49 protein-coding genes (1 of these 49 running past the window's edge) are annotated in these 57,671 nt (G+C 55.2%); 35 read left to right on the plus strand and 14 right to left on the minus strand.

Annotation, left to right across the window (positions count from 1 at the left end; translation table 11 throughout):
* Nucleotides 1-57: 57 nt before the first annotated feature.
* Entirely contained in the window at nt 58-477 is a 420-nt protein-coding gene (gene uspC, locus HII27_RS08755; RefSeq protein ID WP_185667542.1) for a universal stress protein UspC, read from the minus strand.
* Between the two features lie 792 nt (nt 478-1,269).
* On the opposite strand from uspC, the gene flhD reads away from it, so the two are divergent.
* The 7 genes from flhD to HII27_RS08790 all read left to right on the plus strand — a co-directional run bounded on the left by flhD (nt 1,270) and on the right by HII27_RS08790 (nt 8,646).
* The gene (flhD, locus tag HII27_RS08760; protein ID WP_220439276.1) at nt 1,270-1,620 is read left to right on the plus strand and encodes a flagellar transcriptional regulator FlhD; all 351 of its coding nucleotides are present in this window, start codon (nt 1,270-1,272) and stop codon (nt 1,618-1,620) included.
* A complete protein-coding gene (gene flhC, locus HII27_RS08765) occupies nt 1,617-2,201 on the plus strand; it encodes a flagellar transcriptional regulator FlhC (protein WP_185667761.1) in 585 nt (194 codons plus the stop codon). Before flhD ends, flhC begins: the two co-directional genes overlap by 4 nt.
* A gap of 123 nt (nt 2,202-2,324) precedes the next feature.
* A complete protein-coding gene (gene motA / locus HII27_RS08770) occupies nt 2,325-3,218 on the plus strand; it encodes a flagellar motor stator protein MotA (RefSeq protein WP_185667544.1) in 894 nt (297 codons plus the stop codon).
* A complete protein-coding gene (motB, locus tag HII27_RS08775; protein ID WP_185667545.1) occupies nt 3,215-4,141 on the plus strand; it encodes a flagellar motor protein MotB in 927 nt (308 codons plus the stop codon). The genes motA and motB overlap by 4 nt, the downstream gene beginning before the upstream one ends.
* Nucleotides 4,142-4,145: 4 nt before the next feature.
* Complete coding sequence (gene cheA, locus HII27_RS08780; protein ID WP_185667546.1) at nt 4,146-6,167, plus strand: chemotaxis protein CheA; 2,022 nt, start codon at nt 4,146-4,148, stop codon at nt 6,165-6,167.
* A 22-nt stretch (nt 6,168-6,189) separates the two neighbouring features.
* Nucleotides 6,190-6,693 carry a chemotaxis protein CheW gene (cheW, locus tag HII27_RS08785; protein ID WP_035895231.1) on the plus strand — a complete coding sequence of 168 codons (504 nt, stop codon included), beginning with the start codon at nt 6,190-6,192 and terminating at the stop codon, nt 6,691-6,693.
* Nucleotides 6,694-7,512: 819 nt separating this feature from the next.
* Nucleotides 7,513-8,646: a porin gene (locus tag HII27_RS08790; protein WP_317983844.1), complete on the plus strand. Its 1,134-nt coding sequence runs from the start codon at nt 7,513-7,515 to the stop codon at nt 8,644-8,646.
* A gap of 191 nt (nt 8,647-8,837) precedes the next feature.
* Here HII27_RS08790 and HII27_RS08795 read toward each other — a convergent pair whose 3' ends face one another.
* The gene (locus tag HII27_RS08795) at nt 8,838-10,100 is read right to left on the minus strand and encodes a dicarboxylate/amino acid:cation symporter (RefSeq protein ID WP_185667547.1); all 1,263 of its coding nucleotides are present in this window, start codon (nt 10,098-10,100) and stop codon (nt 8,838-8,840) included.
* Between the two features lie 261 nt (nt 10,101-10,361).
* Between HII27_RS08795 and tar the strand changes: the two genes are divergently transcribed.
* From tar to HII27_RS08870, 15 genes are all read left to right on the plus strand, one after another.
* Nucleotides 10,362-12,017 (plus strand): methyl-accepting chemotaxis protein II, encoded by a 1,656-nt coding sequence (gene tar / locus HII27_RS08800; protein WP_185667548.1) that lies wholly within the window; start codon nt 10,362-10,364, stop codon nt 12,015-12,017.
* A 38-nt stretch (nt 12,018-12,055) separates the two neighbouring features.
* Nucleotides 12,056-13,660, plus strand: coding sequence for a methyl-accepting chemotaxis protein (locus tag HII27_RS08805; protein ID WP_185667549.1), 1,605 nt, complete (start codon nt 12,056-12,058; stop codon nt 13,658-13,660).
* Between the two features lie 23 nt (nt 13,661-13,683).
* Nucleotides 13,684-14,550, plus strand: a complete 867-nt coding sequence (gene cheR / locus HII27_RS08810) for a protein-glutamate O-methyltransferase CheR (protein WP_185667550.1) — start codon at nt 13,684-13,686, stop codon at nt 14,548-14,550.
* The gene (locus tag HII27_RS08815) at nt 14,547-15,596 is read left to right on the plus strand and encodes a protein-glutamate methylesterase/protein-glutamine glutaminase (protein WP_185667551.1); all 1,050 of its coding nucleotides are present in this window, start codon (nt 14,547-14,549) and stop codon (nt 15,594-15,596) included. Before cheR ends, HII27_RS08815 begins: the two co-directional genes overlap by 4 nt.
* A gap of 16 nt (nt 15,597-15,612) precedes the next feature.
* The gene (gene cheY / locus HII27_RS08820; RefSeq protein ID WP_185667552.1) at nt 15,613-16,002 is read left to right on the plus strand and encodes a chemotaxis response regulator CheY; all 390 of its coding nucleotides are present in this window, start codon (nt 15,613-15,615) and stop codon (nt 16,000-16,002) included.
* A gap of 10 nt (nt 16,003-16,012) precedes the next feature.
* Nucleotides 16,013-16,657, plus strand: coding sequence for a protein phosphatase CheZ (cheZ, locus tag HII27_RS08825; RefSeq protein WP_185667553.1), 645 nt, complete (start codon nt 16,013-16,015; stop codon nt 16,655-16,657).
* 272 nt (nt 16,658-16,929) lie between these two features.
* Complete coding sequence (locus HII27_RS08830; RefSeq protein WP_185667554.1) at nt 16,930-17,781, plus strand: helix-turn-helix domain-containing protein; 852 nt, start codon at nt 16,930-16,932, stop codon at nt 17,779-17,781.
* Nucleotides 17,782-17,937: 156 nt separating this feature from the next.
* Nucleotides 17,938-19,188: an MFS transporter gene (locus tag HII27_RS08835; RefSeq protein WP_396401353.1), complete on the plus strand. Its 1,251-nt coding sequence runs from the start codon at nt 17,938-17,940 to the stop codon at nt 19,186-19,188.
* A 25-nt stretch (nt 19,189-19,213) separates the two neighbouring features.
* Nucleotides 19,214-21,877: an alpha-L-rhamnosidase gene (locus HII27_RS08840; RefSeq protein ID WP_185667556.1), complete on the plus strand. Its 2,664-nt coding sequence runs from the start codon at nt 19,214-19,216 to the stop codon at nt 21,875-21,877.
* Nucleotides 21,878-22,017: 140 nt separating this feature from the next.
* Nucleotides 22,018-23,169 carry a flagellar biosynthesis protein FlhB gene (gene flhB / locus HII27_RS08845; RefSeq protein ID WP_185667557.1) on the plus strand — a complete coding sequence of 384 codons (1,152 nt, stop codon included), beginning with the start codon at nt 22,018-22,020 and terminating at the stop codon, nt 23,167-23,169.
* Nucleotides 23,162-25,243 (plus strand): flagellar biosynthesis protein FlhA, encoded by a 2,082-nt coding sequence (flhA, locus tag HII27_RS08850; RefSeq protein WP_185667558.1) that lies wholly within the window; start codon nt 23,162-23,164, stop codon nt 25,241-25,243. Before flhB ends, flhA begins: the two co-directional genes overlap by 8 nt.
* On the plus strand, nt 25,243-25,635 hold the full coding sequence (gene flhE / locus HII27_RS08855) for a flagellar protein FlhE (protein ID WP_185667559.1): 393 nt from the start codon (nt 25,243-25,245) through the stop codon (nt 25,633-25,635). The genes flhA and flhE overlap by 1 nt, the downstream gene beginning before the upstream one ends.
* 270 nt (nt 25,636-25,905) lie before the next feature.
* Nucleotides 25,906-27,492, plus strand: coding sequence for an MFS transporter (locus HII27_RS08860; protein ID WP_185667560.1), 1,587 nt, complete (start codon nt 25,906-25,908; stop codon nt 27,490-27,492).
* Between the two features lie 4 nt (nt 27,493-27,496).
* Nucleotides 27,497-28,636, plus strand: coding sequence for a beta-galactosidase BglB (bglB, locus tag HII27_RS08865; RefSeq protein ID WP_185667561.1), 1,140 nt, complete (start codon nt 27,497-27,499; stop codon nt 28,634-28,636).
* Between the two features lie 231 nt (nt 28,637-28,867).
* Nucleotides 28,868-30,436: an MFS transporter gene (locus HII27_RS08870; protein WP_185667562.1), complete on the plus strand. Its 1,569-nt coding sequence runs from the start codon at nt 28,868-28,870 to the stop codon at nt 30,434-30,436.
* 22 nt (nt 30,437-30,458) lie between these two features.
* Here the strand turns inward: HII27_RS08870 and mrdA are convergent, their stop codons facing one another.
* Together mrdA and argS are read right to left on the minus strand one after the other, a co-directional pair.
* Nucleotides 30,459-32,330, minus strand: coding sequence for a penicillin-binding protein 2 (gene mrdA, locus HII27_RS08875; RefSeq protein WP_185667563.1), 1,872 nt, complete (start codon nt 32,328-32,330; stop codon nt 30,459-30,461).
* Between the two features lie 217 nt (nt 32,331-32,547).
* Complete coding sequence (gene argS, locus HII27_RS08880) at nt 32,548-34,281, minus strand: arginine--tRNA ligase (RefSeq protein ID WP_185667564.1); 1,734 nt, start codon at nt 34,279-34,281, stop codon at nt 32,548-32,550.
* A 231-nt stretch (nt 34,282-34,512) separates the two neighbouring features.
* On the opposite strand from argS, the gene HII27_RS08885 reads away from it, so the two are divergent.
* Together HII27_RS08885 and cutC are read left to right on the plus strand one after the other, a co-directional pair.
* Nucleotides 34,513-35,079 (plus strand): VOC family protein, encoded by a 567-nt coding sequence (locus HII27_RS08885; protein WP_185667565.1) that lies wholly within the window; start codon nt 34,513-34,515, stop codon nt 35,077-35,079.
* Nucleotides 35,080-35,165: 86 nt separating this feature from the next.
* The gene (cutC, locus tag HII27_RS08890) at nt 35,166-35,906 is read left to right on the plus strand and encodes a copper homeostasis protein CutC (RefSeq protein ID WP_185667566.1); all 741 of its coding nucleotides are present in this window, start codon (nt 35,166-35,168) and stop codon (nt 35,904-35,906) included.
* Between the two features lie 287 nt (nt 35,907-36,193).
* Here cutC and cmoB read toward each other — a convergent pair whose 3' ends face one another.
* The 5 genes from cmoB to HII27_RS08915 are packed head-to-tail and all read right to left on the minus strand — an operon-like array spanning nt 36,194 to nt 39,770.
* A complete protein-coding gene (gene cmoB / locus HII27_RS08895) occupies nt 36,194-37,162 on the minus strand; it encodes a tRNA 5-methoxyuridine(34)/uridine 5-oxyacetic acid(34) synthase CmoB (protein ID WP_185667567.1) in 969 nt (322 codons plus the stop codon).
* Nucleotides 37,159-37,902, minus strand: coding sequence for a carboxy-S-adenosyl-L-methionine synthase CmoA (cmoA, locus tag HII27_RS08900; RefSeq protein ID WP_185667568.1), 744 nt, complete (start codon nt 37,900-37,902; stop codon nt 37,159-37,161). Before cmoA ends, cmoB begins: the two co-directional genes overlap by 4 nt.
* A 39-nt stretch (nt 37,903-37,941) precedes the next feature.
* Nucleotides 37,942-38,337, minus strand: a complete 396-nt coding sequence (locus HII27_RS08905) for an MAPEG family protein (protein ID WP_185667569.1) — start codon at nt 38,335-38,337, stop codon at nt 37,942-37,944.
* A gap of 51 nt (nt 38,338-38,388) precedes the next feature.
* Nucleotides 38,389-39,207, minus strand: coding sequence for a DUF72 domain-containing protein (locus tag HII27_RS08910; RefSeq protein ID WP_185667570.1), 819 nt, complete (start codon nt 39,205-39,207; stop codon nt 38,389-38,391).
* On the minus strand, nt 39,204-39,770 hold the full coding sequence (locus HII27_RS08915) for a hydrolase (RefSeq protein WP_185667571.1): 567 nt from the start codon (nt 39,768-39,770) through the stop codon (nt 39,204-39,206). The genes HII27_RS08910 and HII27_RS08915 overlap by 4 nt, the downstream gene beginning before the upstream one ends.
* A 267-nt stretch (nt 39,771-40,037) precedes the next feature.
* Here HII27_RS08915 and aspS point away from each other — a divergent pair, with 267 nt between their 5' ends.
* From aspS to ruvC, 4 genes are read left to right on the plus strand one after another with little or no spacing between them, the layout of a single operon-like run.
* Nucleotides 40,038-41,825, plus strand: coding sequence for an aspartate--tRNA ligase (gene aspS, locus HII27_RS08920; protein WP_185667572.1), 1,788 nt, complete (start codon nt 40,038-40,040; stop codon nt 41,823-41,825).
* Nucleotide 41,826: 1 nt separating this feature from the next.
* Nucleotides 41,827-42,270, plus strand: a complete 444-nt coding sequence (gene nudB / locus HII27_RS08925) for a dihydroneopterin triphosphate diphosphatase (protein ID WP_185667573.1) — start codon at nt 41,827-41,829, stop codon at nt 42,268-42,270.
* 28 nt (nt 42,271-42,298) lie between these two features.
* On the plus strand, nt 42,299-43,042 hold the full coding sequence (locus HII27_RS08930) for a YebC/PmpR family DNA-binding transcriptional regulator (RefSeq protein WP_185667574.1): 744 nt from the start codon (nt 42,299-42,301) through the stop codon (nt 43,040-43,042).
* Nucleotides 43,043-43,076: 34 nt separating this feature from the next.
* On the plus strand, nt 43,077-43,598 hold the full coding sequence (ruvC, locus tag HII27_RS08935) for a crossover junction endodeoxyribonuclease RuvC (RefSeq protein WP_185667575.1): 522 nt from the start codon (nt 43,077-43,079) through the stop codon (nt 43,596-43,598).
* Between the two features lie 25 nt (nt 43,599-43,623).
* Here ruvC and HII27_RS08940 read toward each other — a convergent pair whose 3' ends face one another.
* Nucleotides 43,624-44,202 carry a YebB family permuted papain-like enzyme gene (locus HII27_RS08940; protein ID WP_185667576.1) on the minus strand — a complete coding sequence of 193 codons (579 nt, stop codon included), beginning with the start codon at nt 44,200-44,202 and terminating at the stop codon, nt 43,624-43,626.
* 320 nt (nt 44,203-44,522) lie between these two features.
* On the opposite strand from HII27_RS08940, the gene ruvA reads away from it, so the two are divergent.
* Nucleotides 44,523-45,134 carry a Holliday junction branch migration protein RuvA gene (gene ruvA, locus HII27_RS08945; protein ID WP_035891707.1) on the plus strand — a complete coding sequence of 204 codons (612 nt, stop codon included), beginning with the start codon at nt 44,523-44,525 and terminating at the stop codon, nt 45,132-45,134.
* Between the two features lie 8 nt (nt 45,135-45,142).
* On the plus strand, nt 45,143-46,153 hold the full coding sequence (ruvB, locus tag HII27_RS08950) for a Holliday junction branch migration DNA helicase RuvB (RefSeq protein WP_185667577.1): 1,011 nt from the start codon (nt 45,143-45,145) through the stop codon (nt 46,151-46,153).
* An 82-nt stretch (nt 46,154-46,235) separates the two neighbouring features.
* Here the strand turns inward: ruvB and znuB are convergent, their stop codons facing one another.
* Together znuB and znuC are read right to left on the minus strand one after the other, a co-directional pair.
* Nucleotides 46,236-47,021, minus strand: coding sequence for a zinc ABC transporter permease subunit ZnuB (gene znuB / locus HII27_RS08955; protein ID WP_185667578.1), 786 nt, complete (start codon nt 47,019-47,021; stop codon nt 46,236-46,238).
* Nucleotides 47,018-47,773, minus strand: coding sequence for a zinc ABC transporter ATP-binding protein ZnuC (gene znuC, locus HII27_RS08960; protein WP_185667579.1), 756 nt, complete (start codon nt 47,771-47,773; stop codon nt 47,018-47,020). Before znuC ends, znuB begins: the two co-directional genes overlap by 4 nt.
* Before the next feature lie 77 nt (nt 47,774-47,850).
* On the opposite strand from znuC, the gene znuA reads away from it, so the two are divergent.
* The 3 genes from znuA (at nt 47,851) to lpxM (ending at nt 51,254) form a co-directional block, all read left to right on the plus strand.
* A complete protein-coding gene (gene znuA / locus HII27_RS08965; RefSeq protein ID WP_185667580.1) occupies nt 47,851-48,810 on the plus strand; it encodes a zinc ABC transporter substrate-binding protein ZnuA in 960 nt (319 codons plus the stop codon).
* A 12-nt stretch (nt 48,811-48,822) separates the two neighbouring features.
* Complete coding sequence (gene mepM, locus HII27_RS08970; RefSeq protein ID WP_035891697.1) at nt 48,823-50,145, plus strand: murein DD-endopeptidase MepM; 1,323 nt, start codon at nt 48,823-48,825, stop codon at nt 50,143-50,145.
* Nucleotides 50,146-50,276: 131 nt separating this feature from the next.
* Nucleotides 50,277-51,254 (plus strand): lauroyl-Kdo(2)-lipid IV(A) myristoyltransferase, encoded by a 978-nt coding sequence (gene lpxM, locus HII27_RS08975; RefSeq protein ID WP_185667581.1) that lies wholly within the window; start codon nt 50,277-50,279, stop codon nt 51,252-51,254.
* A 129-nt stretch (nt 51,255-51,383) separates the two neighbouring features.
* Here lpxM and pyk read toward each other — a convergent pair whose 3' ends face one another.
* Both pyk and HII27_RS08985 read right to left on the minus strand, forming a co-directional pair.
* Nucleotides 51,384-52,826 carry a pyruvate kinase gene (gene pyk / locus HII27_RS08980; RefSeq protein ID WP_035891694.1) on the minus strand — a complete coding sequence of 481 codons (1,443 nt, stop codon included), beginning with the start codon at nt 52,824-52,826 and terminating at the stop codon, nt 51,384-51,386.
* A 100-nt stretch (nt 52,827-52,926) separates the two neighbouring features.
* Complete coding sequence (locus tag HII27_RS08985; protein ID WP_185667763.1) at nt 52,927-53,796, minus strand: MurR/RpiR family transcriptional regulator; 870 nt, start codon at nt 53,794-53,796, stop codon at nt 52,927-52,929.
* Between the two features lie 410 nt (nt 53,797-54,206).
* Between HII27_RS08985 and zwf the strand changes: the two genes are divergently transcribed.
* On the plus strand, nt 54,207-55,682 hold the full coding sequence (gene zwf / locus HII27_RS08990) for a glucose-6-phosphate dehydrogenase (protein ID WP_185667582.1): 1,476 nt from the start codon (nt 54,207-54,209) through the stop codon (nt 55,680-55,682).
* Between the two features lie 233 nt (nt 55,683-55,915).
* Nucleotides 55,916-57,671 carry the 5' portion of a phosphogluconate dehydratase gene (edd, locus tag HII27_RS08995; RefSeq protein WP_185667583.1) on the plus strand. The gene runs 56 nt beyond the window's last position, so 1,756 of the gene's 1,812 nt are visible here — the first part of the coding sequence; the start codon lies at nt 55,916-55,918; the stop codon falls past the right edge of the window.

The raw sequence follows: 57,671 nt of genomic DNA on the forward strand, positions 1-57,671 counted from the left end.
ACAGATAGGCATTTTGGTAGCCCGGCCGAGCAACGCGACGCCGGGTTTTACGTATTGTTACAGTGTCACTAACAGCACATCCACGCCACTATTTCCCGCAATGGCTTTCGCCGAGCAGGTCGCACGCGAAAAGAAGCTTTGGTTATGGTTCCCACAGATAACCAGGTCAACCTGATGGTTCTTGCAGAACGCTTTGACATGGTCGCACAGTTCACCGGAAGCGATATGTGTTTTCCAGATGGGGTAGTCTGCCGCATCAGTGAGACTCTGGAGAAACGATCGCGTCTCCTCCTGCATTAGCTCGCGTAAATTCTCCATCATCGGCGCAGCCAGCTGGTTATACATTTCCGGGTCGGTAGACAGCGTCATCAGGCTAATCCGCGCGTTAGCGGGCCTGGCGATGGCGACGGCTTTCCTTAGCAGCTCATGACTCTCTGGGGTAGGCGCAACGGCCACCAAAAGATGTGAGTACGACATCAGACCTCCTTGCTCGAAGAATACGCACGCTTAACCTTCCATCTCTTACTCTTTTTACCGCACCGCTGCAAGCGAAAGACGGAATATTGCTGTCTATAACTTAACCTAATACATAAGCAAGTTTTATGCGAATTATTGGTGGAATTATGCGCAGATTGCATAAGCCACGCTGAATATATTATGTAACCGATAGCGATCTTAAATATTTAATTTTTGCTGAAATGATGTTAATGAAAAGTAAATAACAAGCGAATGAATTTGCTGCGAATGAATCACTGTTTCAATTTGTTGAATTTAAAATGAATTTTATTTATTAAATGAAAGTATGATCTGTGATAATTTTTTCGCATCTGGCTCACGTAAAGTCCTTCCCCCTGGCTGGATGTTAAATTGTTTTGGTGAATGAATATCCGTTAGGCTGGAATAAAATAGCGAATTTTTTGCTTAAATAATGCGCAAAGTACAATCGTGACTGATGGATTACTCCTAAAAATGGGGTTTGATTTTGTGAAGTGGATCACATAAATTTCAAATTAACAGTGAAGTAACATTGTATGTGTCACATCTGGCGAGTAAAGTTGCGTCGAATTAGGAAAAATCTTAGTAAATTGTAAGAAATGTTTAGATTTGTCGGGCCGAGGTTAACGCCCAGCCCGACGATCCTGCAGAAAGATTTGCCTAATCGGCTATGCATTTCGACCGATTCATTTTTATCGGGCCTTGCCCGACGACATCACGGGGTATGCGGTTTGACCGCATAAAAGTACTAATTGGTTATTCGGGATGGGGAAAATGCATACATCCGAGTTGCTAAAGCACATCTATGACATCAATTTGTCTTACTTGCTTCTTGCACAGCGTTTGATTGGTCAGGATAAGGCTTCTGCTATGTTCCGTCTTGGTATCAACGAGGCCATGGCAAAAGTTCTGGGTGAACTGACTCTGCCGCAGATGGTGAAAATTGCGGAGACCAACCAGTTAGTTTGCCAGTTTCGTTTTGATGATGCTCAAACCATCACCCGCCTTACGCAAGAATCACGCGTTGACGACCTGCAGCAGATCCATACCGGCATTCTGCTTTCCACCAGACTGCTGAATGAAGCCAGCCAATCAGGCGAACCTGCACGTAAGAAAAGGGCCTGACGATGAGCGAAAAAAGCATTGTTCAGGAAGCCCGCGATATTCAACTCGCCATGGAGTTGATAACGCTGGGCGCCCGTTTGCAGATGCTGGAAAGTGAAACCCAGCTCAGCCGTGGTCGTCTGATTAAACTGTACAAAGAACTGCGCGGCAGCCCGCCCCCAAAAGGAATGCTGCCGTTTTCCACGGACTGGTTTATGACATGGGAACAGAATATTCACTCTTCCATGTTCTGCAATGCCTGGCAGTTTTTACTCAAAAGCGGACAGTGCTCCGGCGTGGATGCCGTGATCAAAGCCTATCGCTTGTACCTCGAACAATGCCCACAGCAGGATAATGGCCCGCTTCTGGCGCTGACCCGCGCGTGGACGTTAGTCCGTTTTGTTGAAAGCGGAATGCTTGAACTCTCCAGCTGTCACTCCTGCGGCGGCAATTTTATTACCCATGCGCACCAGCCAGCGGGCAGCTTTGTTTGCAGCCTTTGCCAGCCACCATCCCGCGCAGTAAAAAGACGTAAACTTTCTGACAATCTTGCCGATAGTAATCCACAACTGCTGGATGAACAGATAGAGCAAGCTGTTTAACCTCACACGGTGTAGAAAACATACTCCAGCAGCGGTCCTAAGGGCCGCTGCTTTTTTTTACCCGTCGGTGAGTGAAATTGCTCGTCTGTCTCCACTCATGGTCAACGGTGGAAGGATGATAACGTGCTTATCTTAATAGGTTACCTGGTTGTTTTGGGGACAGTTTTCGGCGGCTACATGATGACCGGCGGACACCTTGGGGCACTGTATCAACCGGCTGAGCTGATAATTATCGGCGGGGCGGGGGTCGGCGCGTTTATTGTCGGCAACAACGGTAAGGCCATCAAAGGCACGCTTAAGGCGTTGCCGCTGCTGTTTCGTCGCTCGAAATACACCAAAACGATGTATATGGATCTTCTGGCGCTGCTCTACCGGCTGATGGCGAAGTCGCGTCAGCAGGGGATGTTCTCCCTGGAGCGCGATATTGAAAACCCAAAAGAGAGCGAAATTTTTGCCAGCTATCCGCGCATTCTGGCCGATAAGGTGATGCTGGAATTTATCGTCGATTATCTGCGTCTGATCATCAGCGGCAATATGAACACCTTCGAAATTGAAGCACTGATGGACGAAGAGATTGAAACCCATGAAAGCGAATGTGAAGTCCCGGCGAATAGCCTGGCACTGGTGGGCGACTCGCTGCCCGCGTTCGGTATCGTGGCGGCGGTTATGGGCGTGGTTCATGCATTAGGCTCAGCGGACCGCCCGGCGGCGGAGTTGGGGGCGCTGATTGCCCACGCGATGGTCGGTACTTTCCTCGGGATTCTGCTGGCTTACGGCTTTGTTTCGCCGCTGGCCAGCGTGCTGCGCCAAAAGAGCGCGGAAACGACTAAAATGATGCAGTGCGTCAAAATCACGCTACTGTCGAACCTCAACGGCTATGCGCCGCCGATTGCCGTCGAATTTGGCCGCAAAACCCTTTACACCAGCGAACGTCCATCGTTCATCGAACTGGAAGAACACGTCCGTGCGGTGCGTAACCCGGCAGGCCAGCAGCAGACCACCACCGAGGACGCATGAAAAACCAATCGCATCCTATTGTCGTCGTAAAGCGGCGCAAGCATAAGTCGCACGGCAGCGCCCACGGTTCGTGGAAAATTGCCTATGCGGATTTTATGACCGCCATGATGGCCTTCTTTCTGGTGATGTGGCTTATCTCCATTTCCAGCCCGAAAGAGCTTATCCAGATTGCGGAATATTTCCGTACCCCGCTGGCGACTGCGATTACCGGCGGGCCGCGCATGGCAAACAGCGATAGCCCGATCCCCGGCGGCGGTGATGACGTCACCCAGCAGCAGGGTGAGGTGCAAAAACAGCCCAATATTGACGATCTGAAAAAACGGATGGAGACCAACCGTCTCAAGCGTATTCGCGGCGAGCTGGACCAGTTGATTGAGGCCGATCCGAAACTGCGCGCGCTGCGTCCGCATCTGAAAATCGATCTGGTGCAGGAAGGGCTGCGTATTCAGATTATCGACAGCCAGAACCGCCCGATGTTTAAAACCGGCAGTGCTGAAGTGGAGCCGTACATGCGCGATATTCTGCGCGCTATCGCTCCGGTGCTGAATGAAATTCCTAACAAAGTCAGCCTCTCCGGCCATACGGATGATTATCCGTATGCCTCCGGTGAACGGGGCTACAGCAACTGGGAGCTGTCGGCGGACCGCGCCAACGCCTCGCGTCGCGAACTTGTCGCTGGCGGGCTGGACGACGGCAAAGTATTGCGCGTTATCGGGATGTCTAACTCGATGCGCTTGTCAGAGCACGGCGGCAACGATGCGATCAACCGTCGCATCAGCCTGCTGGTGCTGAATAACCAGGCTGAGCAGGCCATTCTCCATGAGAATGCCGAGAGCCAGAATGAACCTTTAAGCGTATTACAGTCGCCGAATACCGCTTCAGACGCGGCAGGTACTACGCCGCCCCAACCCGACTCGAGGTGATAGCGTGAGCATGGATATCAGCGATTTTTATCAGACATTTTTTGATGAGGCCGACGAACTACTGGCCGATATGGAACAGCATCTGCTGAACCTGGTGGTGGACGACCCTGATGCTGAACAGCTGAATGCTATTTTCCGCGCCGCGCACTCGATCAAGGGCGGGGCGGGAACCTTCGGCTTCACCGTGCTGCAGGAAACGACGCACCTGATGGAGAACCTGCTGGACGACGCTCGTCGCGGGGAAATGCAGCTCAGCACCGATATTATCAACCTGTTTTTGGAAACCAAAGATATTATGCAGGAACAGCTCGACGCCTATAAAAGCTCCACCGAACCGGACGCTGCCAGCTTCGAATATATCTGCAATGCGCTGCGTCAGTTGGCGCTGGAAGCAAAAGGTGAAAGCGTCCCACCTGTGGCGGGTAGCGCACGCTTAAGCGTGGTGGATAACGCTGTGCAGCAGGCAGAATCAGCGACGCCTGCCGATGCCAGCGCAACGGCCGGTAAAAAGCAGATTACGCTCTCACGCCTGAAGGCGGGCGAGCCGGATATGCTGGAAGAGGAGCTGAGTAATCTGGCGACGTTAAGCCAGGTCACTAAAACCGCCGACAGCCTGAGCGCGGTGATTGACGATAGCGTGGATGAGGACGATCTCGTCGCCGTGCTGTGCTTTGTCATTGAAGCCGATCAGATCGATTTCTCGGCCGCGCCAGCTGCGGTGGAAGAGGTGGTTGAAGAACCGCAAGCCCCAGTTGAAGTGGCGGTTGCTGCACCCGTTGCCGTTGCAAGCCCTGCCGCACCGCGCGCTGAGCGAGAAAAACCGGCGGCCCGCAGCAGCGAGTCCACCAGTATTCGCGTGGCGGTAGAGAAGGTCGATCAGTTGATTAACCTGGTGGGTGAACTGGTTATCACCCAGTCGATGCTGGCACAGCGCTCCAATGCGCTCGACCCGGTATCGCACGGTGACCTGATTACCAGCATGGGCCAGCTGCAGCGCAACGCGCGCGACCTCCAGGAATCGGTGATGTCGATTCGTATGATGCCGATGGAGTACGTTTTCAGCCGCTTCCCGCGTCTGGTTCGCGACCTCGCGGGCAAGCTTGGCAAGCAGGTCGAACTGACGCTGATGGGCAGCTCGACCGAACTGGATAAGAGCCTGATTGAACGCATTATCGACCCGTTAACGCACCTCGTGCGCAACAGCCTTGACCACGGCATCGAACTGCCGGAAACGCGTCTGGCGGCAGGTAAATCAGCGGTGGGTAACCTGATTTTGTCTGCTGAACATCAGGGCGGCAATATCTGTATCGAAGTCACCGACGACGGTGCAGGGCTGAACCGCGAGCGCATTCTGGCGAAGGCGATGTCGCAGGGAATGGCGGTAAATGAAAGCATGACCGACGAAGAGGTTGGCATGCTGATCTTCGCGCCGGGCTTCTCCACCGCCGAGCAGGTGACCGATGTCTCCGGGCGCGGCGTGGGTATGGACGTGGTGAAACGGAACATCCAGGAGATGGGCGGCCACGTTGAGATCCAGTCGAAACAGGGCACCGGCACGACTATCCGCATTCTGCTGCCGCTGACGCTGGCGATACTCGACGGCATGTCGGTTAAGGTCAGCGAAGAGGTCTTTATTCTGCCGCTCAACGCGGTGATGGAGTCGCTGCAGCCGCGTGAAGAAGATCTGCATCCGCTGGCGGGGGGCGAGCGCGTGCTGGAAGTACGCGGCGAATATCTGCCGCTGGTCGAGCTGTGGAAAGCCTTCGACGTGCAGGGCGCCAAAACCGAAGCCACGCAGGGGATTGTCGTTATCCTGCAAAGCGCCGGGCGTCGCTACGCGCTGCTGGTGGATCAACTGATTGGCCAGCATCAGGTGGTGGTGAAGAACCTCGAAAGCAACTACCGCAAAGTGCCGGGGATCTCGGCGGCCACCATTCTTGGCGACGGTAGCGTCGCGCTGATTGTCGATGTCTCTGCACTGCAGGGGCTCAACCGTGAAAAACGTCTGGCGAGCACCGCCGCCTGATACGCAGAAAAAAGGGAACAACATGACCGGTATGACGAATGTAACAAAGCTGGCGGGTGAACCGACTGGGCAAGAATTCCTGGTATTTACGCTGGGCAATGAAGAGTACGGCATCGATATTCTGAAGGTGCAAGAGATCCGCGGTTACGATCAGGTGACGCGCATCGCCAACACCCCGGCCTTTATTAAAGGCGTGACCAACCTGCGCGGCGTGATTGTGCCGATTGTTGACCTGCGCGTGAAGTTTAGCCAGGAAGACGTGGAGTACAACGACAACACGGTGGTGATTGTCCTGAACCTCGGTCAGCGCGTGGTGGGGATTGTGGTTGACGGCGTTTCCGATGTGCTGTCGCTGGCGGCGGAACAGATTCGTCCGGCGCCGGAGTTTGCCGTCACCCTCTCAACGGAGTACCTGACCGGGCTTGGCGCGCTGGGTGACCGTATGCTGATTCTGGTGAACATTGAGAAGCTGCTCAACAGCGAAGAGATGGCGTTGCTGGACAGCGCTGCAAGCCACGCGGCTTGATAGCGATTAACAGGGTTCATCGCTATAACACGATGAACCCTGTTTTAACTGTGAAGCACCGCAATATTTTAAATGGCCGACACCAATATTTAAAAACTGTGCACTTAATACATTCCTGCCCCTCAATTCTCGATAAGCCACGCTTTATTTTTATAACCATATTGGTTAGCCATTAAATATAATTATTTAAGTTGTGAATGACATATTTAAATCAATAATTTCCGTATATATTTAATGTGTTTTTCTTTGTGATAACTTTATCGCGATTCCCTCGGTGGTCGATAAGCAACAATCTAAAATGACGATAGATTAGTCTGCTATGATATTTTTATGTTAAAAATGGCGGTATTTATTGTATCTATTATTATTTTTAAATGTTTGTTAAATATAAATGAATGGTTTCTTGTTTATATTCTGAAATGTTTACATCAATAATTGCAGTAAAATCTTAATAAATTGAATTACTAATTCATTAATTTGTAAAATCATCGACATAATGTGATGGGTCGAAAGAAAATGATTCTTAGTGATCGTCATCTTATTTTTTATTATTTCGCATAGAAAATAGAATCCCGCTGCAATTAATATTTTGGTCGTGGAGAGAAAACTTTCTTTCCCATTATTAAATTCAAAAGTGGCAAAAAAAACATAATCTTAAATATTGATTAAGGGATTTCTATGCGCGTAAAAACTGTAATGATTAAACCCTCTATTATCGCTCTGGCCATTACCGCAGCGGTAGGTGCTCCAGCGTATGCGCTGGCTGCCAGCGGCGACTTCGCCTCGCCGGCCTATACGGCAACGCAGACTAAAGGTGAGATGGTTTATCAGGGCGATGACACGGCAATTTCTATTATGGGTTCCGTTCGTCTGTATGCCAAAGACGATTCCGCACATAGCGTAGAACATAATATCCAGAACAACGACTCACGTCTTGGCGTGGCGCTGCGGCAGAAAATTAACGACAAAGGCTATTACGCCGTTGGGTATTACGAAACCGGGATGCACGGCCTGGATTCCGCCACTGACGATCAGGGTAACGATGTTTATACCCGACAAGCCTATGCGGGCCTCGGCAATGAAGAATACGGCGTGGTGACCTTCGGTAAACAATATGCGCCAACCGACTGGGGTTTGGGGATTGATACCACTTACGCCTATGGCGGTAAGGCAAAACACGACACCGCCGGGATGTCGACCGATATCGTTAACTCGGCGGCCATTTATTATTACAACACTAAAGCGTTTACCGTGGGTGTGATGGGGCAGGGCAACGACGACGTTGATAAAATTGGCTTCGGCAGCGGCTATGGTGACGGCCCGGATATGCACGACGCCTATCATGACGGCTCGGCAACCGTTCACGGCGGCGGCGCGCTGGCGGCGCAGTATCGCTTCGATAACGGCTTCTCTATTTCCGGCGCGGCGGCGTACAACAACTATACGGTGAATCAGGGGACGGAGACGGTCAACGAAGATTACAGCACCACGGGCGGTACCGTACCGGTCACCTATGTCACCGGCCCATCGTATGACGGTAATACCTATTCTATGGGGATGAATGCCAAATACACCGCCAACTTCGATGGCTTCACCTGGTATAACGCTGCCCAGGCGACCTACTACATCAATAAGGTGGATGATGTTAACGCGGCGACCAGCGGTACCAGCAACGCCACCGATGACCAGGAAACGATTCTCGGTCTGGAATACGCCTCCCAGTTCAAAATAACCCCGGAATGGAGCGTATACGCCAACTTCGACTGGAGTGAGGGCGGCGACGCGATGGACGGCCAGCATTTCCAGTCCACCACCCTGGGTACGGATTACTGGTTAGGCAAAAACGCCGTGACCTATATTGAGTACGGCTATGAGAAAGCCAGCGGCAATACCGACGAGTCGTACAACGTCTCCGATCACCTTGCCGCCGTGGGGCTGCGTATCTTTATCTAAACCGCGTTTTACCCCGTCTCCGGCCAGTGAGGCGGGTTGTTTTTTTCATTGCGCTTGAGTATTGCTTTTCGGTCGTCAGGGGAGGGGAGTTGGCTTCGGGGCGACGGTGAAAGGTTTTTTGATGGATTTAGCCAGACCCTGGGGTCTGGCTTTTGTTTGTGGGCGAAGCGCCGCCGGGAACGGCTCAACCCTTACATATTCTGCTGCACAACCTCTGGCTCAATTTCTTCGAGCTGACCTTCGTTCTGCGACAGCATCGCCGTCGCCACGCCGTTACCCAGCACGTTGATAGCCGAACGTCCCATATCGAGGAAGTGGTCAATACCCATCAGCAGCAGGATGCCCGCCACCGGAATGTTGAAGCTAGGAATGGTCGCCGCCAGAACTACCAGCGCAGAGCGCGGTACGCCGGCGATACCTTTAGAAGCCAGCATCAGCGTCAGCATCAGTACGGCAATCTCAGAGAAGCTTAGGTGGATGTTGTACGCCTGGGCGATAAACATTGAGGCGAATGAGCAGTACACCATCGAACCGACCAGGTTAAACGAATAACCAATTGGCAGAACGAACGACACGATATTGCGAGAGCAGCCGAATTTGGTCAGCTGTTCCAGGGTTTTCGGGTAGGCCGCTTCGGAGCTGCTGGTGGTGAACGCTACCAGCACCGGATCTTTCAGCATGCTCAGCAGACGGAAAACGTCTTTCTTCAGCACCATATAGCCGAGCGCCACCAGCACGCAGCAGGTCAGCAGAATTGCCACATAGTAACCGCCGATGAACGATGCATAGTTAAGCAGAATGCCCAGACCTTCAGTGGCGATTACCGAAGAGATAGCTGCGAAGATGGCCAGAGGTGCTACGTACATCACGTAGCCGGTCACCTTCAGCATGATATGGGAAACCACGTCCAGTGCGGCAACCAACGGGGCGTTGAACTTCTGACCCAGCGACGCGCCGCCGATACCGAAGAACATCGAGAAGACCACAATCTGCAGAATTTCGTTATCCGCCATGGCGCCGACGATGCTGGTCGGAATGGTATGGGAAAGGAAGCCCTTCAGGCTCATACCGCCCACCGCCAGACCGGTTTCCACCGCGTCTTTTGGCACGGACAAATTCAGGCCACTGCCCGGATGCTGCAGGGTCACGATAAACAGACCCACCAGAATAGACAGCACCGAAGAGCTGATAAACCAGACCATCGCTTTACCGCCCACGCGGCCGATAGTGGAGGTTTCGCCGAGCTTCATGATCCCGACCGTCAGAGTACTAAAGACCAGCGGTGCGATAACCATTTTGATTAGTCGCAGGAATATATCGGTAAGCAGAGTGATGTTACTGGACCAGACTTGAATCGTTGTTGCGGATGCATAGGAATGGATCATTGCGCCGGTCAGAATGCCTGCCAGCATGAAAATCACGATAAAAACCGTGAGTTTATTTGCGTTTGCCACGAAAAATTACCCCGTCAGATTACAAAAATGTCGTGCGATGAAAAATGCTTTTTTAGTTATGTAATGTCATTAATCATTCACCACATAAATTGTATGAAAATGAGGGGATTTACAACTTTTTTTTATATCTTATAAAAAGCGTTGTTATTCAGTGACTCGCATCAGCCCCGTTTTGCCCCCGCGATTTTTACCCACCCACCGCATAAAGTTTCTTTTTGGGATGCCGATAACAGCCGTAACAAGTCATAGAGAAGGTGCTGTATGTTAAACCGTATCCGCGTTGTCACGCTGCTGATGTTGGTGCTGGTCGTCTTCGCACTTTTGCAGTTAGTCTCCGGGGGCTTTCTGTTCTCCTCGTTGCATCAAAACCAACAAAGCTTTGCGCTATCTAATACGCTTCGAACCCAACAAACCGAGCTCACGAAATCGTGGGATCTTTTACTGCAAACGCGTATCAACCTCAGCCGCTCTTCGGCGCGGATGATGATGGATGCGGCCAATCAGCAGAGCAGCGCCAAAACTGAACTGCTGAAAAACGCGCGAACCACGCTGGAGCAGGCTGCCGGCCACTTTGCGCGTTTTAGCGAAACCCCTGCGCTGCCGGCAATGAGCGATGCCAGCCAGCAGGTGGCCAAAACCTATCAACATTATTATGCCGCGCTACAGGAGCTGGTCGGCTTCCTTGAAGCAGGCAATATGGATGCCTATTTCGCTCAACCGACCCAGGGTATGCAGAACGCGCTGGGTGAAGCGATGACCCAATATGCCAGCCAAAGCGAAGCGCTCTATCAGAACGCCTTTACCACCAGTAGCCGCGACTATCAGATAGCCCGCTGGCAGTTGCTGGTGCTGGCAGTAGTGCTGGTCGTGGTGATGGTCGGTGCCTGGTTTGGCATTCGCGCCATTCTGCTGAAACCGCTGGCATCGGTGATGGGCCATATCCGCCATATCGCGGCGGGCGACCTGACCCCAACGCTTTCGCTTCGCGGGCGCAACGAAATCACTGAACTAGCCGACACCGTGAATCACATGCAGGCCTCGCTGATTGATACCGTGACGCACGTTCGTTCGGGGGCTGAAGCGATTTACCACGGCACCAGCGAGATTGCGGCGGGAAATAACGATCTCTCGGCGCGCACCGAACAACAGTCGGCTTCGCTCGAAGAGACGGCGGCCAGCATGGAACAGCTGACGGCAACCGTGAAGCAGAATGCCGAAAACGCCCGTCAGGCATCGCATCTGGCACAAAGCGCCTCTGAAACCGCCCAGCGCGGCGGCAACGTGGTGAACGGTGTGGTGAACACCATGCATGAAATCGCCGCCAGCTCGCAGAAAATCTCCGATATTACCGGCGTTATCGACGGTATTGCCTTCCAGACCAACATTCTGGCGCTGAACGCTGCCGTTGAAGCGGCGCGCGCCGGCGAGCAGGGGCGTGGTTTTGCGGTGGTGGCTGGCGAGGTGCGCAATCTGGCAAGCCGCAGCGCGCAGGCGGCAAAAGAGATCAAAGCATTAATTGAAGATTCCGTCTCACGGGTCGATACCGGTTCTGTGCTGGTAGAAAGCGCGGGCGAAACCATGACCGATATCGTCAATGCGGTTACCCGTGTGACCGATATTATGGGCGAAATCGCCTCGGCTTCCGATGAACAGAGCCGCGGGATCGACCAGGTGGCGATTGCCGTCGCAGAAATGGACAGCGTCACCCAACAAAACGCCGCGCTGGTGGAAGAGTCGGCAACGGCCGCCGCCGCGCTGGAAGACCAGGCTGAGCGTCTGAATCAAGCCGTTGCGGCTTTCCGCCTTAACGTCGCGTCCGCACAGCATGCAACAAAAACTACCCCGGCCCCGATAGCGGCGAAACGCCTCGCGTCGAGTGGCGAACGGGCTGCCGACAGTAACTGGGAAACCTTTTAATTTTATCCGCGGTCTTTGCCGCCTTTAGGAGTGTGGTGATGCTTTATCGTATTCGAATCTCTACCACGTTGTTTCTGATTTTGATTCTCTGCGGCATTTTGCAGATTGGCAGTAACGGACTCTCTTTTTGGGCTTTTCGCGATGGGCAAAGCAATATTAATCAGATAGACCAGAGCAGCCAGCAGTTGAACACCTTGACCGAGTCACGCGCGGCGATGCTGCAGGCCAGCACCATGCTCAACAAGGCCGGTACGCTGACCGCGCTGAGCTATCCGCCGGATGAAGTGCGCAGCATTGTCGGTGATGTGAAGCAGAATTTGTCACAGGCCGACGCGCTGTTTCAGGGGTTCATGGCGCTGCCGTTGATGGGTGAACACGACAAAGAACTGCAAGCGCAGACGGCGAAAACCTTCACCGCCTGGCATGAAATGTTAGCCCATCAGACGGCCTGGCTTGAGAACAACCAGCTGGCAGAGTTTGTGGCGGCACCGGTACAAAAATCGCAGGACCAGTTTGATAACGACTACGAAAGCTGGCGCAAAAATATCGAGAACTACGTGGCTTCCGCTGAACGCGAAAGTCAGAGCGACTACCAGCGTTCGACCATCACCTTTATTGGCATGGTGATTATTTCGGTACTGATCACCGTCGGCGCGCTGTGGTGGGTTCGCCATATGGTGGTTAAGCCAATGGAGATCATCAGCCGTCACTTTGACAACATTGCCCACGGCAATCTGGCGCGGCCGATTTCCGTCTACGGCAAAAACGAAATTAGCGCCATCTTCGCCGGTCTGAAAACCATGCAGCAATCGCTGCGCGACACCGTCGGACAGGTGCGGGAAGGCAGCTATGCGATGCATACCGGGATTTCGGAAATTGCCGCAGGCAACAACGATCTCTCTTCACGCACTGAACAGCAGGCCGCTTCGCTGGCACAAACGGCAGCCAGCATGGAGCAGTTGACTGCCACCGTTAGCCAGAACGCCGATAACGCCCGTCAGGCTTCTAACCTGGCGCACGGCGCGGCGGATACGGCAAAACGCGGCGGCGAGCAGGCTTCCCATGTGGCTCGCACTATGCACAACATCGCCACCAGTTCGCGCAAGATAAGCGACATTATCAGCGTAATTGACGGCATTGCCTTCCAGACCAACATTCTGGCGCTGAACGCCGCGGTGGAAGCCGCACGTGCGGGCGAGCAGGGGCGTGGGTTCGCGGTGGTAGCAGGGGAAGTCCGTAACCTGGCTAGCCGCAGCGCGCAGGCGGCGAAAGAGATCAAAGGGCTGATTGAAGAGTCGGTGGCCCGCGTGCAGGAAGGGTCGGCGCTGGTGGAAACCTCCGCCAATACCATGACCGAGATTGTGCAGTCGGTCACCCGCGTGAACGACATTATGGGTGAAATTGCCTCCGCCTCGGACGAACAGCGTCGCGGTATTGAGCAGGTTGCGCAGGCAGTGACGCAGATGGACCAGGTCACCCAGCAGAACGCCTCGCTGGTTGAAGAGGGCGCGGCGGCGACGCAGCAACTTGCCGACCAGGCCGACCGCTTAACCAATGTGGTATCGGTATTTGCCCTGGAAGAAGTGAAAGCGGCGGCCCCGCGTGAAAACGTAGAGCTGACCGCGGTACCCGCAGTTTCCTGAATGATGTGATGTAAGAAGGCGCTATGACTGTATCTCTGCCAAATGGGCAATCGCAATTATTGAGTCAACTGACACAGCGCCTGACGCTTACCGACGGTCAATTCCGTCGGATCTGTCAACTGATCTACCAGCGCGCCGGTATCGTGCTGGCCGATCACAAGCGTGACATGGTTTACAACCGCCTGGTGCGGCGTTTACGCACGCTGAACCTCGACGACTTTGGTCACTACCTCAGTTTGCTGGAGGCTAACGGCGACAGCCCCGAGTGGCAGGCGTTTATTAACTCGTTGACCACCAACCTGACGGCGTTTTTCCGTGAGGCGCACCACTTTCCGACGCTGGCGGAACACGCCGCGCGTCGGCAGGGAGAATATCGGGTGTGGAGCGCGGCGGCTTCAACGGGGGAAGAGCCTTACTCCATCGCGATTACCCTCGCCGACACGCTGGGAACCGCGCCGGGGCGCTGGAAGGTCTATGCCAGCGACATCGATACCGAAGTACTGGAAAAGGCGCAGAGCGGGATTTACCGCATGGACGAGCTGAAAACGCTCTCCCAGCAGCAGCTTCAGCGCTATTTCATGCGCGGAACCGGGCCGCACTCAGGCCTGGTGCGTGTGCGTGCCGAACTGGCGAACTACGTGGATTTCTCCACGCTGAACTTGCTGAATGCCCACTACCAGGTGCCGGGGCCGTTTGATGCGATCTTCTGTCGCAACGTGATGATCTATTTCGATAAGACCACGCAGCAGGAGATCCTCAAACGCTTTGTGCCGCTGCTGAAACCGGATGGCCTGCTGTTTGCCGGACATTCGGAAAACTTCAGCCATCTGGCCCGTGAGTTCAGCCTGCGTGGACAAACGGTCTATGCGTTAAGTAAGGGAAGAACATGAAAAAAATAAGGGTCCTCTCCGTGGATGATTCGGCGCTGATGCGGCAGATCATGACGGAAATCATCAACGAGCATGACGACATGGAGATGGTGGCTACCGCGCCGGACCCCCTGGTGGCTCGTGACCTGATAAAAAAATTTAATCCTGACGTACTGACGCTGGACGTTGAAATGCCGCGCATGGACGGCCTCGATTTTCTTGAAAAGCTGATGCGCCTGCGTCCGATGCCGGTAGTGATGGTGTCATCGCTGACCGGAAAAGGCTCGGAAGTCACACTGCGAGCGCTGGAACTGGGGGCGGTGGACTTTGTCACCAAACCGCAGCTCGGGATTCGCGAAGGGATGCTGGCCTACAGCGAAACCATCGCTGAGAAAGTGCGTGCCGCATCGCGTGCGCGCGTTAGCGCCCACAAGCCTATGCCCGCACCGGTGGCGCTCAAAGCAGGCCCGCTGCTCAGCTCTGAGAAACTGATTGCCATTGGCGCGTCGACCGGCGGCACTGAGGCGATTCGCCACGTGCTCCAGCCGCTGCCGCTCTCCAGCCCCGCGCTGCTGATAACCCAGCATATGCCACCGGGCTTTACCCGTTCGTTTGCCGAGCGGCTCAACAAGCTCTGCCAGATAACGGTGAAAGAGGCAGAAGACGGCGAGCGCGTGCTGCCGGGCCACGCCTATATTGCGCCGGGTGACAAACATATGGAGCTCGCGCGCAGCGGGGCCAACTATCAAATCAAAATTCACGACGGGCCGCCGGTTAATCGCCATCGCCCGTCGGTTGATGTGCTGTTTCATTCGGTTGCGAAGCACGCGGGGCGCAATGCCGTGGGAGTTATCCTCACCGGTATGGGCAACGATGGTGCGGCCGGGATGCACGCGATGTATCAGGCGGGAGCCTGGACCATCGCGCAGAATGAAGCCAGTTGTGTGGTGTTCGGCATGCCGCGTGAGGCCATCAATACCGGTGGCGTCAGCGAAGTGGTCGATCTTAGCCAGGTAAGCCAGCAGATGCTGGCAAAAATCAGTGCCGGACAGGCAATACGTATTTGATCAGGAGAATTATTTTATGGCGGATAAAGAGCTTAAGTTTTTGGTTGTGGATGACTTTTCCACCATGCGTCGCATCGTGCGCAACCTGTTAAAAGAGCTGGGATTTAACAACGTTGAAGAAGCAGAAGACGGCGTAGATGCGATGAACAAACTGCAGACCGGCGGTTTTGGCTTTGTGATCTCCGACTGGAACATGCCAAACATGGACGGCCTCGAGCTGCTGAAAACCATTCGCGCTAACGGCGCCATGGCGGCGATGCCGGTGCTGATGGTAACGGCGGAAGCGAAGAAAGAGAACATTATTGCCGCCGCACAGGCTGGGGCCAGCGGATATGTGGTGAAACCGTTCACCGCGGCGACCCTGGAAGAAAAATTGAACAAAATCTTCGAGAAACTGGGCATGTAAGGTGACGAACATGATGCAATCTTCCATCAAGCCCGGCGATGAACACTCCGCCGCGGATATTATTAGCCGCATTGGCAATCTGACCCGTATGCTGCGCGATAGCCTGCGCGAGCTGGGGCTGGACCAGGCCATTGCGGAAGCGGCGGAGGCGATACCCGATGCCCGAGATCGTCTCGACTACGTGGTGCAGATGACCGCGCAGGCGGCGGAACGCGCGCTCAACAGCGTGGAGGCTTCGCAGCCGCATCAGGATGAAATGGAGAAGGGTGCAAAAGCGCTGACCAAGCGCTGGGACGCCTGGTTTGAGAACCCGATTGAGCTTGCCGATGCCCGCGAGCTGGTGACCGATACTCGCCAGTACCTTGGTGATGTACCGGGGCACACCAGCTTTACCAACGCACAGCTGCTTGAAATCATGATGGCGCAGGATTTCCAGGACCTGACTGGTCAGGTTATCAAGCGCATGATGGACGTGATTCAGGAGATTGAACGCCAGCTGCTGATGGTGCTGCTGGAGAACATTCCAGAGCAGGGAGCTCGCCCGAAACGCGAAAACGACAGCCTGCTCAACGGTCCGCAGGTCGATACCTCCAAAGCGGGCGTGGTGGCTAGCCAGGATCAGGTCGACGACCTGCTGGACAGCCTCGGCTTCTAAAGTCACGCCCCCGGCGTCGCGATGCTCGGCCGGGCTACCTTCAAAATGTAGCCCGGCCGAGCATCGCGGCGCCGGGGTAAACCCCTCTGCATTTCCCGAAAATGAAACCAACATCACGTTGGCTTACGCCTGAGTGCCACCCCGTTATATAGACTTGTCATAATTATTGCGCTTAAATAGTTATCAATGAGACTTGCAACAATATTTATTTTTGAATCCTTGCTATTCATTAAGGTCGGAATGTTATTGCCAAAATAAACTCGGGAGTGCTCATGCGGATATTACGTGACAGTGATTTCTTTCACTCAGAACAACATGCTTTTTGCCTGTTTACAATGAATAACCAGTTAATGGAAGGCGTACATGGGCATGAATTTGATGAGTTGGTTATTGTCCGTGATGGTAGCGGGTTTCATATTGTCAATGATATTGTCCACTTTATTTGTAAGGGTGATTTCTTTCTCGTTACAAAGAATGATACTCACAGCTACGTTTCCACGAATCACCTTTCGGTGATTAATATATTAATTCGCAGGAATCACAACTTTCATTTTTTACAGAATATCGACGCTCTGCTGCAGTGTGTGAAAACGCAGTTGCAGTCACGCAAGGACCGCACGCTAACGTCAAGCGAACTAGCAAATATCGAAGGCTGGAGCGAACAGATCATCGCGAGGAATGAGCACGACTACGATGCGCTCTATTTTTCACAGTGTGAGTCGGCATTTCTCAATGTGATCAACACGCTGTGCCTGTGTGGTCGGCAGCAGCAGCCGCTTAGCGTCGAGGAGAAAGGGCGCGTAAGCCTTATCAAAACGTTGAAATCCAACAGCCTACGGCAGATAGACTGGAGTGCGCTTAGCGATGATAACGGCGTCGCGCGGCGTACGATGTTTCGCTTTATCAAACGCATTACTGGCTACACGCCGGTGAAATTTCAGATGCTATTTCGGGTTCTTAAAGCCCAGGAACTGTTACGCACGACCGATAAAACGGTCAGTGAAATAGCCGCTCGCTGCGGCTTTATGAATGCCATTAGATTGACCGAATCGTACAAACGCTATTTTAATTATTCACCCACTCATGAACGAGAACTGCATTCACGGGTGTTAACGCAGATCTGATTTTCGGCTAATAACATAAAACGACAGTAATTTTATCTCAACAATCACGGTGAGAGGGGGTTCTGCACCCATCTTCTTTCACCTATTAACATGAAGGGATACGTTATGGCAAAAAATAGCACACCCGGCCCCTGGTATATTGGGGTGGTGTCTGGAATGGCATCGTATATTGATTCTGCCGCCATTGTCTCTAATGGTACTGCGCTGGTTATTTATCAAAAAACTATCGGTATTACCGCTCTGGAAATTGGTATTTTATCCGGCTTGTTAACCCTCTGCATTGCCGCAGGGGCATTCTGCGGTGGTCGGCTTGGCGACCGTATTGGGCGACGTAACGTCTTTATTATCACCATGGCGATGATCGTCATCGGCACCCTGGCGCTGGCGTTTGGGCTGAGCTTCCACTTCCTGGTTGTCGGCACGCTGCTGGTGGGACTGGCCACCGGCGCGGATTTGCCGGTATCGCTGGCGACCATCTCCGAAGCGGCAACCGATGAAAACCGCGGCAAAATCATCGGTATGTCTAACTTGCTGTGGCTTGTGGGAATTGGCGCAACGATGGGGATCTCCGCGGTAGTGGGCGACTGGGGGCGGAGTGGCGCGCAGATTATGTATATGCACGTTGGGTTAGTCGCGGCAGTGCTGCTGATTCTGCGCTGGTCGATACCTGAATCACCGCTATGGCTTGCCGCGCGTGACGAGCAGCGCCGGGGCGTGGCGACCGTCCGTGCACAGAAAAACGGCTGGCGTGACCTACTGGACAGCAAATACCTCTGGCCGTTTCTCTCCCTATGCGCCTTTTACACCTTCACCAATCTGGCGGCCAATACTGGCGGACAGTTTGGCACCTTTGTCGCCGTCAACGTGGTGGGGATCTCGGTTAGCACCAACTCGCTCTGGGGGCTGCTGATCCTGCCGGTTAGCGTCGCCTCGGGGCTGCTGTTTATGCGCATTGTTGATACCGCAAAGCGCATTCCCTTTTTCATCTTTGGCGCAGTGATGATGTCTGGCGGCTACTTTGTGCCGGTACTGCTGAATTTCTCGCCGCTTTCATGGTTCTGCTGCCTGCTGTTTACCAATATCGGTACCGGCTTTGCCTTTGAGGGGATCATGAAAGTATGGGCCCAGGAGTCATTCCCGACCATGCTGCGCGCCACTGCCCAGGGGGTAATCGTCGGCGTGGCCCGCTTGACCTGCGGCCTTCTGGCTTTTGTCACACCGGTGCTGCTGAGCGCGGGGCCAATGGTGCTCTATTGCCTGCTGACGGCGATCGTAGTTGTCGGCATGGTCATTGGCTGGTTGTGCTTCCACGGCAAGCAGCGCAATGAATTTAATGCAGAAACGGAAATGGTTGCGGCGGCGGATGCGCGGCCTGCGGCACACGACACGATGCGGGTGAAAGCCTGAACACGACGTTATTGAGGGAATAATTATGTTGGCAGTAGAGAACGTTACGCTTAACTATGAACGCTCGCTGGCGGGCTGTGAAACGCTCCCGGTATTCGGCTGGACCATTAGCAGCAGCTTACGCAATGTCGTGCAGCGGAGTTGGCGGCTGCAGTTGGCGACATCGGCCAGTTTTGATGACCCTTGCTATGACAGCGGGGACATCCACGATGACCGCTCGAATAACGTGGAGCTGCCTGCGTTTTCCTGTGCACACTCCACCCGCTACTACGTGCGGGTTCGCATCACCGACAATCACGGCCAAAGCAGCGACTGGAGCCCGGCATCCTCGTTTATCACCGGCCTGCCTGCCAGGGCGTGGCAGGGCGAATTTATCTCAGCGGAGACGCTGCAGGACAAAGCCGAGTCGAAAGGGACGTTGCTGCGCCAGACGTTCACCCTGCCGCAGGGGGCTGATATTGTTTCGGCGGTGGTCCATGCCAGCGCGCTGGGGCTTTATCAGCTGTGGCTTAACGGGGAAAAGGTCGGCTGCGATGAGCTGGCGCCGGGTTGGACCAGCTATCATCACCACCTGCTGTACCAGACCTGGGACGTGACCGAACGGCTACGAGAAGGCACGAATGCCATCGGGGCGATGGTGGGGGCGGGCTGGTACAAAGGGGATATGAGCTTTAACCGCTACCGCAACTACTACGGTGAACAGACCGGGTTTATCTGCCATCTGGTAGTGACGCTGCGCGACGGTAGCCAGCAGGTTATAGCCAGCGACGGACGCTGGCAGGGCAGCAACTCGGCGATTCTGTTCTCGGAAATCTATGACGGTGAAATCTACGATGCCCGGCTCGAACAGCGCGGCTGGTGCGAACCCGGCTTTGCGGCGCAGGGCTGGCGCGCGGTGAACGTGCTGACCGCCGACCGTGCGGTGCTGCAGCCGCAAACGGCCTGCCCGGTGCAAGAGATTGAACGCCTGACGCCGCGTGCGCTGTTCACCACGCCGAAAGGCGAGACGGTGCTCGATTTTGGGCAGAACCTTAGCGGCTGGGTCGAGTTTTGCGTGCGTGGCGAAGCGGGCGACAACGTTTCGCTGCGCCATTTTGAGGTGCTGGACGCGGAGGGCAACGTCTATCTGGACAACCTGCGCACCGCCAAACAGCGCATTGACTACACGCTGCGCGGCGACGGTGAGGAACGTTATCACCCGCACTTTACCTTCCAGGGCTTCCGCTACGTGATGATTGAACGCTGGCCAGGGACGCCGACGCTGGATGATTTTACCGCCGTGGTACTGCATTCGGCGATGACCCCAACCGGGCATATTGAAACCTCTAACGCCGAACTGAATCAGCTTCATCACAATATTCTCTGGGGGCTCAAGGGGAACTTTGTTGATATTCCCACCGACTGCCCGCAGCGCGATGAACGCCTTGGCTGGACCGGTGACGCGCAGATTTTCTGCCGTACCGCCAGCTATCTGATGCAGACGCACACCTTCTTTGCCAAGTGGCTGGAGGATCTTGCGCATGACCAGACGCCAGAAGGCGGCGTGCCGCACGTGATCCCCGACATTCTGACCGGCAAATGTGATAATGACCGTTTCCTGTCGCACGGTCGCACCCACTCGTCCGCCGCGTGGGCCGATGCGGCGGTGATCAACCCGTGGACGCTGTATCTGATGTATGGCGACACCCAGACGCTGGCGCGACAGTACCAGAGTATGAAGGCCTGGGTGGAGTTTATGCGGGCCAATGCGGTCGACAATATGTGGTCATGGAAGCTGCAGTTTGGCGACTGGGTGGCGCTGGATGCTCGCGAGGGTAGCTATTTTGGTGCGACGCCGAACGAACTGACCTGCATGGCCTATTACGCGCTGTCGACGCAGCTGCTGGCGAAGTCGGCGAAGGTGCTTGGCCATCTGGAAGATGCTGAACGTTACACAGCGCTGCATGCTTCGATCGTCGACAGCTTCCATCGCGAATTCTTTACGCCGAACGGCAGGCTGGCGGCGAGAACGCAAACCGCGCATATTCTGGCGCTCTACTTCCAGCTGGTGCCGGAGGCCTATCGCGAACGCACGGTGCAAACCCTGCTGACGCTGCTGGAGGAGCAGGATGGGCACCTGGTGACCGGGTTCGTTGGCACGCCGTACTTCTGCCATGCCCTCAGTGAAAACGGTCAGGCCGATGCGGCGTGGCAGTTGCTAATGAAGGACGATTTCCCTTCCTGGCTGTATCAGGTGAAGGCCGGGGCGACCACTATCTGGGAGCACTGGGACGGCGTGAAGCCGGACGGCACCATGTGGAGCCCGGACATGAACTCGTTTAATCACTATGCCTACGGCGCCATCGGCGAATGGCTGTACCGGGCTGCGGCGGGGATCAACACCGAAGAAGAGGCGCCGGGCTTTAAACGTTCGGTGATACATCCGATTCCTGGCGGCAATCTTCAGTGGCTGAAAGCCCATTATGCTTCGGTTTATGGTGATATTGGCGTTAGCTGGGCGCTGGCGTCCGCGCAGGAGGGCCAGATGGTGACGCTGGAGGTGGAGATCCCGGCTAACACGCGCTCGACGCTGGTGCTCGACGGGGCGCATACGCTGCTGGAGACTGACGGTATCGACTTTGCCCCCTCATCGGCAGGCTATTGCGCCGAAGTGGGCTCAGGGCGTTATCGGGTTATCTTCCAGCGCTGACGGATTCATTACCACGGCGGCCTTTGCGCCGCCGTTTTAAATAAACGGCCGAACTCCTCCCTTTTCATTCCGTTATTCCCCGTATTGGCAACGCCTCACATCGAGATAATACTCGCGACCGTAATTGCGAGAGTGAAGCCGTGGCAGAAGAAAGCGACGACGACAAAACAGAAGACCCCACACCCCAACGACTTGAAAAAGCGCGTGAAGAGGGGCAAATCCCGCGATCCCGCGAGCTGACATCGGTGCTGATGCTGCTGGTGGGCGTTTGTGTGCTCTGGCTGGGCGGGGAGTCCCTTGCGCGTCGGCTGGCAAACCTGCTCTCCGGCGGTCTGCGTTTTGACCACAGCATCGTTAACGATCCCAATTTGATTCTCGGGCAGATAATCATGCTGCTCAAAGAAGCCATGCTGGCGCTGTTGCCGCTGATTGTCGGCGTGGTGACGGTGGCGTTAGTGGCCCCGATGATGCTCGGTGGCCTGGTCTTCAGCACCAAATCCCTCGCCCTCAAGCTCGACAAGCTCAACCCGCTGCCGGGGATTAAACGCATGTTCTCCGCCCAGACGGCGGCGGAACTGGCGAAAGCCATCATGAAAGCAGTGCTGATGGGGACCGTGGCAGGTTTCTTTATGTGGATGCACTGGCCGCAAATGATGCGACTGGTGAGCGAATCGCCGCTGTCGGCGATGGGTAACGCCCTCAATATGGTCGGGCTCTGTGCGCTGCTGGTGGCGCTGGGGATTATCCCGATGGTGGGGTTCGACGTCTTCTGGCAGATCCACAGCCATCTGAAAAAGCTGCGCATGTCGCGCCAGGATATCCGTGACGAATTCAAACAAAGCGAAGGCGATCCGCATGTGAAAGGGCGTATTCGCCAGATGCAGCGCGCGGCGGCGAGACGACGCATGATGGCGGACGTGCCAAAAGCGGACGTTATCGTCAATAACCCGACCCACTACTCGGTAGCGCTACAGTACGACGAAAACAAAATGAGCGCGCCAAAAGTGGTGGCGAAAGGCGCAGGGCTGGTGGCACTGCGCATTCGCGAAATCGGCGAAGAGAACCGTATCCCGATGCTGGAGGCCCCGCCGCTGGCGCGTGCGCTCTATCGCCATGCGGATATCGGCCAGCAGATCCCCGGCCAGCTTTACGCGGCGGTGGCGGAAGTGCTGGCCTGGGTCTGGCAGCTTAAACGCTGGCGGCTCGCGGGCGGTCAGCCGCCGAAAAAACCGGATAACTTACCGGTGCCAGAGGCACTGGATTTTTTGAACGAGAAGGACTCTGATGGCTAATCTTGTCGCAATGCTGCGCCTCCCCAGCAACCTGAAATCCACCCAGTGGCAGGTGCTTGCCGGGCCGGTGCTGATCCTGCTGATCCTGTCGATGATGGTGCTGCCGCTGCCGGCCTTCGTCCTCGATCTGCTCTTTACCTTTAACATTGCGCTGTCGATTATGGTGCTGCTGGTGGCGATGTTCACCCAGCGAACCCTGGAGTTTGCTGCGTTCCCGACCATCCTGCTGTTTACCACCTTGCTGCGCCTGGCGCTGAACGTGGCCTCCACCCGTATTATTCTGATGGACGGGCATACCGGTGCGGCGGCGGCGGGTAAGGTGGTAGAAGCCTTCGGCCACTTCCTGGTGGGCGGTAACTTCGCCATCGGTATCGTGGTGTTTATCATCCTCGTTATCATCAACTTTATGGTTATCACCAAGGGTGCCGGGCGTATCGCGGAAGTGGGCGCGCGCTTCGTACTGGACGGGATGCCGGGCAAACAGATGGCGATTGATGCCGACCTGAACGCCGGGATCATCGGGGAAGATGAGGCGAAAAAACGCCGCTCAGAAGTGACCCAGGAGGCGGACTTCTACGGTTCGATGGACGGTGCGAGTAAGTTCGTTCGCGGTGACGCCATCGCCGGTATTCTGATCATGGTCATCAACGTCATCGGTGGCCTGTTGGTCGGTGTATTGCAGCACGGGCTGGATCTCGGCAAAGCGGCAGAATCTTATACCCTGCTGACCATCGGTGACGGTCTGGTCGCACAGATCCCTGCGCTGGTTATCTCGACCGCGGCGGGCGTTATCGTCACACGCGTCAGTACCGAGCAGGACGTGGGCGAGCAGATGGTCGGCCAGCTGTTCAGCAACCCGCGCGTGATGCTGTTGAGCGCCGGGGTGCTGGGGCTGCTGGGCCTGGTGCCGGGCATGCCAAACCTGGTGTTCTTACTGTTCACTGCCGCGCTGTTAGGGCTGGCCTGGTGGATCCGCGGTCGTGAGATGAAAGCGCCGGAACAGCCTCAAGCGGCCAAACCTCAGGAAACCAGCACTCAAGCCGTTGAGGCCACCTGGAGCGACGTACAGCTTGAAGATACCCTCGGCATGGAAGTGGGCTATCGGCTGATTCCGATGGTGGATTTCCAGCAGGACGGCGAACTGCTGGGGCGCATTCGCAGTATCCGTAAGAAATTCGCGCAGGAGATGGGCTTTTTGCCCCCGGTGGTGCACATCCGCGACAATATGGATCTCCCGCCTGCGCGCTACCGTATCCTGCTTAAAGGCGTTGAGATTGGCAGCGGCGAAGCCTATCCGGGGCGCTGGCTGGCGATTAACCCGGGCACGGCGGCGGGGACGCTGCCGGGTGAAGTCACCACCGACCCGGCCTTTGGTCTGGCGGCTATCTGGATCGAAAGCGCGCTGAAAGAGCAGGCGCAAATTCAGGGCTTCACGGTGGTGGAAGCCAGTACCGTGGTAGCGACACATCTTAACCATCTGATTAGTCTCCATTCATCTGAGCTGTTTGGTCGTCAGGAGGCGCAGCAATTGCTGGATCGCGTCTCGCAAGATATGCCGAAGCTGACCGAAGATCTGGTGCCGGGCGTGGTGACGCTGACTACGCTGCACAAAGTGCTGCAAAATCTGCTCGACGAAAAGGTGCCGATTCGCGATATGCGCACCATTCTGGAGACACTGGCGGAACACGCGCCTATTCAGACCGATCCTGGCGAGCTGACCTCGGTGGTGCGCGTGGCGCTGGGCCGGGCGATTACCCAGCGCTGGTTCCCGGGTAATGATGAAGTGCAGGTGATTGGCCTGGATACGCCGCTTGAGCGTCTGTTGCTGCAGGCGCTGCAGGGCGGCGGCGGGCTGGAGCCGGGGCTGGCGGATCGTCTGCTGGCGCAAACTCAGGAGGCGCTGGCACGTCAGGAGATGCTCGGCGCGCCGCCGGTGCTGCTGGTGAACCATGCGCTGCGTCCGCTGCTGTCGCGCTTCCTGCGCCGCAGCCTGCCGCAGCTGGTGGTGCTGTCGAATATGGAGCTGTCAGATAACCGCAATATCCGCATGACCGCGACCATTGGAGGTAAGTAATGCGCCGGTTGCTGTTATTACTCTTTCTGCCGATGCTGGCGCAGGCGGCAGGCGAGGGGGCCTGGCAGGCGAGCCATATGGGCATCACGCTGAACTACCGCGGCGTTGCTGCCTCGTCGGCACCGCTGACCGCGTCACAGCCCGTTCAGGGGGCAACAACGCTGGTGGCCTGGCGCTATGAGCTGAATGGCCCAACGCCTGCAGGATTGCGCACCCGGCTGTGTTCGCTCACCCGCTGTACCGAACTTGATGCCCAGAGTGGTACCACCATGGCATTCAGCCAGGTATCGGCGGCGGAGCCTTTTCGTTTTATCTGGGAAGTTCCAGGCGGAGGGCGATTAATTCCAGCATTGAAGGTGCAAAGCGTACAAATCATCGTTAACTACCGCTAACCGCCGCACAATTCACCAATCGCCACCCCAATCTGGTGGCGATGTCGCATTTCTGGTCCTTCCTTTTGATCGTAAAGAAACGTTGTTTTATAAATCAGTGACACATATGCCACGACTCTTTGCATTTTTGCCAATCCAGCCGTCGTGCTGGCAGAAATAGGAAGGTATCCCTCTACGCATACTTTTACTGTAGCCGTGTCAGTACTCCTTTTGGTGAAGCGATAGCGCGCCGAAGGAGTTCCAATAATAAAAGGCACAGGATTGACGGCAATGAATAGAACGCGAAAAATAGGATTGGTGAATTACTTCGCCTACGGTTCGGGCGATTTTCTCGGCGCAGGTACCACCGCGCTGACCGCCGCATGGCTCCTCTACTTCTACACCACCTTCTGTGGGCTCTCTCCCATCGAAGCGACCTTTATTTTTGCAACCGCCAGGGTACTGGATGCGGTTGTCAGCCCGTTGATGGGCTTCTTAACCGATAACTTTGGCTCAACCTGGTTCGGTAAACGCTTCGGTCGTCGTAAATTCTTTATTCTGCTCGGTATTCCTTGCGTGTTCAGCTACTCCTTTATGTGGATAGGGGACATGGGATTCTGGTACTACCTGGTGACCTACCTGATCTTTGATGTGGTTTACACCATGATTCTGGTGCCGTACGAAACGCTGGTGCCGGAAATGACCGACGATTTCAAACAGAAGACCAAATTCTCCGGTGCGCGTATCGGTATGGCGCAGATGTCGGCAATTCTGGCTTCCTTCCTGCCTGGCATCCTGCTGACTCACTTTGGTAAAGACAACGCGGTCTCCTTCTTCTACGCCAGCCTGGTGTTCTCCGTGCTGTGCGCGCTGATGCTAACCTTTGTCTGGTTCTTCACCTGGGAACGTCCACGTGAAGAGTGGACGGCGGCGGCGCTGCAGGCTGAAGCCGAGAAGAAACATCTGACTTTCGGGCAGAGCATGAGCCGTCTGTTCATCGAACTCTCCTCAACGCTGCGCATTAAGATTTTCCGTCAGCATCTGGGGATGTACCTCGGTGGCTATATCGCTCAGGACGTGTTTAACGCCGTCTTCACCTACTATGTCGTGTTTGTGCTGATGCAGGAAGCCTCGGTGGCCTCTAACCTGCTGGGTACCATGGCTATCTTCCAGTTCATCGCCGTTATCGCCATGATCCCGCTGTGCATTCGCTTTGGACCGGCGCCGTCTTACCGCATGGTGGTGGTCCTGTTTGGTATTGGCTCGTTCTCCTACGCGGCGCTGTACTACGCAGGCCTGAGCGATATCTACTCGCTGCTGCTGCTGATTTCCGCGGTGGCCGGTCTGGGCCGTGGCGGTATCAACTACGTACCGTGGAACACCTACACCTATATTGCTGACGTGGATGAAGTGATTACCGGCCAGCGCCGTGAAGGCATCTTCGCGGGCATTATGACCCTGACGCGTAAAGCCTCTCAGGCGGGTGCCGTGATGCTGGTGGGGATCATCATGCAGCTCTCCGGCTTTGTCTCCGGGCAGAAAACCCAGCCGCCTGAAGTGAGCCACACCATTCTGCTGATCCTCAGCATGGGGACCATCATCGTGCTGGCGTTGGGCTTCCTGGTCTCACTGCGCTTCAAGCTGAACCTGAAAACCCACGGTGTACTGCGTGAAGAAACCGCGAAAATGCGCGATTCCGGCCACGTGGTACCGGAAACCGTCACTGCCCAGGCGCGTGAAACCGTCGAAATGCTGGCGGGTATGCCGTACGAATCCCTGTGGGGCAACAACAATATTGGTTACCTGAATCGTAATAAACCTGCTGCACCTTCGCTGAAGCAGGCTGCAACATTGAATTCGACTTACAACAGAGGTTAGAGATATGAAAGTTTGGCCCGTCAAACATAGCCCATTATTACGTCAACCGGAGCGTTTTATCTCCCGGGAAGAGCTGAAAGCCTTGATTCAGACGGTGACGAACAATCTGGTGAATATCAAGGATGAGACTGGTCAATTTCTGCTGCGCCTGGACGATGGTCGCGTGATTGACACCAAAGGCTGGGCAGGTTGGGAGTGGACGCACGGTGTGGGTCTGTACGGTATCTATCAGTACTACCAGCAGACCGGCGACGTGGCGATGCGCGACATTATTGATAGCTGGTTCGCCGACCGCTTCGCTGAAGGCGCGACCACCAAAAACGTCAACACTATGGCCCCGTTCCTGACGCTGGCCTATCGCTATGAAGAGACGCGCAACCCGGCGTATCTGCCGTGGCTGGAAACCTGGGCCGAATGGGCGATGAACGAGATGCCGCGCACCGATCACGGCGGTATGCAGCACATCACGCTGGCGGAAGAGAACCATCAGCAGATGTGGGATGACACCCTGATGATGACCGTGCTGCCGCTGGCGAAAATCGGCAAGCTGCTGAATCGCCCGGACTACGTGGAAGAGGCGGTGTATCAGTTCCTGCTGCACGTGCAGAACCTGATGGACCGGGAAACCGGGCTGTGGTTCCACGGCTGGAACTACGAAGGAAACCACAACTTTGCCAATGCGCGCTGGGCGCGCGGCAATAGCTGGCTGACTATCGTGATTCCTGACTTCCTTGAGCTGGTGGATTTGCCGGATAACAACGCGGTGCGTCGTTATCTGGTACAGGTGCTGAATGCGCAGATCGCAGCGCTGGCGAAATGCCAGGACGACAGCGGCCTGTGGCATACGCTGCTGGACGACCCGAACTCTTATCTGGAAGCGTCGGCGACCGCTGGTTTTGCCTACGGCATTCTGAAAGCGGTGCGTAAACGCTATGTTGGTCAGGAGTATGCGGACGTTGCGGAGAAAGCCATTAAGGGCATTGTGAAGCACGTTTCTCCAGAAGGGGAGTTACTGCAAACCTCCTTCGGTACCGGGATGGGTTCCAACCTCGATTTCTATCGTGAAATCCCGCTAACCTCCATGCCGTACGGCCAGGCCATGGCGATTCTGTGCCTGACGGAATATCTGCGTAAGTTCTTCTAAGCCTTAGCGCTTCAAAAACCCGGCTATGCAGATGGCCGGGTTTTTTATTGCCCTTTCCATCAAAAAAAGTTGTTATTTTTACTTTTGGTTATAAAAAAATTTTAACCAGATCGCATTCCTGGCGCATGGCTAATAGCCGCAATGACAATGGTGATATAGCTCACATTTCATCATTCACCATAAGAATATAAAAACAGTGTTTCAAAATAATAAAACACGAGGTTTAATTTTATGGCAAGAAATGCGGCTTCAGCCCCCCACGGGCTGCAGGGAAGACCTGTCAATCTGCGCCATCAACTGGCATACGGAGGCGGAAACCTTTTGGGGAGCGGCGCGCTGGCGATCAGCGGCGCGTGGCTTCTGTACTTCTATACCACATTCTGTGGTCTGACGCTGATTGAGGCGGCGTTCATTTTCTCCGTTGCAAGCGTCATTGACGCAATCAGTAACCCGCTGATGGGTTATCTCACCGATAATTTTGGTAAAACCGCGCTGGGCAAACGCTTTGGCCGCCGCCGTTTCTTCCTGCTTATCGGCATTCCACTGATGATGTTCTACCCGCTGCTGTGGGTAGAAGGGTTGAGCTTCTGGTACTACCTCGCCACCTACGTCATGTTCGAGATTATCTACACCTCGGTGATGGTGCCATACGAAACGCTGGCCACCGAGATGACCGACGATTTTGCACTGCGCTCGAAGCTGACCGGCTATAAGGCGATTTTTGGCAAGCTGGCCAACTTCCTTGCGGCGTTCATTCCTGGGCAGTTTATCCTGATCTACGGTAAAGATTCAGCTACGCCGTTCTTCCTGACCGGCCTGACCTACGGCGCGATCCTCATCGCGGCAGTAGCCTGCCTGTGGTACAACAGCTGGGAGCGCCCGCGCGAAGAGGAGCCGGAAGCTCAGGTCAAATCGACCCTGCTGCAAACGCTGGTGTCACTGGCGAAAGATATGCGCTCCACCTTCTACCTGCGGGTATTCCGTAAGCACCTCGGCATGTACCTGTGCGGCTTTGGCGCCGAGTGGCTGTTCGCGTCAATCTTTACCTACTTTGTTATTTTCGTACTGCAGCATGACCCGGCGATGGTGGCGGGGCTGAACAGCCTGAACTCCATCCTGCAGCTGATTTCCACCGCGCTGTTTATCGGCCTGTGTGTGAAAAAAGGCTTCAGCAAGCCGTACATTATTGCGCTTTGCATCGTGATTTTCGCCGTATTCCTCTACACCTCACTGTGGTTCTTCCATCTGCCAGTGCATCTGGCGACCATTCTGATGTTCGGGATCACGATTATTTTCGGTCTGGGCACCGGCGGCGTGTACTACATTCCCTGGACGGTCTATACCTTCCTGGCCGACGTGGATGAAGTCTATACCGGTCGCCGCCGCGAGGGGATTTACGCCGGTGCGATGACCTTCTCCGGCAAAATCCTGCGCTCGATTATCGTCTTCGTGATGGGGGCTATTCTGAGCTACTACGGCTTCCAGTCTAAAGCGCACGTACAGCCGGAAAGCGCGGTGAATGCGATTGCGGTGGTGTTCTGCGGCGGCGTGGCGCTGTTGGCGTTGATGGCTATCGTCTTCAGTAAGCAGATGAAACTGGACCGCGAAACCCACAAAGTGGTGCTGCAAGAAGTGGCGCGTATTAAAGCGGGCGGCAAGCTGGAAGATATTACTCCTGAAGTGCGCGCGGTGGTGGAAGACCTGGTCGGTCATCGCTACGAAGAGTGCTGGGGCAATAGCCCGCTGTTCAAAAAAGACGAATCTCCGGTTGTGGTTGAGGCAGTATCCGCCGGGCGCTAATGCACCCGACGTTCACGTCAACTTACCCCTGGGGCGACGGCAGCTGCGCGTCGTCCTGGGGGACAAAAAGATGGTCGAGGATCTGGCGCATCACTGGAGCCGCGACCACACCATCACTCCCCCCGTTTTCCAGCACCAGCGCAACCGCAACCTTCGGATTTTTATATGGCGCAAAGGCGGTGTAGAAGATATGGTCGCGCAGGCGCGTTGGGATCATCTTCGCGTTATAGGTTTGGTTCTCTTTCAGGCTGAACACCTGCGAGGTGCCGCTTTTCGCCGCGATACCGTAAGGCGCAGTATGGAAAAACTTATAGCCGGTGCCGTTTGGCGCGTTGGCCATACCGAACATCGCCTGGCGCACCAGGTTCCAGTACGGTGAGGCGGCACTGGCAATCTGCGGTTCATTAGCCGGTTGTTGATACGGAATAACCGTCTTGCCGGACTCTTCATCTTTCAGCAGGTGTGGCGGGATCACGCGGCCGTTGTTGAGCAGGGCCACCATCGCTTTCACCATCTGAATTGGGGTGGCAATCCAGTAGCCCTGACCGATGCCGACGGAAATCGTGTCGCCCTGATACCAGGCTTTTTTGTGCACTTTCTCTTTCCAACCGCGGCTCGGCAGCAGGCCGGTGTACTCTTCGTCCAGATCGATCCCGGTTGGCTTGCCGTAGCCAAACTGGCTGAGCATATTATTGATGCGGTCGATGCCCATCATATAGGCCACCTGATAGAAGAAGGTGTCGGCGGACTCTTCAATCGCTTTGGTGACGTCCAGCATACCGTGGCCGGTTTTTTTCCAGTCGCGATAGTGGCGCTGGGTCCCCGGTAGCGTCCAGGTTGGCGCGCCAAAGAAGCTGGTTTGCGGAGTGATCACACCGTCGAGCAGCGCCGACATCGCCATATAGGGCTTCACCGTGGAGGCGGGCGGATAGAGCCCCTGGGTGACGCGGTTAATCAGTGGTAGGTTCTTATCCTGCAGCAGCGAATTGTAATCTTTGTAGCTTATCCCTTTCACAAACGGGTTCGGGTCATAGCTGGGGTTTGAGACCATCGCCAGCACGGAACCATCGTGCGGGTCTTCTACCAGCACCGCCGCGCGCTGACCAACCAGCAGACTTTCAATGTATTCCTGTAGATGCAGATCCAGCGTCAGGTGAATGTCTTTACCCGCCACCGGCGGCACGTCTTTTAGCAGACGGACGATGCGCCCGTGGTTATCGACTTCCACTTCCTGGTAGCCGGTTTTGCCGTGCAGTTCATTTTCGTAGTAGCGCTCGATACCCTGTTTGCCAATGTTATGGTCGGCGGCATAGTTTTCCGCAATGCCTTCTTTATCCAGCGTTTTCAGATCGCTATCGTTGATTTTCGACACGTAGCCCAGCACGTGCGCCAGCTCGGCACCGTAGGGATACTGGCGGTCTTCATAGCTGTCAATCGTCACGCCGCTAAAGCGGAACTGGTTCACGGAAAAACGGGCGATTTCAACGTCGGAGAGGGCGCTCTTTAAGACAACAGGACGGTACCGACTGCTGGACTTAAGCGCTTTATGGAACTGGTCAATATCGTCAGGCGTCAGGTCAACGAGCGGCGTCAGTTCGCGCAGTAGCGCGTTCATGTCGTCGATTTTGTAAGGCGTAACGGAGATATCGTACCAGGTGACGTTCTTCACCAGCGGAATGCCATTGCGGTCATAGATAATGCCGCGGGTCGGCGCGACCGGCAGCATCTTGATGTCGTTGGCATCAGAACGTGTGGCGTAGTAGCTGTGTTCGTCAATCTGCAGATGGTAGAGATTGAAAATCAGTATGCCAAAGCAGACCACCACCAGGCCAAAGGCCACGATCGCGCGGCGCATAAAGAGCTTTCGCTCCGCTTCATAGTCTCTAAAAGTCATTACGATACCCAGTGTATAAGCCGCCTAATGATACGGAGCGGTCACCGGCATGACAGACAAAAAATGTACCATCCCTATAGGGAAATGTGTCATTCCTTGTGTTTTGTAACAAATTGCGGGGATTTAGCCTGTAGCCCGTCCAGACAGAGCGCCGCCGGGAAATGCGCGATATAAAAAACCCGCGACATGCGCGGGCTTTTCACATCACTCGAGATGATTACATACGTTCTACGGTTTCGATACCCAGGGTATCCAGACCCAGCTTCAGGGTTTTCGCCGTCAGCAGCGCCAGTTTCAGACGGCTATTACGCACGCTTTCGTTCTCGGCGGAGAGGATAGGGCAGTGCTCGTAGAAGCCGGAGAACAGACCTGCCAGATCGTACAGGTAAGCACACATCACGTGCGGGGTACCGTCGCGAGCGACGACGTTTAGCGTCTCTTCGAACTGCAGCAGACGCGCCGCCAGCTGTGCTTCACGGTCTTCAGTGATGGTCACTGCGGCATTGATGATAGCGCTCTCTTCCAGCTCCGCTTTACGGAACACGGACAGCACGCGGGTATAAGCGTATTGCATATACGGCGCGGTGTTGCCTTCGAAGGCCAGCATGTTGTCCCAGTCGAATACGTAGTCGGTGGTACGGTTTTTGGACAGATCCGCATATTTCACCGCGCCGATACCGACGACGTTGGCCAGTTTTTCCAGCTCATCTGCTGGCATATCCGGGTTCTTCTCTGCCACCAGGCGACGTGCGCGCTCCAGCGCTTCGTCCAGCAGATCCGCCAGCTTCACGGTACCGCCAGCACGGGTTTTGAACGGCTTGCCGTCTTTACCCAGCATCATGCCGAACATGTGGTGCTCCAGCGGTACGGAATCCGGCACGTAACCGGCTTTACGTACGATGGTCCACGCCTGCATCAGGTGCTGGTGCTGGCGGGAGTCGATGTAGTACAGCACGCGGTCGGCATGCAGGGTTTCGTAACGATATTTCGCACAGGCGATATCGGTGGTGGTGTACAGGTAGCCGCCATCCTTTTTCTGGATGATGACGCCCATAGGCTCACCTTCTTTGTTCTTGAACTCGTCCAGGAACACCACGGTTGCGCCTTCGCTCTCTACCGCCAGACCTTTGGCTTTCAGGTCCGCGACGATACCCGGCAGCATTGGGTTGTACAGGCTTTCACCCATCACGTCATCGCGGGTCAGGGTGACGTTCAGGCGATCGTAGGTCAGCTGGTTCTGGGTCATGGTGATATCGACCAGCTGACGCCACATTTTACGGAAATATTCGTCGCCGCCCTGCAGCTTCACGACGTAGCTACGCGCGCGCTCGGCGAAGGCTTCATCTTCGTCGTAGTGTTTTTTCGCTTCGCGGTAGAAACCTTCGAGGTCGGCCAGCGCCATCTCACCGGCGTTCTCCTGCTGCTGCTTTTCCAGATACGCAATCAGCATACCGAACTGGGTGCCCCAGTCGCCAACGTGGTTCGCGCGGATCACTTTATGGCCCATCAGCTCCAGCGTACGGACGGCAGCGTCACCAATGATGGTGGAGCGCAGGTGGCCGACGTGCATCTCTTTTGCCACGTTTGGCGCGGAGTAGTCCACCACGATAGTCTGTTTTTCTGGCTGGGTGATGCCCAGACGATCGCTTTTTAGCGCCTGGCTAACGTGCTCGGCCAGGAAGGCTGGGTCGAGGAAGATGTTGATAAAGCCTGGCCCGGCGATCTCGACTTTATTGGCAATGCCGTTCAGATCGAGATGAGACAGTACCTGCTCTGCCAGTTGTCGCGGTGCCATGCCCAGTTTTTTGGCCACTGCCATCATGCCATTAGCCTGATAGTCGCCGAACTGTACTTTTGCTGACTGACGAACCTGCGGTTCGCAATCGACAGGCGCGCCTGCCGCAATCATGGCCTGACTGACTTTTTCTGAGAGAAGAGCCTGAATATTCACCGGAATACCTTACGTTTTAGACGCTGCAACCTGCACGGCCCAGCGCCGGGTGTGGATAAATTAAGGCGGGAGTATACTGCATTTGCCTGATGCCGTCAGCATCGGGCCGCCCTCTGCCATAGTGAAAAAACGCTGCCTGAGCAGGGATTAATCGCTCATCTCGCCGAACGGTTGGTTCGGGGCCCACAACAGGGTAGATTAGCCTTTTCATGGAATAAGAGTAGGGCTGAAATGGCAAACTGGCAGACTATCGCGGAACTGCAGGACATCGCAGCGGATCTTCCGCGCTTCACCGACGCACTGGCGGCGCTTTCCCAACGGCTGGGGCTCGATATCGCGCCGCTCAACGCCGACCATATCTCGTTGCGCTGCCACCAGAACACCACCGCCGAACGCTGGCGTCGCGGCTTCGAGCAGTGCGGTACGCTGCTGTCGGAAAATATCATCAACGGTCGACCGATTTGCCTGTTTAAGCTTAAGGAGCCGGTTTGCGTGGCCCACTGGCAGTTTACGGTGGTTGAACTGCCGTGGCCGGGAGAAAAACGCTACCCGCATGAAGGGTGGGAACATATCGAAATCGTTCTGCCGGGCGAGCCGGAAGGACTGAATGCGCGCGCGCTGGCGTTGCTGTCCGATGATGGGTTGAGCCAGCCGGGTATTTCGGTCAAAACCAGTTCACCAAAAGGTGAACGCGAGCGCCTACCGAACCCGACGATGGCGGTCACCGACGGTAAGGTGACGGTGAAGTTTCATCCATGGACGATTGAGGAAATTGTTGCCAGTGAGCAGGCAATGTAACCAGCCAGTGTAACTATGTGAACTAACGCCGGGTCTGCAGGCGGGAACGGTGGCATGATCTTTCGCTGAATCAAACGGAGAGAAATATGGCATTGCTGGAAATCTGCTGTTACAGCACGGAATGCGCGGTTATCGCGCAGCAGAATGGGGCGGATCGTATTGAACTGTGTGCGGCGCCGCTCGAGGGCGGGCTGACACCGTCATACGGTGTGCTGAAAGCCACGCGTCATCGGGTGACGATTCCCGTCCACCCGATTATCCGGCCTCGAGGCGGTGATTTCTGTTATACCGACGGCGAGTTTGCCACCATGCTGGAAGATGTGCGTCAGATTCGTTCGCTGGGCTATCCCGGCTTTGTGATTGGCGTGCTGAATCCCGAAGGGCAGGTAGATATTCCCCGCATGCGTCAGATTATGGTGGCGGCAGGCCCGCTGGCGGTGACCTTCCATCGCGCCTTTGATATGTGCGCGAATCCGCAGCAGGCTATTGAACAGCTTGCGGAATTGGGCATTGCCAGGGTACTCACCTCTGGCCAGCAGTCATCGGCGGAAAAAGGTATTTTATTAATTCGGGAACTTATTGGTAGGAGTGATACTCCAACCATTATGGCAGGTGCAGGTGTAAGAGCGAGCAACCTTTCTCTCTTCCTCGAAGCCGGTGTCAAAGAAGTGCACAGTTCAGCCGGGCAATGGGTGCCCTCCGAAATGCGTTACCGCAACCCCGGACTATCAATGTCAACGGATCCTGAAGCTGATGAGTATTCTCGCTATACCGTCGATGGCGCGGCGGTAGCGGCAATGAGAGAAATCATTGAGCGCCACGTGTAGCTAAAAGTTTTTTACCGCGTGTCATATTCGCCCAATATGATGCTTGCTTGTACCAGGCCCCTGCCCATTAAACAGGGGCCTTTTTTTCGCCGTTATATTTCGCCCTGCCACTGCGTTGGCTTTCCTCGCTCGCCCCAGTCACGTACTGATGTACGCTCCCGGGGACTCGCTGCGTCGCCGCCTTGTTGCAGAGCGAAATATTTAGGCGAATCGCCGTCATATTTCACCGCGTTGGGTACGAACCTGTAGCCCGGCCAAGCGCAGCGCCGCCGGGAAGGGCACAACCGCTACGGTTTACGCGCAATCAACACCGCGCGCAGCGGTGCCGGATAACCTTCAACCGTTTTGCTCGGATCGTTTGGATCGAGGAAGTCGGCCAGCGACTCGGTGATCATCCACTCGGTGCGACGCTGTTCCTCGGTGGAAGTCACGCTCATATCGGCAATGCGCACGTCAACGAAACCGCACTTCTCCATCCAGTTTTTCAGTGCCAGCGCCGACGGAATAAAGTAGACGTTACGCATCTGCGCATAGCGGTCGCCCGGCACCAGCACCGTGTTCTCATCGCCTTCAACCACCAGCGTCTCCAGCACCAGCTCACCGTCGCTGACCAACTGATCTTTCAGCTGCCAGATATGCTCAAGCGGTGAACGGCGGTGGTACAGCACGCCCATAGAGAAAACGGTATCAAACGCCTTCAGCGCCGGAAGCTGCTCAATGCCCAGCGGCAGCAGATGTGCGCGCTGATCGTTGCCCAGCAGTTTACGCACTGCTTCAAACTGGCACAGGAACAGATGGGTTGGGTCGATACCGACCGCCATGTGCGCACCTGCACCAATCATGCGCCACAGGTGATAGCCGCTACCGCAGCCCACGTCGAGAATGGTACGCCCGCTCAGGTCCGACAGGTGCGGCAACACGCGCTCCCATTTCCAGTCAGAGCGCCATTCGGTATCGATGTTCACGCCGTACAGCGAAAACGGCCCTTTACGCCACGGCATCAGGTTACGCAACAGGGTATCGATGCGTTTAACCTGGCCTTCGCTCAGCGGCGTTTCACTTTCAGCGGTAACGCTGTGTAGCAGGTCGAGCTTCCACGGCTGAATTTCCGGCAGAAATTCAACGGCGTTGGACCACTGCTTAAACAGGCCGTGCTGATCGCGCTGCCAGGCGCCAATCTGCGCGGGCAGCGTTTCCAGCCAGTGGGACAGCGGGCTTTTTGCGATTTGCTGATAAAAATTGCCAAACTCGATCATGCCGGGGTTCCCGCCTTCAGTGCCACCAGAGAGCCAAAGTTAAAGCACTGGAACCACAGCTCGCTATGCTCAAAACCGGCCTGACTCAGGCGGGCTTTGTGGACTTCAACCGAGTCGGTCAACATCACGTTTTCAAGCATGCTGCGCTTCTGGCTGATTTCCAGTTCGCTGTAGCCGTTGGCGCGCTTAAAGTCGTGGTGCATGTTGAACAGCAACTCGCCGACGGTCGCATCTTCGAAGCTGAACTTCTCTGACAGCACCAGCGCGCCGCCAGGGTTCAGCCCCTGATAAATTTTGTTGAGTAATGCCTGGCGTTCTGCGGGCTCAAGGAACTGGACCGTAAAGTTCAGCACCACCATCGAGGCGTTATGAATCTCGATATCGCGAATATCGCCCTCAATGACATCCACCGGGGTCGGCGCTTTGTAGGCGTCGATATGGCGACGGCAGCGTTCAATCATCGCCGGAGAATTATCAACGGCGATAATGCGACAGTTGTCGTGGGCAATGTTACGGCGAATGGAAAGGGTGGCGGCACCCAGTGAACAGCCAAGGTCGTAAACCTGGGTACCCGGCTGCACAAAGCGCTCGGCCAGCATGCCGATCATGGAAATGATATTCGAGTAGCCAGGCACGGAGCGCTGGATCATATCCGGGAAAACTTCGGCTACCCGTTCATCGAAGGTCCAATCGCCGAGGCGGGCAATCGGTGCAGAAAAAAGCGTATCGCGGTCAGACATTAGGTTAAATCCGGAAAAATAAAAACGGCGTATTGTGCGCTAACGCAGCGAGAAAACCAACTCCCACGGCATATACCACAGGTTCACCAGCACCATTAGCAACAGCGAAAGATAGGTGGCGATCATGCCTGAACGTCGCCAGCGGAACAGCCGATGGTGAAAACCGTAGTAGTGCATCAACCGCCCAGCGAGCAGCATCAGGCCGCAGAGGTGCACCATCCAGGTCTCTGCGCCGTTCATTTCCATAAACAGCAGAAGGGCGACGCCAATCGGAATATATTCCACCGCATTGCCATGAATGCGAATGGCGCTTTGCAGCTCGCTAAAGCCGCCGTCACCGTAGGCGACGCGATAAAGTCGGCGCAGGCGTACGACGTCGAAGGAAAATTTTATCAGCAACAACGCCGCGAGTACGGCGTACAGCGCGCTAACCATACAAACTCCCTTTATGTTGGCAGAGGCTACTCATTATCATAGGTATGAATGTCAAAAAAGAGAAGATTGTTGTGGAATCGACGGGGCGGAACCCAGTTCGGGAAGGACGGAATGCAGCGCATCCCACAGAGAATGCACCAGCTCAGGCGCCTGGGCGATATCCGGGGTATGCAAAAACAGATAAGGCGTGGTGGTGTGCTGCCACTGCGCCAGTTTCTCCATCCACGGCGCAAACATGGCCTGATTCTGCGCCATATCATCGCTGCCGATAAATCTCACCATGGGCTGTTCAGCTGTCACCACCGCATGCACCGGTACTTTCGGCTTTTTGCGCTGGGCTTCTCGTACCGCTTCGTTGTGAGGTTTAGCTGCATGTACCGGCCGGCTATCGAGGATCACGCGATTTACGCCACGCTCGTGCAGGCCACGGTTTAGCAGTCGCTCGCTGTCGCTCTTATCGAAAAACTGCGGGTGACGCACTTCAACGCCATAGTGAAAAACGTTCGGTAACCCGTCGAGAAAAGCCCACAGCGCGGGAAGGTCACGAGGGCCAAAGGTGGCCGGAAGCTGAAGCCAGTACTGCCCAATTCGCCCAGCAAGTGGCGCCATCCGTTGGAAAAACTCAAGGGTCAGATCGTCGCAATGACGCAGGGCGGCCTGGTGCGAAATGGTGGCAGGGAATTTAAAGCAGAAACGGAAATTATCATCGGTCTGCGCCAGCCAGCGGTCGACAATGTCGGCCTTCGGCAGAGCGTAGAGCGTGGTATTGCCCTCCACGCAGTTAAAGTGGCGGGCATACTCTTCAAGGCTGGTAATACCAAGGCGCACCCATTTCGGGTGCGACCATTGGGGAAGCCCAAGATAAATCATAGCGCTGCGAGGATCTCGTCGGTGCTACGCACGCGTGCAATGCGCGGGAAGATATAGGAAAGGCTGCTCTGATGCTGATCGTTGTTGAACGCGCTGCAGGCATCTTCGGCGATAACCAGGTTAAAGCCCAGTTCCCACGCGTTCCGCGCGGTCGATTCCACGCCGATGTTGGTGGAAATACCGCACAGGATAATGGTGTCGATACCGCGACGACGCAACTGCACTTCGAGGTCGGTGCCGTAAAATGCGCCCCACTGACGCTTGGTCACTTCAATATCGCTGTCCTGTTTGCTGAGCTCAGCCGGGTAGGTCCACCAGTTTTCCGGCAGCGCTTTGGCCGGTGCAGGTGCATCCACCGGCTGCTTCAGCGCGTCGGCAAAATCTGCTGACCAACCTACGCGAACCAACACGACGGGTGCGGATGCCGCACGGCACTTGTCGGCGAGACGGGCGGCACGGGCGACCACGTCGGTAGCGGTGTGCGGGCCACCGGCAAACGGCAGAATGCCTTCCTGCAGGTCAATCACCACAAGGGCGGTTTTTTTGGCGTCTAAATTCAGCATGATGGTTCCTCTGTAAACGGGCTGTCGGGGGCATACCTTACAATCGACGCCAGGTTATTGAACGGATAATTATTGTTAATTTTTGTGAGTGTAGGCAATAAGCGTTCAGCAAACAGTCGTATAAGCTGCTCCGGGCTTATCGCGAGCGAGAATTTCCAGTATAATAGCCCCCTTTTTTCATCCAGTAGTGACATTCAGCTAAAGCTGCGACAGTAACGCCTGCATGACAGGCGACAATCCGCCGACGGCTAAGTTAAGGGATATCTCATGCGTACAGAATATTGCGGACAGCTTCGACAGTCCCACGTTGGGCAGCAGGTGACTCTGTGTGGTTGGGTCAACCGCCGTCGTGATCTCGGTAGCCTCATTTTTATCGACATGCGCGACCGTGAAGGCATCGTACAGGTGTTCTTCGATCCGGACCGTGCGGATGCCTTGAAGTTAGCCTCTGAACTGCGTAATGAGTTCTGCATTCAGGTAACCGGCACCGTTCGTGCGCGTGACGAAAAGAACATCAACGCGGATATGGCAACCGGTGCTATCGAAGTTCTGGCCTCCGATCTGTCCATCATCAACCGTTCAGAATCACTGCCGCTGGACTCCAACCACGTCAACACCGAAGAAGCGCGTCTGAAGTACCGCTACCTCGACCTGCGTCGTCCGGAAATGGCTCAGCGCCTGAAAACTCGCGCTAAAATCACCAGCTTCGTACGTCGTTTTATGGACGATCACGGTTTCCTCGATATCGAAACCCCGATGCTGACCAAAGCGACTCCGGAAGGCGCGCGCGACTACCTGGTACCGTCTCGCGTACATAAAGGTAAGTTCTATGCGCTGCCACAGTCTCCTCAGCTGTTCAAACAGCTGCTGATGATGTCCGGCTTCGACCGCTACTATCAGATTGTTAAATGCTTCCGCGACGAAGACCTGCGCGCTGATCGTCAGCCAGAATTCACCCAGATCGACGTCGAAACCTCCTTCATGACCGCACCGCAGGTGCGTGAAGTGATGGAAGCGCTGGTGCGTCAGCTGTGGCTGGAAATCAAAGGTGTGGATCTGGGCGACTTCCCGATCATGACCTTCGCCGAAGCAGAGCGCCGTTACGGTTCCGACAAACCGGACCTGCGTAACCCAATGGAGCTGGTTGACGTTGCTGACCTGCTGAAATCCGTTGAGTTCGCGGTATTCTCCGGCCCGGCTAACGATCCGAAAGGCCGCGTGGCTGCGCTGCGCGTACCGGGCGGTGCTGCACTGACCCGTAAGCTGATTGATGAATACGGCAACTTTGTGAAGATTTATGGCGCGAAAGGCCTGGCTTACATCAAAGTGACCGAACGTGCGAAAGGCGTGGAAGGCATCACCAGCCCGGTAGCCAAGTTCCTGACCCCAGAAATCATTGAAGCGATCCTTGAGCGCACCGGCGCGCAGGACGGCGACATGATCTTCTTCGGCGCCGACAACAAGAAAGTGGTTGCCGACGCGATGGGCGCACTGCGTCTGAAGCTGGGTAAAGACCTGAGCCTGACCGACGAAAACATGTGGGCGCCGCTGTGGGTTATCGACTTCCCAATGTTTGAAGAAGATGGTGAAGGCGGCCTGACCGCAATGCACCACCCGTTCACTTCCCCGAAAGACATGACCGCCGAAGAGCTGAAAGCCGCTCCGGAAGATGCAGTGGCGAACGCCTACGACATGGTTATCAACGGCTACGAAGTGGGCGGCGGTTCTGTGCGTATTCACCGTGGTGACATGCAGCAGACCGTGTTCGGCATCCTCGGCATCAATGAACAAGAGCAGCGCGAGAAGTTTGGCTTCCTGCTGGACGCGCTGAAATACGGTACGCCGCCACACGCGGGCCTGGCATTCGGTCTTGACCGTCTGACCATGCTGCTGACCGGCACCGATAACATCCGTGACGTTATCGCCTTCCCGAAAACCACCGCAGCAGCGTGTCTGATGACTGAAGCACCAAGCTTCGCGAATCCGGCTTCTCTGGGCGAACTGGGTATTCAGGTTGTGGCGAAAGAGCCAAAAGAGTCTGCGGAGAACAAGTAACATGCCATTCAAGCGGCCCGTCTCTATTCTGGTGGTGATTTATGCCCAGGACAGTAAACGGGTGCTGATGCTGCAGCGACGCGATGACCCTGATTTCTGGCAGTCGGTAACCGGCAGCGTGGAAGAAGGGGAAACCGCGTCGCAGGCCGCCATGCGTGAAGTAAAGGAAGAGGTCACTATTGATGTTGTGTCTGAGCAACTGACCTTGAAAGACTGTCAACGCACGGTGGAGTTTGAAATTTTTCAACATTTACGCCATCGCTATGCGCCGGGCGTTGTGCGCAATACAGAATCCTGGTTCTGTCTTGCGCTGCCCCACGAGCGGGACGTTGTGTTCACCGAGCACCTGACCTACCAGTGGCTCGATGCACCCGCCGCGGCGGCGCTCACTAAGTCGTGGAGTAACCGGCAGGCGATTGAAGAATTTGTCATTAACGCTGCCTGAAAGGGCATAGTTTTTTGGAGATATTTTTATGGCAGGTCATAGTAAATGGGCCAACACCAGACATCGTAAAGCGGCGCAGGATGCTAAGCGCGGCAAAATCTTCACCAAGATCATTCGTGAGCTGGTGACGGCGGCCAAACTGGGCGGCGGCGATCCGGATGCGAACCCGCGTCTGCGTGCTGCGGTAGATAAAGCCCTGGCCAACAACATGACGCGTGACACCCTGAACCGTGCTATCGCGCGTGGCGTCGGCGGTGATGAAGATTCCAACATGGAAACCATCATCTATGAAGGCTACGGTCCTGGCGGCACTGCGGTGATGATTGAATGCCTGTCTGACAACCGTAACCGTACCGTTGCTGAAGTGCGTCACGCATTCAGCAAAACTGGCGGTAACCTGGGTACCGACGGCTCTGTTTCTTATCTGTTCAGCAAAAAAGGGATTATTTCCTTTGAGCAGGGCGATGAGGACACCATTATGGAAGCGGCGCTGGAAGCCGGTGCTGAAGACGTTGTGACCTTCGACGACGGCGCGATTGACGTGTACACCGCGTGGGAAGAGATGGGTAAAGTGCGTGATGCGCTGGAAGCGGCCGGCTTGAAAGCTGACGCGGCCGAAGTGTCTATGATCCCGTCCACCAAAGCGGACATGGATGCAGAAACCGCACCGAAACTGATGCGTCTCATCGACATGCTGGAAGACTGTGACGATGTTCAGGAAGTCTACCACAACGGCGAAATCTCTGACGAGGTGGCAGCGACCTTAGAATGAGGTGGCTGTGCCGTAACCTAACAGGAGGTGCGTGATGTCTATTATTCTCGGCATTGACCCGGGGTCGCGCATCACCGGTTATGGTGTCATTCGCCAGGTTGGCCGACAGCTGACCTACCTTGGCAGCGGATGCATCCGCACCAAGGTTGACGATCTTCCGTCGCGCCTGAAGCTGATTTATGCCGGCGTGACGGAGATTATCACCCAGTTCCAGCCGGACTATTTCGCGATTGAGCAGGTCTTTATGGCGAAGAACGCCGACTCGGCGCTTAAGCTCGGACAGGCGCGCGGAGTGGCCATCGTTGCTGCCACCAATCAGGAACTTCCGGTCTTTGAGTACGCCGCCCGTCAGGTCAAACAGACCGTTGTGGGCATTGGTAGTGCGGAAAAAAGCCAGGTTCAGCATATGGTGCGCACGCTGTTAAAGCTTCCCGCCAATCCTCAGGCCGATGCCGCCGATGCGCTGGCTATCGCCATTACCCACTGCCACGTCAGCCAGAACGCCATGCAAATGAGCGACTCGCGGCTGAACTTAGCGCGTGGGCGATTGCGCTAATCTCACGCGCCTTGATCGCTTTGGATTAAGGTGCGTCGCTTCCTTGTTCAGTAATAAGTACTAAATGGGGGCTCACCCATAGACTCGCTGGCGTTACCGTTTTTCTTTCCCATGGAATTGCGCCTAAAAACCAAAGCTTCCAGAAGGTCAGTTTCGCACCTGGGTTCGCGCACAGCAGTTGCTGAAATGTTTCAATATCACCTACGGAAATATTTAGCGCCTTATTATAAATATCAAAAACAAATTTAGAGCAGAATTGGCGCGTTGAATCATATTTAAATCCGGTATGATAAAATTTATTTAATCGCTGAGGCACCTGCTCAACGATAGCCAATTTTTGTTCAACGCTTAAACCGCCGCGGAGTCGGCGAACCGCATAGCGGCTTCCCGCAGAACGCTGAATAAAGCGTGACAACGTGGTGACGGTAGAAAGCGGCACCCGGCTTTCTGCCACCAGATAGTCCTCGCCGGTGTGGCCGATGATGATACCGACATGATTACTCCAGCATTGAGAGGCCGTGGATATCTGGCCAAACAGGTGCGTTCCGATACAAGTGAAAACAATGTCACCGGTTTCGTATTTTTCAGGGTAATTAATTATCAAGTGATAAATCCTTTTTAATATGAGTCATCCGTGTGGTGTAGTGAATAAATTAATATCACACTCGCTGATTCTCGTCATTCTTATGTATATGGGGAAATGCCGATTAAAATTAAATAAATGGGCATTTTTATTATTGCGTAAACCACTATCATGACGTAGGCCCGCTAACATCCTCCCCGAGGAACGGTGCGGAAACGCGCCGTATAAGCAAGAACATACTGGGATCGGCAACGGGAATTGATCCGTTTCATCTGGATATTTATCCAGCTTTTTTTTATGATAACGCATTACTCTTTTAGCCCTTAACGCAGGAGCGTCACGTGATAGGCAGACTCAGAGGCATCATTCTCGAAAAACAACCCCCGCTGGTCCTTCTGGAGACGGGCGGCGTAGGCTATGAAGTGCATATGCCGATGACCTGTTTTTACGAGCTGCCAGAAGCCGGGCAGGAAGCGATTGTCTTCACCCACTTCGTGGTACGCGAAGACGCGCAGCTGCTTTACGGCTTCAATAACAAGCAGGAACGTACGCTGTTTAAAGAGCTAATTAAGACCAACGGCGTTGGGCCGAAGCTGGCGTTGGCGATCCTCTCGGGTATGTCGGCGCAGCAGTTTGTCAACGCGGTCGAGCGCGAAGAGCTTGGCGCGCTGGTTAAGCTACCGGGCATCGGCAAGAAAACGGCGGAACGTCTGATTGTCGAAATGAAAGACCGCTTTAAAGGCCTGCATGGCGATCTCTTTACGCCTGCCGCCGATCTGGTGCTCACGTCTCCCGCTGGCCCAAGTGCCGACGACGCCGAGCAGGAAGCAGTTGCTGCGCTGGTGGCGCTGGGCTATAAACCTCAGGAAGCCAGCCGAATGGTGAGTAAAGTTGCCCGTTCGGATGCCAGCAGTGAAACATTGATCCGCGAAGCGCTCCGCGCGGCGCTATGAGGTAGAGGATGATTGAAGCAGACCGCCTGATTTCGTCAGGCAGTAGCATGGCGGAAGAGGTGGCAGATCGCGCCATCCGCCCTAAGTTACTGGCCGAGTATATCGGTCAGCCGCATGTTCGCTCGCAGATGGAGATTTTTATCCAGGCGGCGAAACTACGCGGTGACGCGCTTGACCACCTGCTAATCTTCGGCCCGCCGGGGCTCGGGAAAACCACGCTGGCGAATATTGTTGCCAACGAAATGGGCGTAAATCTGCGTACCACATCGGGCCCGGTGCTGGAAAAAGCGGGCGATCTCGCGGCGATGCTGACCAACCTCGAACCCCATGACGTGCTGTTTATCGATGAAATTCATCGTCTTTCACCGGTGGTGGAAGAGGTGCTCTATCCGGCAATGGAAGATTACCAGCTCGATATTATGATTGGCGAAGGCCCGGCCGCGCGTTCGATCAAAATTGACCTGCCGCCGTTTACCCTGATTGGCGCCACCACGCGCGCAGGTTCGCTGACCTCGCCATTGCGCGACCGTTTCGGCATCGTGCAGCGCCTCGAGTTTTATCAGGTGCCTGATTTGCAGCATATCGTGGGGCGCAGTGCGCGCTTTATGGGGCTGGAGATGAGCGATGATGGGGCGCTGGAAGTGGCTCGTCGCGCGCGCGGCACGCCGCGTATTGCTAACCGACTGCTGCGTCGTGTACGTGACTTTGCGGAAGTGAAACACGACGGTACCATCTCTGCGGATATCGCCGCGCAGGCGCTGGATATGCTTAACGTCGATGCGGAAGGCTTTGACTATATGGACCGCAAGTTACTGCTAGCGGTCATTGATAAATTCTTCGGTGGGCCGGTTGGGTTGGATAACCTGGCGGCGGCAATCGGGGAGGAGCGGGAAACCATTGAAGACGTGCTGGAGCCGTACCTGATTCAGCAGGGGTTCTTGCAGCGTACGCCACGTGGGCGTATGGCGACGAGCCGTGCGTGGAACCACTTTGGGATTACGCCACCGGAAATGCCTTAACCTTTGAGCCTTCCCGGCGTCGCTTTGCTCGGCCGGGCTACGGTACATTGTAGCCCGGCCGAGCAAAGCGACGCCGGAGGAATCAGACCGCCGCTTTCTTCGACATACTCAGAATAAACAGCAGCGCCGCACACAGCACCACGGATGGCCCCGCCGGGGTGTCATAGAACGCCGAGAAGGTTAACCCGCCGGTGACGGCAATCATTCCAACGCCAACCGCGACGCCCGCCATCTGCTCCGGAGTACGGGCAAAACGACGCGCTGTGGCTGCTGGGATAATCAGCAGTGACGTGATAATCAGCGCACCAACAAACTTCATCGCCACGCCAATGGTTAGCGCGGTAACCAGCATCAGCAGCAGCTTCACCCGCTGCAGTTTCACTCCATCGACAAACGCCAGGTCCGGGCTAATCGTCATCGACAGTAAATTACGCCACTGCCAGAACAGAATCGCCAGCACCACCACCACGCCCAGTGCGATAGAGATAAGATCCTGTGGCGTAACGGCCAGCAGGTCACCGAACAGATAGGCCATCAGATCGACGCGAATATTCGACATCAGGCTGACCACCACCAGACCCAGCGACAGCGCGCTGTGTGCCATGATGCCAAGCAGGGTATCAACGGCGAGGTGAGGGCGTTTCTCCAGCCACACCAGACCGCCCGCCAGCACCAGCGTCACGGCAATAACCGCATAGAACGGGTTCACATTCAGCAGCAGGCCAAAGGCAACCCCAAGCAATGAGGCGTGAGCCAGCGTGTCGCCAAAGTAGGACATCCGTCGCCAGACCACAAACGAGCCCAGCGGGCCGGCAGCGCACGCCAGCATCATTCCGGCAAGCCAGCCGGGAAGTAAAATTTCAATCATGACTGCCCATTTCCCCGACGTAAAACAATACGGCCCTGTAAATCATGGCGATGATTATGCTGATGGCGGTAAATTCCCAGCTGTTCTGCGCCGCGCGGGCCGAACATCGAGATAAACTCCGGGTGCATCGACACCACGTCCGGCGTGCCCGAGCAGCAAATATGATGATTCAGACACAGCACGTCGTCAGTTTTTGCCATTACCAGATGCAGGTCGTGCGACACCATTAGCACCGCGCAGTCGAGCTCCTGACGCAGTTGGTTAATCAGATCGTAAAGGGCAACCTGACCGTTAACGTCCACGCCCTGAGTGGGTTCATCCAGAACCAGCAGCTGCGGCTTATTCAGTAGCGCACGCGCCAGCAGCACGCGCTGGGTTTCGCCACCCGAAAGCTTCTGCATGGGGGCATCCTGTAGATGTCCTGCCTGCACGCGTTTGAGCGCCGGAAGAATATCTTCTTTTCGCGTTGCCGGATGCAGGCGTAAAAAACGCTTGACGGTCAGCGGCAAGGTGGCGTCGAGGTGTAACTTTTGCGGCACATAGCCGATGCGCAAATGTTTATCGCGAATGACAACGCCATCGCTAGGTGCTACGAGGCCGAGCACCACGCGTACCAGCGTTGATTTGCCCGCACCGTTCGGACCAAGCAGCGTCAGAATGCGGCCTGGCTTGAGATTCAATGAGATGTCAGAAAGCACCCGGCGTTGGCCGAAAGTGACGGAGACATTTTCCAGTGATACAAGATTCGTCATAGCAATTAGGGGTTGCACAAGATAGTGAATGTTATAATATCACACATCACTTATCCATTTCGATTAATAGACGCATTATGTTACAGAAAAATACGCTTCTTTTCGCAGCTTTATCCGCTGCACTTTGGGGAACGACAGCACAGCATGCTGATGCGGCCGTTGTGGCATCACTCAAGCCGTTAGGCTTTATTGCTTCAGCCATTGCAGACGGTGTAACAGAGACGCAGGTTTTACTGCCTGACGGTGCGTCTGAACATGATTACTCACTGCGTCCATCTGATGCAAAACGCTTACAGAACGCGGACTTAGTCGTATGGATTGGTCCTGAGATGGAAGCATTTATGGACAAGTCATCGCAAAGCATTCCCGACAACAAAAAAGTCACTATCGCCCAGCTTGACGGGGTGAAACCGTTACTCATGAAAGGTGCCGATGACGACGACCATGATGGTGCTGATGGAGACGATCATGACCACGCTCACGGTGAAAAAGGTGACGCGCATCACCATCATGGCGAGTACAACATGCACCTGTGGCTCTCCCCAGAGATAGCGCGGCTGTCGGCGGTTGCAATCCATGACAAATTAGTGGAACTTATGCCCCAGAGTCGAGCCCGGCTCGATGCCAACCTGAAGGATTTTGAGGCCAATCTGGCCGCAACCGATAAGCAGGTGGCGAGCGAGCTGGCACCGGTGAAAGGAAAGGGGTATTTCGTTTTTCATGATGCCTATGGCTATTACGAAAAACACTACGGTTTGACGCCGCTTGGGCACTTCACCGTCAACCCCGAAATTCAACCCGGTGCGCAGCGTTTACATCAAATAAGAACACAGTTGGTTGAGCAAAAAGCGACCTGCGTTTTTGCTGAGCCACAATTCAGGCCCGCTGTCGTTGAATCTGTTGCGCGGGGAACCAGCGTTCGCATGGGAACGCTCGATCCTCTTGGCACGAACATTAAGCTGAGTAAAGAGAGCTATCCAGCGTTTCTTACTCAACTGGCGACCCAGTATGCGAGCTGCCTGAAAGGAGATAAGTAAGGAAGTGAATACGTGCAGCAGATAGCCCGCTCTGTCGCTCTGGCATTTAACAATTTGCCGCGGCCCCACCGCGTTATGCTGGGGTCACTCACCGTTCTCACGTTGGCCGTCGCTGTCTGGCGGCCTTACGTTTACCATCCAACCTCTTCATCCCCCGTCGTCCGTACGATTGAGCTGGAGAAAAAAGAGATTCGTTCGCTTCTGCCTGAGGCTAGCGAACCGATTGACCAGTCCGCGCAGGAAGACGAAGCCATCCCTCAGGATGAGCTGGACGATAAAGCCGACAACGAAACGGGCGTGCATGAATATGTGGTATCCACGGGCGATACCCTGAGCAGCATCTTGAATCAGTACGGCATCGATATGGGTAACATCAGCCAGCTTGCCTCGGTTGATAAAGACCTGAAAAACATGAAAGTGGGGCAGCAGCTCTCCTGGACGCTGAATGACGACGGTGATTTACAGCGTTTAACCTGGGAGATGTCGCGCCGCGAAACCCGTACCTACGATCGCGTTGCTAACGGCTTCAAAATGAGCAGTGAGTTGCAGAAGGGCGATTGGGTCAATAGCCTTGTCAAAGGCACCGTCGGCGGAAGCTTCGTGACCAGCGCCGTCAACGCCGGTTTAACCAGCGCGGAAGTGAGCGCGGTGATTAAATCGATGCAGTGGCAAATGGACTTCCGTAAGCTGAAAAAAGGCGACGAATTCTCGGTGCTGATGTCACGCGAAATGCTCAACGGCAAGCGCGAACAGAGTCAACTGCTGGGCGTGCGTTTACGCTCCGATGGCAAAGACTACTACGCGATCCGCGCGGAAGACGGTAAGTTCTACGACCGCAACGGTACCGGGCTGGCGAAGGGCTTCCTGCGCTTCCCGACTGCGCGTCAGTTCCGCGTGTCGTCGAACTTTAACCCGCGTCGTCTGAACCCGGTAACCGGTCGCGTCGCGCCGCACCGTGGTGTGGATTTCGCGATGCCGCAGGGTACACCAGTGCTGGCCGTCGGTGACGGTGAAGTGGTGGTGGCGAAGCGCAGCGGCGCGGCGGGTTACTATGTTGCCGTACGTCATGGTCGCACCTACACCACCCGCTACATGCACCTGCGTAAGCTGTTGGTGAAACCAGGTCAGAAGGTGAAACGCGGTGACCGTATCGCGCTCTCCGGCAACACCGGTCGTTCCACTGGCCCACACCTGCACTATGAAGTATGGATCAACCAGCAGGCGGTGAACCCGCTGACGGCGAAGCTGCCGCGCACCGAAGGGCTGACCGGTTCGGATCGTACCGATTACCTGGCACAGGTGAAAGAGGTTCTGCCGCAGCTGCGTTTCGACTAATTTCGCCTAAGAAGTATCCGTTCAGAGCCGGTGCCTATACAGCACCGGCTTTTTCTTTTGTGTGAAGCATCCGGCCTCGCTACACTATCTGATTATCCACACTGACCCGATGAATCAACCCTGGAATAGGCATGGAAACGAAAAAAAATAACAGTGAATACATTCCCGAGTTTGAGAAATCTTTCCGCCATCCCCAGTACTGGGGTGCCTGGTTAGGCGTGCTGGCGTTTGCGGGAGTCGCTTACGTGCCGGCAAAAATCCGCGACCCTATTCTGGGTAAGCTCGGTCGCCTGGCGGGGAAATTTGGCCGCAGCGCGCGTCGACGCGCGCAGATCAATCTGCTGTACTGCTTCCCGGAAAAAAGCGAAGCCGAGCGTGAAGCCATCATCGATGAGATGTTTGCCACCGCGCCGCAGGCGATGGTCATGATGGCCGAGCTGGCACTGAAAGGGCCAGAGAAAATTCTGCCGCGCCTCGACTGGCAAGGGCAAGAGATTATCGATGAACTACGTGCCAACGGCGAAAACGTCATTTTTCTGGTACCGCACGGTTGGGGCGTTGATATCCCGGCGATGGTGATGGCGTCACAGGGCCAGAAGATGGCGGCGATGTTCCATAACCAGGGCAATAAGGTCTTTGACTACGTCTGGAACACCGTTCGTCGTCGTTTTGGCGGTCGTCTGCACGCCCGTAACGACGGCATCAAGCCGTTTATTCAGTCTGTCCGTCAGGGCTACTGGGGCTACTATCTGCCGGATCAGGATCATGGCCCGGAGCACAGCGAATTCGTGGACTTCTTCGCTACCTATAAAGCAACGCTGCCAGCGATTGGCCGCCTGATGAAAGTGTGTCGTGCACGCGTGGTACCGCTGTTCCCGGTCTACGATGGCAAAACGCACCGCCTGACGATTCTGGTTCGCCCGCCGATGGACGATCTGCTGGAAGCGGACGACAACACCATCGCGCGTCGCATGAACGAAGAGGTGGAGATTTTCGTTGGGCCGCATACCGAACAGTACACGTGGATCCTCAAGCTGCTGAAAACGCGTAAGCCGGGCGAAACCGAGCCGTATCAGCGCAAAGAGCTCTACCCAAAGAAAAAGAAATAGTCTCGTAGCCCGGCCGAGTAAAACGACGCCGGGACGGCTCGGTGCACAACCCGGCGTCGTTTCGCTCGGCCGGGCTACACAGGCAAAAAAAAACCGGACATTGTCCGGTTTTTTTATATCGAGAATAACTTACTCGACGGTCAGGATACGCGTGGTGTTGGTTGAGCCCACGGTGCTCATCACGTCGCCCTGAGTCACGATAACCAGGTCGCCGGACATCAGATAGCCTTTGTCGCGCAGCAGGTTCACCGCATCGTGTGCGGCAGCGACGCCGTCGCATTCGCTATCGAAGAATACCGGGGTGACGCCACGGTACAGCGCCGTCAGGTTCAGCGTACGCTCGTGACGAGACATGGCGAAGATAGGCAGCCCGGAAGTGATACGGGAGGTCATCAGCGCGGTACGGCCAGACTCGGTCATGGTGATGATGGCGGTAACGCCTTTCAGGTGGTTTGCTGCATACATTGCCGACATGGCAATCGCTTCTTCCACGTTGTCGAACTGCACGTCCAGACGGTGTTTAGAGACGTTGATGCTTGGGATCTTCTCAGCGCCCAGGCAAACGCGCGCCATGGCCGCCACGGTTTCAGAAGGGTACTGGCCCGCCGCAGTTTCCGCAGACAGCATTACCGCATCGGTACCGTCCAGCACGGCGTTCGCCACGTCCATGACTTCCGCACGGGTAGGCATTGGGTTGGTGATCATCGACTCCATCATCTGGGTCGCGGTAATCACGGAACGGTTCAGCTGACGCGCGCGACGAATCAGCGCTTTCTGGATACCGACCAGCTCAGGGTCACCGATTTCAACGCCCAGGTCGCCACGGGCAACCATCACCACGTCGGAGGCCAGAATAATGTCGTCCATCGCGTCCTGGCTGCACACCGCTTCCGCACGTTCTACTTTGGCGACGATTTTCGCATCGCAGCCCGCTTCACGCGCCAGGCGACGAGCGTAGTTCAGGTCTTCACCGCAGCGCGGGAAGGAGACGGCCAGGTAATCAACGCCAATTTTAGCGGCGGTATGAATATCCGCTTTGTCTTTATCGGTCAGGGCTTCAGCCGAGAGGCCACCACCTAACTTGTTGATGCCTTTATTGTTGGACAGCGGGCCACCGACGGTCACTTCGGTGAACACCTTCATGCCCTGGATTTCCAGTACTTTCAGCTGTACGCGGCCATCATCCAGCAGCAGGATATCGCCCGGCACGACGTCGGCAGGCAGACCTTTATAGTCGATGCCCACTTTCTCTTTGTCGCCTTCGCCTTTACCGAGGTTGGCATCGAGCAGGAATTTGTCGCCGATATTGAGGAAAACTTTACCTTCTTTGAAGGTAGAAACGCGAATTTTTGGTCCTTGCAGATCGCCAAGAATAGCTACATGGCGGCCCAGTTTTGCTGCGATTTCGCGTACTTTGTCAGCGCGTAGCTGATGATCTTCTGGTGTTCCGTGAGAGAAGTTCATGCGTACGACGTTAGCACCGGCGGAAATCACCTTCTCGAGGTTGTTATCGCGGTCGGTTGCTGGGCCTAACGTGGTGACGATCTTGGTTCTGCGAAGCCTTCTGGACATGTAATACTCCGTTGACTAATACAACTCAGGTGTTGCGTGAACAGGATTCGGTAGCAAGCGTTACCGAATGTTTTAATAGGTTACACCGTTATTATCGCTTTTAATGATTATCGCTGTGTGCGGATAGCGCTTTATCAAACCGCGATTCCTTTAACGCTTCTTTGACTCGCTTCAAGTTATCCCGGAATTTCGCCCCTCGACGCAGGGTAAAACCGGTTGCCAGGACATCGATCACGGTAAGCTGCGTGAGTCGGGAGACCATTGGCATATAAATGTCGGTATCTTCGGGAACGTCCAGCGTGATGGCAAGGGTCGCTTCTCGGGCCAGCGGCGTGCCAGCGGAGGTGATGGCGATAACCATAGCATCATTTTCCCTCGCCACCTGGGCGACCTCAACCAGGCTTTTAGTTCTACCGGTATGGGAAATCAGCACCACAACGTCATCGTCGCTGCAATTCATACAGCTCATACGTTGCAGTACGATGTCATCAGAATAGATGACCGGGACGTTAAAGCGAAAAAACTTGTTCATCGCGTCGTGCGCCACGGCGGCGGAAGAACCTAAACCGAAGAAGGCAATTTTCTTGGCCTGGGTCAGCAGATCCACCGCACGGTTAACCGCCGACATATCCAGCGACTGGCGGACGTGCGCCAGGCTTGCCATGGCGGATTCGAAAATTTTGGCCGTATATGCCTCAACGCTGTCATCTTCATCAACATTACGATTAACATACGGTGTACCGTTGGCCAGACTTTGGGCAAGATGGAGCTTGAAGTCGGGGAACCCGCGGGTCTCCATACTGCGACAGAAGCGGTTAACGGTAGGTTCGCTGACCTCGGCCTCAAGGGCGAGCGCGGCAATGCTTGAGTGGATTGCCTGTTCAGGAGCGGCAAGAATAACTTCCGCCACTTTTCGCTCGGATTTGCTAAGGTTTTCCAGTTGGGTCTGGATTCTTTCCAGCATGTTCATCGTGACAAGTTGCTCATAGATTGAAACGATTCCATTAATGGGTGAAATCTGCAGGCGTTTTAGCAAGAATATACGCCTGAAGCCTGGCGAAAAGTGGAGAGAAACGGCAAAAAATGTTGTTTTTTTTCATTACATGATCAGCGTCGTATTTTAACAGACGCCGCTCGGGCGAAAGAACGAACAATACTGGCGGATTGCCTAAAACTCAGGCCTTGATGGTTCCGATTTGTGCGATCGGACGCGGTGACGCGCGTTAAAGGGTTTCGGCAATTTCGTAAACACAGTACAGTGCACCGTAAGAAAATTACAACGATATTCGCTATTTTTCAGGAAAACCTGATAGCTAGCGGGTATATAACCTGGCAGCGCCTTTGGGTGGTCAACCGGGATCTTTAACTGAGGAGAATGACATGGCGGTAACGCAAACGGCCCAGGCATGCGATCTGGTCATTTTCGGCGCGAAGGGCGACTTGGCCCGCCGAAAATTGCTGCCTTCCCTGTATCAGCTGGAAAAAGCCGGCCAGATTAACCCGGACACCCGGATTATCGGCGTAGGCCGTGCCGACTGGGATAAAGCGGCATACACCAAAGTTGTCCGCGAAGCGCTCGAAACCTTCATGAAAGAGAAGATTGACGAAAGTTTGTGGGATACCCTCAGCGCGCGTCTTGATTTTTGCAACCTTGACGTTAACGATGCGCCAGCATTTTCGCGTCTGGGTGAGATGCTCGATCAAAAAAATCGCATCACCATTAACTACTTCGCCATGCCGCCTAGCACCTTTGGCGCCATTTGCCGCGGCCTGGGTGAAGCGAAGCTGAATGCCAAGCCTGCGCGCGTCGTGATGGAAAAACCACTGGGTACCTCACTGGAAACCTCACGTGAGATTAACGACCAGGTGGGCGAATACTTTGAAGAGTGCCAGGTTTACCGTATCGACCACTATCTGGGTAAAGAAACGGTACTGAACTTACTGGCGCTGCGCTTTGCCAACTCCCTGTTCGTGAACAACTGGGACAACCGCACTATCGACCATGTGGAAATTACCGTGGCTGAGGAAGTCGGGATTGAAGGCCGTTGGGGCTATTTCGATCAGGCTGGTCAAATGCGCGACATGATCCAAAACCACCTGCTGCAGATTCTGTGCATGATTGCGATGGCGCCGCCGTCCGATCTGACCGCTGACAGCATTCGTGATGAGAAAGTGAAAGTGCTGAAGTCGCTGCGCCGCATTGACCGCAGCAACGTTCGCGATAAAACCGTGCGCGGCCAGTATACCGCTGGGTTTGCGCAGGGGCAGAAAGTCCCGGGCTATCTGGAAGAAGAGGGTGCGAACAAATCCAGCAGCACCGAAACCTTCGTTTCTATTCGCGTGGATATTGATAACTGGCGCTGGGCGGGGGTTCCGTTCTATCTGCGTACCGGTAAACGTCTGCCGACCAAATGCTCTGAAGTTGTGGTCTACTTCAAAAACCCTGAGCTGAACCTGTTCAAGGAAACCTGGCCTGAGCTGCCGCAGAACAAACTGACTATCCGTCTGCAGCCAGATGAAGGCGTGGATATTCAGATCCTTAACAAAGTTCCAGGCCTGGAGCACAAGCATAACCTGCAGGTGACCAAGTTGGATCTGAGCTACTCCGAAACCTTCAATCAGACTCACCTGGCGGACGCCTACGAACGTCTGCTGCTGGAGACCATGCGTGGTATTCAGGCGCTGTTCGTACGTCGTGACGAAGTGGAAGAAGCGTGGAAGTGGGTCGACTCCATCACGGAAGCATGGGCAAGTGATAAAGACGCGCCGAAACCGTACCAGGCTGGCACCTGGGGGCCGGTAGCTTCGGTTGCGATGATCACCCGTGATGGTCGCTCCTGGAACGAGTTCGAATAACCGGCTGCGATAATCCGGAAGGGTTATTTTACCGGTAACATGATCTAACACAGCATGTAGTGCTATTTTTACGCATTTAAGCCCCGGGTGGATTCACCACCGGGGCTTTTTTTATTACACTACGGGCAGACCTTTGCCTCTGAGCTGCGCTATACGGGCTTTTCCGATAAATCAGACCTATGATTTAACCGTGTAAGATAGCGGCCTGGACAGAAAAATTTTAAGGAGCCTTTATGAACTCTGTAATGTTACGCGTAACAAATCGTATTATTGAACGCTCGCGTGAAACCCGCGAAGCCTACCTGGCGCGTATCAATCAGGCCAAAACTGAAACGGTTCACCGTTCTGAACTGGCCTGCGGTAACCTGGCACACGGTTTCGCTGCCTGCCAACCGGACGATAAAGCATCGCTGAAGAGTATGCTGCGTAACAATATCGCGATCATTACCTCCTATAACGACATGCTTTCTGCCCATCAGCCTTATGAACACTACCCGGAGTTGATCCGTAAAGCGCTGCACAGCGTGAACGCGGTTGGTCAGGTCGCGGGTGGTGTCCCGGCCATGTGTGACGGAGTGACACAGGGGCAAGACGGTATGGAGCTTTCCCTGCTGAGCCGCGAAGTGATCGCGATGTCTGCCGCCGTGGGCCTGTCACATAATATGTTTGACGGTGCGCTGTACCTCGGTGTGTGCGACAAAATCGTCCCAGGGCTTGCCATGGCGGCGCTCTCCTTTGGTCATCTGCCGTCCGTGTTTATTCCATCAGGCCCGATGGCGAGCGGCCTGCCGAACAAAGAAAAAGTACGTATCCGTCAGCTGTATGCTGAAGGTAAGGTGGATCGTAACGCGCTGCTGGAATCTGAAGCCGCGTCGTATCATGCACCGGGCACCTGCACCTTCTATGGCACCGCCAACACCAACCAAATGGTGATCGAATTTATGGGCATGCAGTTGCCGGGTTCCTCATTCGTACACCCGGATGCACCGCTGCGTGCTGAACTGACCGCTGCCGCCGCGCGTCAGGTAACGCGCATGACCGGTAACGGTAACGAGTGGATGCCGCTCGGTAAAATGATCGATGAAAAAGTGGTGGTCAACGGCATCGTGGCGCTGCTGGCAACCGGCGGTTCAACCAACCACACCATGCACCTGGTGGCGATGGCGCGCGCGGCGGGCATCATCATCAACTGGGATGATTTCTCCGATCTTTCTGAAGTCGTGCCGCTGATGGCGCGCCTCTACCCGAACGGCCCGGCCGATATCAACCACTTCCAGGCGGCGGGTGGCGTACCGGTACTGGTACGTGAACTGCTGAAAGGTGGCCTGCTGCACGAAAACGTCAATACGGTGGCCGGTTTTGGTCTCTCGCACTACACCATGGAACCGTGGCTGAACGAGGGCAAGCTTGACTGGCGTGAAGGCGCAACCGCGTCGCTGGATGACAACATCATCGCCACCTTCGACAAACCGTTCTCAAAACACGGCGGCACCAAAGTGCTGAGCGGTAACCTGGGTCGTGCGGTGATGAAAACGTCGGCGGTACCGGTTGAAAACCAGATTATTGAAGCGCCAGCCGTGGTCTTCGAGAGCCAGCACGATGTGCTGCCAGCGTTCGAAGCGGGTTTATTGGATAAAGATTGCGTGGTTGTTGTGCGCCATCAAGGGCCAAAAGCGAACGGCATGCCAGAATTACATAAACTTATGCCGCCACTTGGTGTATTATTGGACCGCTGTTTCAAAATTGCGTTAGTTACTGATGGACGACTGTCCGGTGCATCCGGTAAAGTGCCGTCAGCGATCCACGTAACCCCTGAAGCTTATGACGGTGGCCTGCTGGCGAAAGTGCGCGATGGCGACATGATTCGCGTCAATGGCCAGACTGGCGAACTGACGCTGCTGGTTGATGACGCTGAACTGGCCGCACGCCAACCGCATATTCCCGATCTGAGCGCTTCGCGCGTGGGGACAGGCCGTGAACTGTTTAGCG

Source organism: Kluyvera sichuanensis, from assembly GCF_014218705.1.
In the GTDB taxonomy this organism is placed as follows: domain Bacteria; phylum Pseudomonadota; class Gammaproteobacteria; order Enterobacterales; family Enterobacteriaceae; genus Kluyvera; species Kluyvera sichuanensis.

Excerpts from the sequence above, each read along its gene's own strand:
- uspC (WP_185667542.1), bottom strand. The coding sequence starts at position 477 with ATGTCGTACTCACATCTTTTGGTGGCCGTTGCGCCTACCCCAGAGAGT.
- flhD (WP_220439276.1), top strand. The coding sequence starts at position 1,270 with ATGCATACATCCGAGTTGCTAAAGCACATCTATGACATCAATTTGTCT.
- motB (WP_185667545.1), top strand. The coding sequence starts at position 3,215 with ATGAAAAACCAATCGCATCCTATTGTCGTCGTAAAGCGGCGCAAGCAT.
- cheW (WP_035895231.1), top strand. The coding sequence starts at position 6,190 with ATGACCGGTATGACGAATGTAACAAAGCTGGCGGGTGAACCGACTGGG.
- HII27_RS08790 (WP_317983844.1), top strand. The coding sequence starts at position 7,513 with ATGGTTTATCAGGGCGATGACACGGCAATTTCTATTATGGGTTCCGTT.
- tar (WP_185667548.1), top strand. The coding sequence starts at position 10,362 with ATGTTAAACCGTATCCGCGTTGTCACGCTGCTGATGTTGGTGCTGGTC.
- HII27_RS08805 (WP_185667549.1), top strand. The coding sequence starts at position 12,056 with ATGCTTTATCGTATTCGAATCTCTACCACGTTGTTTCTGATTTTGATT.
- cheR (WP_185667550.1), top strand. The coding sequence starts at position 13,684 with ATGACTGTATCTCTGCCAAATGGGCAATCGCAATTATTGAGTCAACTG.
- HII27_RS08815 (WP_185667551.1), top strand. The coding sequence starts at position 14,547 with ATGAAAAAAATAAGGGTCCTCTCCGTGGATGATTCGGCGCTGATGCGG.
- cheY (WP_185667552.1), top strand. The coding sequence starts at position 15,613 with ATGGCGGATAAAGAGCTTAAGTTTTTGGTTGTGGATGACTTTTCCACC.
- cheZ (WP_185667553.1), top strand. The coding sequence starts at position 16,013 with ATGATGCAATCTTCCATCAAGCCCGGCGATGAACACTCCGCCGCGGAT.
- HII27_RS08830 (WP_185667554.1), top strand. The coding sequence starts at position 16,930 with ATGCGGATATTACGTGACAGTGATTTCTTTCACTCAGAACAACATGCT.
- HII27_RS08835 (WP_396401353.1), top strand. The coding sequence starts at position 17,938 with ATGGCATCGTATATTGATTCTGCCGCCATTGTCTCTAATGGTACTGCG.
- HII27_RS08840 (WP_185667556.1), top strand. The coding sequence starts at position 19,214 with ATGTTGGCAGTAGAGAACGTTACGCTTAACTATGAACGCTCGCTGGCG.
- flhA (WP_185667558.1), top strand. The coding sequence starts at position 23,162 with ATGGCTAATCTTGTCGCAATGCTGCGCCTCCCCAGCAACCTGAAATCC.
- flhE (WP_185667559.1), top strand. The coding sequence starts at position 25,243 with ATGCGCCGGTTGCTGTTATTACTCTTTCTGCCGATGCTGGCGCAGGCG.
- HII27_RS08860 (WP_185667560.1), top strand. The coding sequence starts at position 25,906 with ATGAATAGAACGCGAAAAATAGGATTGGTGAATTACTTCGCCTACGGT.
- bglB (WP_185667561.1), top strand. The coding sequence starts at position 27,497 with ATGAAAGTTTGGCCCGTCAAACATAGCCCATTATTACGTCAACCGGAG.
- HII27_RS08870 (WP_185667562.1), top strand. The coding sequence starts at position 28,868 with ATGGCAAGAAATGCGGCTTCAGCCCCCCACGGGCTGCAGGGAAGACCT.
- mrdA (WP_185667563.1), bottom strand. The coding sequence starts at position 32,330 with ATGACTTTTAGAGACTATGAAGCGGAGCGAAAGCTCTTTATGCGCCGC.
- HII27_RS08885 (WP_185667565.1), top strand. The coding sequence starts at position 34,513 with ATGGCAAACTGGCAGACTATCGCGGAACTGCAGGACATCGCAGCGGAT.
- cutC (WP_185667566.1), top strand. The coding sequence starts at position 35,166 with ATGGCATTGCTGGAAATCTGCTGTTACAGCACGGAATGCGCGGTTATC.
- cmoB (WP_185667567.1), bottom strand. The coding sequence starts at position 37,162 with ATGATCGAGTTTGGCAATTTTTATCAGCAAATCGCAAAAAGCCCGCTG.
- cmoA (WP_185667568.1), bottom strand. The coding sequence starts at position 37,902 with ATGTCTGACCGCGATACGCTTTTTTCTGCACCGATTGCCCGCCTCGGC.
- HII27_RS08905 (WP_185667569.1), bottom strand. The coding sequence starts at position 38,337 with ATGGTTAGCGCGCTGTACGCCGTACTCGCGGCGTTGTTGCTGATAAAA.
- HII27_RS08910 (WP_185667570.1), bottom strand. The coding sequence starts at position 39,207 with ATGATTTATCTTGGGCTTCCCCAATGGTCGCACCCGAAATGGGTGCGC.
- HII27_RS08915 (WP_185667571.1), bottom strand. The coding sequence starts at position 39,770 with ATGCTGAATTTAGACGCCAAAAAAACCGCCCTTGTGGTGATTGACCTG.
- aspS (WP_185667572.1), top strand. The coding sequence starts at position 40,038 with ATGCGTACAGAATATTGCGGACAGCTTCGACAGTCCCACGTTGGGCAG.
- nudB (WP_185667573.1), top strand. The coding sequence starts at position 41,827 with ATGCCATTCAAGCGGCCCGTCTCTATTCTGGTGGTGATTTATGCCCAG.
- HII27_RS08930 (WP_185667574.1), top strand. The coding sequence starts at position 42,299 with ATGGCAGGTCATAGTAAATGGGCCAACACCAGACATCGTAAAGCGGCG.
- ruvC (WP_185667575.1), top strand. The coding sequence starts at position 43,077 with ATGTCTATTATTCTCGGCATTGACCCGGGGTCGCGCATCACCGGTTAT.
- ruvB (WP_185667577.1), top strand. The coding sequence starts at position 45,143 with ATGATTGAAGCAGACCGCCTGATTTCGTCAGGCAGTAGCATGGCGGAA.
- znuB (WP_185667578.1), bottom strand. The coding sequence starts at position 47,021 with ATGATTGAAATTTTACTTCCCGGCTGGCTTGCCGGAATGATGCTGGCG.
- znuC (WP_185667579.1), bottom strand. The coding sequence starts at position 47,773 with ATGACGAATCTTGTATCACTGGAAAATGTCTCCGTCACTTTCGGCCAA.
- znuA (WP_185667580.1), top strand. The coding sequence starts at position 47,851 with ATGTTACAGAAAAATACGCTTCTTTTCGCAGCTTTATCCGCTGCACTT.
- lpxM (WP_185667581.1), top strand. The coding sequence starts at position 50,277 with ATGGAAACGAAAAAAAATAACAGTGAATACATTCCCGAGTTTGAGAAA.
- pyk (WP_035891694.1), bottom strand. The coding sequence starts at position 52,826 with ATGTCCAGAAGGCTTCGCAGAACCAAGATCGTCACCACGTTAGGCCCA.
- HII27_RS08985 (WP_185667763.1), bottom strand. The coding sequence starts at position 53,796 with ATGAACATGCTGGAAAGAATCCAGACCCAACTGGAAAACCTTAGCAAA.
- zwf (WP_185667582.1), top strand. The coding sequence starts at position 54,207 with ATGGCGGTAACGCAAACGGCCCAGGCATGCGATCTGGTCATTTTCGGC.